We start from the raw sequence: 56,245 nt of genomic DNA on the forward strand, positions 1-56,245 counted from the left end.
CCGAGCTCATCACGAACTGCGAAGAAGGGTCCGAGGACGATTCCGGTGCCGATGCGTGAGGTCCCCGGCGGGGTGGAGATCGACCTGTGGGTCCAGCCCCGGTCCAGCAAGACGGCGGTGGCGGGCCAACAGGGCGACGCGATCAAGATCCGGGTGGCGGCGCCGCCGGTGGAGGGCAAGGCCAACGCCGAGCTCGTACGGTTCCTGGCCAAGCAACTCGGCGTGCCCCGGTCGGCGGTGGAGGTGGTGCGGGGCGAGACCGGCCGCCGCAAGACGGTCCGGATCGCCGGGGTCACCGCTGCCGACGCACAAGCCCGACTGGGGGCTCCACCCCGGTGATCTCCACCTCGGCCCCGAACCGCTCTTGGGCGATCCGCAGCAGGATGCGGCGGTGGCACGCCTTTGCCGGGCCCTCGTAGCACACGAGGTATACGTCCTCGGTTCCAGACCGGGCCGCGAGCTCTGCCAGGCGCTCCAACGCAGCCCGGTCATTCTCGATCTGACGCCGGAACCTCGCCTCGTAGTCGCACTGCACGAAGGCCCGGTTGTGCGCCGCTTCCGAACCCCGGCCGAGCCGCTTCTCCAGGGCCTTCTTCCTCTCCAGGAACTCCCGGAGCAGCTCGGAAGACGGCGCGAGCTCGTCGTTGCCCCGGCCCCGGTTCACCAGCACCCGCCGGTCCCGTGGGATCCCCAGCCGTTTGAGATCCGCGATGCTCGCCTCCCGCAGCACGTGGTGCGCCTCCTTCCATTGCACGGACCCGCTCCCCCCTCTACACTTGCCTCCCTTTTCCACTTCCACCCCTACTCGCCGGCTAGCCTTTTGATGACCCTCTCCCCCGGCCAGCGGAAAATGGTGCTGGCCACGTTCCTGTTTACCCTGATGGGGATGCTGGTCAAGCATCTCCGGCCGATCCCGGCCCACGAGGTGGTGTTCTTCCGGGCCTGGGTGTCCCTGGTGGCGTGTGGGTGGATGCTCCGCCGGGTCGGCCGAAGCCCCTGGGGCTCCCACCGGGGGCTCCTGCTGACCCGGGGCGCGGCCGGGACCGGGGCCCTGCTGCTGTACTTCTACACCCTCCAGCGCATGCCCCTGGCCACGGCGGTCACGGTGCAGTACCTGTCGCCCCTGTTCACCGTGGCCCTATCGGGCCTGTGGCTACGCGAACCGGCCAGCCGGCGGCAGTGGGGATGGTTTCTGCTCTGTTTCGCCGGGGTGGCCCTGATGAAGGGGTTCGACCCGCGGGTCGGGCTGGGCGTGCTCGGGCTGGGGCTCACGGCCTCGGTGCTCGCCGGGGTGGCCTACAACCTGGTGCGGAGGCTGGCCGGCCTGGAGGACCCCCTGGTGGTGATCTTTTACTTCCCCCTGGTCACCCTTCCGCTGGTGGGCCCCTACACACTGACCCACTGGGTGTGGCCCCGAGGGATGCAGTGGGTGTGGCTGGTGGCCGTGGGGCTGCTGACCCAGGCCGCCCAGGTGCAGATGACCCGTGCCTACCACCTGGAGCCGGCATCCCGGGTGAGCCATCTCACGTACCTCGGGTCGGTGTTCGCCCTGGGGCTGGGCTACCTGGTGTTCGGCGAGAACTTACCCCTCGGCGCCCTGGCCGGCATGGCCCTGGTGCTCCTGGGCCTGGTGCAGGCCACCCGTGCGGGGAAAAGCCCGGATCGGTCCTGACGTCGGTCGTTGGTCGTCGGTCGGGGCCTTCGGCCCGCTAGGCAGCTAGGCGGCCAGGCGGCTCCCGAACCGTTCCAGAGCTCGGGGGCATGCCTGTAACACTCGGAAATCAGATAAGCTTTCAAACCCCATGACGCCCCAGCCTCCCAGCGTCCTAACGGAAGTTACATGGAAGCATCGTCAGGCCCCTGGGGGGCCCTACAACCCGCGGCGTAACCGGACGCCTTCCCGCGGCGGCGGGGGGCCTGTTTCCGGCCGTGCGTGAGTGCAGCATCCGACTTACGCTGCATCCGTCACTCAGCCCGGGGGACGAGGCGTTTCAGCGGATCTTATTGCGAGACTGCCCGGAAGCGAAGCCGACCGGGCACGCGGTGGCTGAGTGCCGGATGCAGCGACCATAGGAGCCACGCCCGGCGCTCCAATAGGCCCCCCGCCGCCGGGTTGGCGAGAGCCACTTGCCCTGGGGGGGCCAGGAGACCGTAGACCGAAGAGCGTGGACCGAAGTTACTGGGAAGCCCCCCTCGTGGCACGCTTGCGCCATCTTGGTAACACGCACGTTTCTGGTATAAGTTGTGGCCTTCCCCTGCATCGCCCCAACGGTCGGGAGACGATCGACGCATGGATTCGTCGCAAACCGAGGACGCACGCCCTCCCCGAGGCGTGGTGGCCCTGATGGGCTCCGGCGAGCTCACCGCCACCATGGTGGAGGTGCACAAGGCGCTGCTTCGCCGGCTGGGTGACCGGCCCAGGGCCGTGTTCCTCGACACCCCTGCCGGGTTCCAGCTGAACGCGGACCAGATCGCGGAGAAGGCCCAAGCCTACTTCCGGGAGCGGGTCGGCCACCCCCTGGGGGTGGCGTCGTTCCGGCGGAAGGGCCTGCCCCCCCTCGAGGTGGCGGAGGCGTTTCGGACGCTGCGGGCGGCCGACTACGTGCTGGTGGGCCCTGGCAGCCCCACCTATGCCCTGCGCCACTGGAAGGGCACGCCGGTCCCGGACATCCTGGTGGAGCGGGTCCGGTCAGGGGGCTGTCTGGCGGCCGCCAGCGCGGCGGCGCTCACCGTGGGTCGGTACACCCTGCCCGTGTACGAGATCTACAAGGTAGGCGAGGAACCCGCCTGGGTCGATGGCCTCGACCTGTTGGGCCGCCTCGGCCTCGATCTGGTGGTGGTGCCCCACTGGAACAACGCCGAGGGCGGCACCCACGACACCCGGTTCTGCTACATGGGCGAGCCCCGGTTCCGGGCGCTCGAGGCCCAACTGCCGCCTGCGCAAGGGATCCTGGGGATCGACGAGCACACCGCGGTGATCCTGGACTTCGGCGCCGGTCGGGCCGAGGTGCGGGGGCTGGGGGCCGCGACCCTGCGCCGGGACGGGCGGGAGAGTCGGTTCCCCAGCGGCCGCGCGTTTCCGTTGGAAGCCCTGGGTCCCGGTGCGGCTCCCGGCGAGGCGGTCCCCATCGACGCCGCCCCGCCGGAGCCCGGGCCCGCGGCCGGGCAGCCCGGTTTCTGGGATCGGGTCCGCAGCCTGGAGGAGGCCTTTCACCGGGCCCTGGCCGACGGGGACGCCCGGGGCGCGGTGCAGGCCGTGCTGGACCTGGACCGGTGGGTGATGGAGGCCTCGGACGAGTCCGACCGGGTCGAGGCCCGGGAGGTGCTCCGGGAGGCCATGGTCTCCCTGGGCGCGGAGCTGGCGACGAGGCCGGCCAGCCGGGAGGCGTGCCTCGCCCCCCTGGTGGAGGACCTGGTCCGGGTTCGGGAACGGTTCCGCCGCGAGGGGCGGTGGGCCGAGGCCGACGCCCTGCGCGAGGCCCTGGGCCGGACCGGCGTCACGGTGGAGGACACCCCGGAGGGGCCCCGGTGGCGGTGGGAATGACGGGCACGGCCGAGGCACGCCAAGCCCGAGGGCCGGTGCGGGTTCGGGAGCTGGACCCGCCGTCGGTGCGGGCCGAGTGGAGGACGTGGGGGCTCGAGTGGCCCGCGGCCTTCACCGCGCCCCCGTGGGTCTCGGCCTGGGCCGAGACCCTGGGCTCCGACCGGGAGGTCCGGTGGCTCGTGACCGAGGAGGCCGGAGCCCCGATCGGCGCGGTCCCGCTGGTGATCGCGGGGGACACGGCCCAGGTGGCCGGCAGCCCGGACGTGTGCGACCACCTGGACCTGGCCGCCCGGCCGGGCCGGCAGGCCGAGGTATGCCGGGCCCTCGCCCGGTTTCTGGCGCACAGGGGCGTTCGCCGACTCGACGCCGAGGCGGTGCGGCCCGACGCGCTCCTGGTCCGGGGCTGGAGGGCCGCGGGGCTGCCCGTGGACCTCCCCGGGGTGGCGGTCACCGTCGAGATGGACCTGCCGGCCTCGTGGGACGGCTACCTGGAGCGCCTCTCCAAGCACGATCGGCACGAGGTGCGCCGGAAACTGCGCCGCCTGGAGGAGGCCGGCCCGGTGGTCTGGCGCCGGTCCCAGGACCCGGCCGCCGACCTTCCGGTGTTCCTGCGCCTGTTCCGGGACAGCCGGCCCCGGAAGCGGGCCTTTCTGACCCCCGAAAGGCTCTCGTTCTTCCACCGGCTCGCGGCCGCCTTGGCCGCAGACGGGGTGCTCGACCTGGGCATCCTCGAGGTGGGGGACCGGCCGGTGGCCGCCACCTTCGGGTTCTCGTGGGCGGACACAGCGCATCTTTACAACAACGGGTTCGACCCCGCCTGGGCCGACCGCAGCGTCGGACTCGTGGCAAAGGTCCTGTCGGTGCGCGACGCCATCGAGCGGGGCATGGCACGCTACACCTTCCTACGGGGGGACGAGCCCTACAAGTTCCGGCTCGGCGGCCGCGCCGTGCCCCTCCTGGGGTTCCGGGCCCGGTTGAGCCCCTCGGGCGGGGGGGATCGCTGATGCGGCCGTCGCTGTGCATCGCCCTACTGTGCCTCCACTCCAGCCCCCTGGGCTCGCTGGGGGCGCGGGACACCGGGGGCATGAGCGTGGTGGTGCGGGAGACCGCCCGGCACCTGGCCCGGGCGGGTCACCGGGTGGACGTGTTCACCTCGCCCCCGGGATCCCGGGGGGCTGGGGTCCGGGTGCTGGCCCCGGGGGTGCGGCTGGTGGAGCTCGAGCCCGGGGTCCCCGCCCGGGCCGGCAAGCTGGCCCTCCGGGCCCGGGTGCCGGAGGTGGCAGCCGCGGTGGAGAGGTTCCGGAGCCGCGAAGGGCTCGCCTACGACCTGGTCCACAGCCACTACTGGCTCTCGGCCCTGGCCGGCGAGCGGCTGGCGGCCCGGTGGGGCGCTCCCCACGCGATCACGTTCCACACCCTGGCCGCGGTCAAGAACCGGCTCGGCTGCGGCGAGGACGAGCCCCGGGTCCGCCAGGAAGAGGAAACCCGGCTGGGCCGGACGGCCGACCGGGTGATCGTGCCCAGCCTGCGGGAGGCGGGGGAGCTGGAGCGGTGCTGCCCGGGCGCGCCGGTGCAGGTGGTTCCCTGCGGCGTGGACCCGGCGAGGTTCCGGCCCGTGGCCCCGGCGTCGAGGCCGCACCGTGGGCCCCTGCTTCTGTACGTGGGCCGGATCACCCCGGTCAAGGGTCTCGACATCCTTCTGGCCGCGTTGGCCCGGTTGGGGCCGGACACCCACCTGTGGGTGGTGGGGGGCGAGGGCCCGGCCGACGCCGCTCGGGTGGAAGTCTGGGCCCGGGAGGCGGGGGTGGGGGGACGGGTCCGGTACCTGGGCTCCCAGGGCCACGACCGGCTCCCCGCCCTCTACTCGGCGGCCGACGCCGTGGTCGTGCCGAGCCGGTACGAGAGCTTCGGCCTCGTGATCCTGGAGGCTCTGGCCACGGGCACGCCCGTGGCCTCCACCCGGGTGGGGGTGGCCGAGGAGGCGATCCGCCCCGGCGAGAACGGCTGCCTGGCCGACGCGGCCGACCCCGACGCCCTGGCCCAGGCCCTCCGGTCGGCCCTGGCCCTGCCCCGGCTCCCCGACCGGATCCGGGAAAGCGTGGCCCGGTTCTCCTGGGACCGGGTCACCGGGGACCTGGCGGCCGTGTACCACGACCTGGTGCGGCCGGCGCCCCTGGCCGCCTTCTCGTGATTCGGAGGATCCCATGCCCCCTTCCCTTCGACCGCTCGACGTGAGCCCCGTGGACCTGCTGGTGGTGGCGCCCCACCCCGACGACGCCGAGTTCGGCGCCGGGGGCACCGTGGCCCGGTGGACCGACGAGGGCCGAGGCGTGGCCTACGTAGTGGTCACCAGCGGGGAGAAGGGCTCGGCCGATCCGGACGCCGACCCGAGGGCCCTGGCCCGGGTGAGGGAGGCCGAGCAGACGGCCGCCGCCCGGCTGCTGGGGGTGAACCAGGTGGTGTTCCTGCGCGAGCCCGACCAGGGGCTCGAGGACACGCCGGAGTTCCGCCGCGAGATGGTCCGGTGGATCCGGGCCTTCCGGCCGAGGATCGTGGTCACCTCGGACCCGTACCGGCGGTACCTGTGGCACCGGGATCACCGGGTGGTGGGCCAGGTGGTGATGGACGCGGTGTTCCCCTACGCCCGGGACCCCTTGGCCTTTCCCGAGCTCCTGGAGGAGGGCCTGTTCCCCCACAAGGTGGCCGAGGTGTGGTGCTGGGCCAGCGAGGACCCCAACCACCGGGTGGACGTGACCGGGGTGTTCGCGCGCAAGGTGGAGGCCCTGGGCTGCCACCAGAGCCAGCTGGCCGGGCTTCCGTTCGAGGACCCGGCCGCCTGGCTGCGGGCCCGGGCCCGGGAGGCGGCCCGGGGCACCCCCTACGAGCTGGCGGAGGCGTTCCACCGGGCCGTGGCCCTGCCGTAGCCGCCCGCCGGCCCGTACCCGACCACCCGGGCCGAACCGTCCGGCCAGGCGTCCACGGCGAGTACCGAGCCGGGCTGGGGGTAGCCGTCCGTGACGCCGTACCGGTGCAGGGCGGCCTTCCGCCTCGGGTCCGGGTCGGCCCCGGCCAGGCGCAGCACCAGGAACGCCAGGGGGTCGCCGTGGGTCACCGCCACCACCACGCCGCCCGGGTGCGTGCGGGCCGCCCGGCCGAGGAACCGCAGCATCCGCCCGGCCACCTCGGGGGGCTGCTCGAACCCGGGGCCGGCGCCCGTGTAGAAGTCCTCGCCCGCGGCCCGGGCCTCGGCCAGGGGGCGGCCCTCGAACGGGGTGCGCACCTCGTGGAGCAGCCGCGAGATCCTCAGGCGCAGGTTCGGGTGGAACCGCAGGATCTCGGCCGCGGTCTGCCGGGCCCGCAGCAGGGGGCTCGCGTACACGGCGGCCAGCGGTGCGTCCGCCAGCCCCTCCCCCACCTGCCGGGCCTGGCGGCGGCCCTCGGGGCTCAGCCCGAACCGGGGCAGCCGGCCGTACAGGATCCGGCCGGGGTTGTGGACCCGGCCGTGCCGCACCAGGAGAACCCGCGTCGGGGCGTGTTCCATGTCGTCCCTTCCCACTAACTTCGGTCGTTGGTCGTCAGTCGTTGGTCGTCGGTCGAAAGCTCGCCCCGACATCGGAGCCGGGGGGCATGGGGATCAGGGGTCAGAATTCAGAAGCCGGCGGACAGGGAGAAGACTCTTCGGTGCCCCGAGAGGATCCCGCCGGGAACCCAAACTGCTTTGTGGGAGTTCCTGTCTTCTGCCCGCTGAAATTTGGTCCCTGAACCCCATGCCCCGCCGCCAACGCCCCCGGATCACTGAACGTTACTTTTCTTCGTTGCCCGACCCCGCAGGGGCAAAGGGGCGTCCACCTCGTCCCCTTCTTGACGGGTGGCCCCCGCGTCTGTTACCCACACAGGACGATTGGTCTGGGGCCTTCGGCCCGCTGGGCGGCTCTCGAATCGCGCCAAAACTCGGGGGAATGGGGTTTGCTGGAGAGCCAGCCAAACGGCCCGAGGCCACTGGAATTTCTCTAGTTTCTAGTCTCTAGTTTCTAGTCTTTGGACGGCCCCCACAGGGGCCTGTTGGAACTTCTATAAGAGAAAGGATATCGCGCAGTGGCCCTAGCGAACGAGCACTACCTGAAGCTGAAGGCAGGCTACCTGTTCCCCGAGATCGCCCGCCGGGTCAACACCTTCGCCCAGGCCCACCCCGAGGCGCGGATCATCCGGCTGGGCATCGGCGACGTGACCCGCCCCCTGGTCCCCGCGGTGGTCGAGGCGTTCCACCGGGCCGTGGACGAGATGGCCCGGGCCGAGACCTTCCGGGGGTACGGGCCGGAGCAGGGGTACGACTTCCTGATCGAGGCGATCCGGGAGAGGGCCTATGCCCCCCTCGGCGTGGACCTGAGGCCCTCGGAGATCTTCGTCTCCGACGGGTCCAAGTGCGACACCTCCAACATCCTCGACATCTTCGGCCTGGACAACCGGGTGGCCATCTGCGACCCGGTGTACCCCGTGTACAACGACACCAACGTGATGGCGGGCCGCACCGGCCCGGCCGACGAGCGGGGCTACTACCAGGGCATCGTGTACCTGCCGTGCACCGCGGAGAACGGGTTCATCCCGGAACTGCCGGACGAGCCGGTGGACCTGATCTACCTGTGCTACCCCAACAACCCCACGGGCACGGTGGCGACCCGGGACCAGCTGGCCCGGTGGGTGGAGTACGCCCTGGAGCACGACGCGGTGATCCTGTTCGACGCGGCCTACGAGGCGTTCATCACCGAGCCGGGCATCCCCCACTCCATCTACGAGGTGCCCGGGGCCGAGCGGTGCGCCATCGAGTTCCGCAGCTTCTCCAAGACCGCCGGGTTCACCGGGGTGCGCTGCGCCCTGACCGTGGTGCCCGAGGCGCTGACGGCCCGCACCCCCTCCGGCGAGCGAGTCAGTCTGAACAAGCTGTGGAACCGGCGCCAGTCCACCAAGTTCAACGGGGTCAGCTACCCGGTTCAGCGGGCCGCGGCCGCGGTGTACTCGGACGAGGGCTGGGAGCAGGTGCGCCGGGAGATCGCCTACTACATGGAGAACGCCCGGATCATCCGGGAGGGGCTCGCCGCGGCCGGCATCACCTGCTACGGCGGGGTCAACGCCCCCTACATCTGGCTCAAGACCCCCGGCGGGATGTCCAGCTGGGACTTCTTCGACCGGCTGCTGGAGGAGTGCCACGTGGTGGGCACCCCGGGGAGCGGGTTCGGCCCGAGCGGGGAGGGGTACTTCCGGCTGTCGGCCTTCGGGGACCGGGCCAACGTGGAGGCGGCCGTGGACCGGATCCGCAGTCGGTGGGGACGATGAGCGCCCCCGACCGACCCAAGGCCGTGGTGCTCCTGAGCGGGGGGCTCGACTCGGCCACCTGCCTAGCCGTGGCCCGGGCCGAGGGGTACGAGTGCCACTGCCTGAGCTTCGCCTACGGGCAGCGCCACGACGTGGAGCTCGAGGCCGCCCGGCGGGTGGCCCGGGCCCTCGGCGCGGCCGAGCACAAGGTGATCCGGCTCGATCTGCGGGCGTTCGGCGGCTCGGCCCTGACCGACGACATCGAGGTGCCCCGGCCGGCCGACGAGGCCGAGATCGGCCGGGGCGGCATCCCGGTGACCTACGTGCCCGCCCGCAACACCATCTTCCTCTCGTTCGGGCTCGCCTGGGCCGAGGTCCTGGGCGCCTTCGACCTGTTCATCGGGGCCAACGCCCTGGACTACTCGGGCTACCCCGACTGCCGGCCCGAGTTCCTCGAGGCGTTCGAGCGGGTGGCCAACCTGGGCACCAAGGCCGGGGCCGAGGGCCACCGGTTCCGCATCCACGCCCCGTTGCTGCGGCTGACCAAGGCCGAGATCATCCGGAAGGGGGCCGCCCTGGGGGTGGACTACGGGCTCACCCACTCCTGCTACGACCCGGACCCCGAGGGCCGGGCCTGCGGCGGCTGCGACAGCTGCCTGCTGCGGAAGAAAGGGTTTCGGGAGGCCGGCGTGCCGGACCCCACCCCGTACCGGACGTAAAGGGGGCTACTCCTCCACCGCGATCGCCCCCGGCGCGCACTCGTCCGCGGCCCGGCGTACGGCCTCCTCGTGCTCCGGCGGAACCACGTCCATCTTGACCACGCCCCGGAGGTTCCGGTCGTCGTAGTCGAACACCGCCGGGCACACCCGGTGGCAGTTGCCGTCGCCCATGCACAGATCGTAGTCGATGCGCACCTTCATCGGAGCCTCCTGGGGGGTGCAGACGGGCCCGCGGGGCCCGGAGGGATGGGACGACCCGAGGGTACCGCGACCCCGCCCCCTGTCAACGCACGCGAGGGCCCATGATCCGTCACCTGCCCAACGTCCTCACCGCCAGCCGCATCGCCCTGGTGCCGTTCCTCCTGTGGCTCATGGCCGAGGAACGGTTCGGCACGGCGCTGGTGCTGTGCGGGGTGGCCGGGATCACGGACGCCCTCGACGGGTACCTGGCCCGCCGGTGGAACCAGGTGACCCGGCTGGGCGCGGTGCTCGACCCGATCGCGGACAAGGTCCTGGTGGTGGGCAGCGTGGTGGTTCTGGCGGGGCAAGGCCGGGTCCCGGCGTGGCTGGCCGGGCTGGTGGTGGGACGGGACGCCCTGATCCTGGGGGGTGCGGTGGTGTACCAGGCGGTCACGGGCCGGCTGGAGATCCGGCCCACCGCCCTGAGCAAGGTGAACACCTTCCTCCAGATCGTGGTGGTGATCGGGGCCATCCTGGAGGGCGCCGGGATCCCCTTGGGGCGGGTGCTCGGATGGGGCTTCGTGGCCGCCGGGATCACCACGGCCGGCTCGGGGCTCCACTACCTTTTGGCCTGGACGATCAAGGCGTTCTCCCGCCCCCCGGCATCCCCCCGGGAGTGACCCCTACCCCTTGTGGCACCCCCCGCACTCGTAGGGCGCCTTCCGGCCCTCCTTCTTGTTCACCTCGGCGTGGCAGCTTCGGCACAGGCCGTGGAACGCCTTGAACAGCGTGGGGATCTTCTGCACCCCCAGCTTCTTCTTCAGCGCCGTGTACTTCTTGGCGTACCCGTCCTCGCGGTTGGACAGGTGGCAGTCGTGGCACAGCCCCTCGTGCACGGTGTTCATGTGGCAGCCCTTGCAGTCGGTCTGCCCCTGGCGGATCATCACGATGTTGTGGTGACACTGCTCGCACCGGACCCCCCACTGCTCCACGTGCTTGCGGTGGGGCAGAACCACCACGCCGCGGCGGGCCCTGGGCAGCACCACCTCGTCCCGCACGCCCCAGGCGACGCCCGCCGTTCCCACCACCCCGGCGACGACCAGCGCAACGACCCGCTTCCCCATCGGATCCCTCCTCTGCAAGAAGAACGAAAAAAGCCCCCCGCGAACGCGGAGGGCCCTTCTACCAAGCCGGCCGTGGGGGGTCAACCGGCCACGATCAACTCCTCGAGCCGCCGCTTGGGCACGTGGTGCATGCCGCGCTCGTCCCGCCAGTACCGAACGTCGCCGCCGGGTTCCAGGTCCTCGATCACCACGGTCTCGGCCGGCTTGCCCAGCGCCAGCACCAGCCGGATGAAGAGGTGCTCGGGGATCGACAGGGCCTCGCGCAGCCGGTCCTTCTGGATGGCGCCGATCATGCATCCCCCGAGCCCCCGCTCCACGGCCCCCAGCAGCATGGTCTGGGCGGCGATGCCGTCGTCGCACCACCAGTCCTTGGCGATCCGGGTGTCCACGGTGATCACGATGTAGGCCGTGGGCCGCTCGCCCGGCTCCGGCCCGGGCCAGTCCCTGAGGTAGCCGGCCCAGGCCAGGCAGGGGAAGATCCTGGCGTTGGTGTCGGGGTCGCACGACAGGATATAGCGCAGGGGCTGGCGGTTCGCGGCCGAGGCGGTGTGCCGGGCCAGGTCCACCAGCTCCACCAGGGTGTCCCGCCCGATCCGGTGCGTCTCGTCGAACCGCCGGTAGCTGCGGTTCCGGAGCACCAGGCTGCGCAGCTCGCTCATGTTCGTCCTCCTTCGGATTCGTCCCGGGGGATGTGGGGCAGCACGAGGAACGTGCCCGTGGCGTGGCCCACCAGCTCCCCGGCATCGTCCCACAGGTGCATCTGCGCCACGTCCTGGCGCCGGCCGGCCTTGAGCACCTCGCCCACCGCCCGCAGGCCCACGCGCCTCGCCGGCCGGAGGAAGTGGACCGACATCTCGGACGTGGCGATCCAGCACCGCTCGGTCCGGGCCACGGCGCAGGCGAACCACCCCGCCGAGTCGAGCAGCGTGGCGTACACCCCGCCGTGGATCCCCCCCAGCCCGTGGTCGAGGCCCGGGTGATATGGTAGCGTGACGACGGCCCGGTCCCGGTCGTCGAACGCCAGGCGCATCCCGAAGGTCTTGGCGATGGGCGCCCGCTCGTGGAACAGGCGAAGGAGCTCGCTGCGGCGCCGGGCGCGCTCCATGGGGGTTCCTCCCGAACGTGAAAAAGGCGACCCTTTCGGGGCCGCCATTGTGTCACGGTCGACATCGCGAGGCCAGGGCGGTGAGGAAAAAGGGAGGGACGGACCTCCGTGTCCTTCCCGCCCGGACGGGGCTCGCCGGCACCTCCGTGTCCCGGCCCGGGCCGCCCCGCCCATCTCGCCTTCAGCCCATGGATCGGCAGCCCCCCGGCCGGGCTTGAGGATTTTTTTCGAAGCACGCCGACCCGGGCGTTCAAGGGCCTGCCGCGGCCGGCCGATCCGGAATCCATTCCCCTGCAAGTGCAAGGAGTTGGGCCATGGACCTGAAGCGAACCGTGGAGGCCGTTCTGGAGAGCGGCGTGTGCCCGCCCGACCAGGCCATGGCGATCCTCCGACACCTGGAAGGGGGGCGACCGGGGTCGGAGGAGACCCGGATGCTGAACCGGCTCCGCGAGGCGCTCGAAACCGGAGAGGTGCGGATCCCGGCCGCCAGCCGCTACCGCAACATCATGGAGGAGCTGGTGTGGGCCGAGGTGGAGCGCCGGTGCGAGGACCCCGCGGTGCTCCGGGCCGTACGGACCAACCTCCACGACATCATGGCCTACGCCCTGAACCGGCTGCCGCCGCTGTACGCCACCAGCCTGGAGGGGGCCGCGTTCCAGCGGCACCGGGCCGAGGCGGAGCTGGGCGGGCTGGTGGCCTCGCGGGTGGACGAGGCGCTGGCCACCACGGCCCGGAAGCCCGAGTGGCACCCCGAACGGGTCCCCCTGGTGGACGACCCGGCCCCCCGGCTGATCGAGGCCCTGCAAAGGCTGGGCGAGGCCCGTTGACCCCCGGGTCCACGAGCACAGGGGGGCCGCCGGAACGACGGCGGTGGGGGCCGGTCCTCGCTCCGTTGTGGACCGCGGTGCTGCTCGCGCTGGCGGCGGCCGGCACGGCCCGGGCGCAGGCCCAGGACCCCGGATCCCCGCCTTCCCCCCGGAAGGTCTCGGTGCTGCCGATCGCCTTCTACACCCAGGAGACGAGCCTCGCCTTCGGCGGCATGCTGGTGCGGGCGTTCCGGCGGCCCGGCGACGGGGCGGACGCCCGGCCCAGCAGCGTCATCGGGGTGGCCTTCTACACCCTCCGGTCCCAGTACAACCTGGCCCTCAGCCCCTCGCTGTACCTACGGGACGGCCGGTATCTCCTTCGGTTCTCGGCGGCGTTCAACGAGTGGCCCAGCACGTTCTGGGGGGTGGGCAGCGGCGTGTCCGACGACGACGAGGAGGACTTCACCCGCCGCACGGTCTCGTTCGAGGCGGCGTTCCTCCGGCGGCTGTGGGGACCGCTGCGGGCCGGACCGGCGGTGGACCTGTCGTTCACCACGATCTCCGAGGTGGAGCCCGGGGGGTTCCTCGACCGGGAGGCGTTCCGGGGCAGCCGCGGGGGGGACGTGGCGGGGGCCGGGGGGGTGGTGGAGTGGGACTCCCGGGATCAGGAGTTCTGGCCGACGTCGGGGGCGTACCACACGGTGCGGGTGGTACGGTACGCGGGCCGGCCCCTGGGGGAGTTTCCGTTCACCCGCATCACCGTGGACCTGCGGGGGTTCGTGTCGCCGTGGCGGGGCCACGTGCTGGCCGCCCAGGTCACCGGGGCGTTCACCCGGGGCCGGCCCCCGTTCTTCCGGTTGGCCGAGATGGGCGGGCCCGTGAACATGCGGGGGCTGTACGAGGGCCGGCTCCGGGACCGAAACCTGCTCACGGCCCAGGTGGAGTACCGGGTCCCCCTGGGGGCCCGGTTCGCGGGCGTGCTCTTTGCCGGGGCGGGAGAGGTGGCCCCCAGCCTCCGGGGCTTCGGCTTGGGGGGGATCCTGGTGTCCGGGGGTGCGGGCCTGCGGTTCGCCCTGGACCCCGAGAACCGCATGAACCTCCGGCTGGACGTGGGCGTCTCCCGCTTCGGGGCCGCCCCCATCGTTACGGTGAACGAGGCGTTCTGACCCCGCCCGGGGGCTGACCCAGCGGGAGCCACACCCGGAACCGGCAGCCCCGCCCCGGGGCGGTGTCGAGCTCGATCTCGCCGCCGTGGTCGCGCACGATGCCGTAGGCCACGGCCAGGCCCAGCCCCGTGCCGGCCCCCTCCTCCTTGGTGGTGAAGAACGGTTCGAACGCCTGCTCGGCCACCTGCCGCGGCATGCCCGGGCCGTCGTCCTCCACCTCGAACCACGCCCGACCCGGCTCCGAGCCCACCCGCACCACCACGGTTCCCGCCCCGCCTGCGGCCTCGCCGGCGTTGAGGAGCAGGTTCAGGAGCACCTGCTCCATGCCCGACGGATCCGCCTCGACCACCGGTCCGGGGTCCTGGGGAAGCCGGAACTCCACGCCCTTGGGCAGGGCCGGCCGGGCCAGCTCCGCCACCCGGATCGCCAGCTCGCCGAGGCGCAGGGGCTCCGTCCGCGGCCGGGACCCCCGGCCGAAGGCGAGCACCCGGTACGCCAGCTCCGAGGCCTGGGCGCACGCCGACAGGATCCGGTCGATCCGTTCCCGGCCCGGGGTCTCCAGACCGCCGTGCACGTGGAGCAGCTCGGCGTTCCCCTGGATGGTCATCAAGAGGTTCTTGAACTCGTGGGCGAGGCCGGAGGCGAGCCGGCCCAGGCTCTCCATGCGCTGGGCCCGGGACAGGGCGTCCTCGGTGCGCGCCTCCCGGGTCACGTCGTACAGGGCCAGCAGGGCCCCCGGGGTCAGGCACCCGTCGCGCAGGGGCGTGATCCACAGGCTGACCACCCGGGGGCCGCCGCGGGGAGAGACGAGGCGCACCCGGGGCCGGAAGGTGGGACGGCCGGAAAGGGCCTCGTCCAGCAACGCTCCGAGGTCCACGTCCTCCAAGGCCCCCTCGGGGAGCAGCCGGGTCACCGGGGTGCCGGCCTCGGCCGGACCGCCGCAGGCCTCGCGAAACATCCGGTTGGCCGTGAGCAGCCGCCGCCGGTCGTCGCACAGGGCCACGGCCATGGGCAGGCTCTCCACCAGGGCCCGCTGGAGGTCCACGGCCCGGGCCTCCCGCTCCAGTGCCGCGGCCAGCTCCTCGGCCCGATGCAGGTGCAGGGTCAGCACGTCGGCCAGGGAGTCGCACAGCGGCTCGGGTCCGAAGCAGTGGGGGCAGGGGGTGCCCCCGCACGCGAAAAACCCCAGCAGGCGGCCGGGGGCGTCGAGATACAGGGGGAACATCCGCAGCGGGTCGTCCGGCCCGAGCCCTGCGGCGCGGCGTAGAAACGGCAGGGGGTCCAGCCCCATGGGAAGGGGATCGGGCCGGGCCCCCGCGCCCCACCACACCGCCGGCTCCAGGGTCTCACCGGCCGGCCGGGCCAGGAACACCGCGTACACCCGCTGACCGCACAGGGGCTCCAGCGACGCCACGAACGCCTCGGAGGCCTCGACCGGGCTGCGGGCCGACCGCAGGGCCCGCACCACCCGACCCATGGCGGCCGCAGCCCGCTCAGCCACCTCCACCCCCCTCGAACGCCCGCCGGCCCGGTTCGAGCCGGCCCAGCACCCGGATCCCATGGGAGTCCACGGCGTAGCGCACGATGTCCCGGGAGTGCTCGATGCCCCGGGCCTTCAGCACCGTGAGGGCCATGCCCAGCCGCCCGTCCTCCTCGAGGTAGCGCAGGAACACCACATTGTCGGCCACGTGGGAGATGCCCACCCCCGAGATCCGGACGGTGCCGAACAGGTCGCTGGACTCCAGGGTGAGCACCAGGCTCACCCGGCGGTCCTTGAAGTGCTGAACCAGGGAGTAGGCGAAGGCCAGGTACCGATCGCCCGCGCCGGCCCGCAGGTCGGTCAGGCTGTCCACGGCCACCAGCCGGGCCCCGCACGCCTCGGCCCGCCGGGCCACGTCGAGCACGTGGCGGTCGGAGCCCAGCTCCACGGGCGAGGTGTAGAAGAACTCCACCCCGTCGGAGGGCACCCCCAGCCGCCGGGCGGTCCGGGCGAGCTGGTTGGGGTCCTCCTGGAACGAGACGAACAGGCTGGGCTCGCCCCGCCGGGCCGCCGCGGCCACCGCGTGGAGGCAGAAGGTGGTCTTGCCCGCGCCGGGTTCCCCCACGAACAGGGTGGCGGTCCCCTCCAGGAACCCCCCGCCGGTGAGCCGGTCGAGCCCCTCGACCCCCGTGGAGACCTGCCGGTCCAGGGGCTCGTAGGCGGCCGGACGGGCGGGGGTGGAGGAACGGGGGGCCACCCGGACCCCGGACGCGTCGATCCACAGGGGGTGCTCCCCCTCCTGAAACCCCGAGCCCCGCAGCTTGACGACCCGCAGGCTCCGGCGGCCGCTCCGGTCGGGGTCCACCTCGTTGCGCAGGTATACGATGCCGTCCACCACGCTGGCGGCCACCGTCTCCATCACCTCGCGGTCCCCGTACTCGCCCAGCAGCAGGGTGGTCACGGGCAGGGTGGCCAGGTGGGCCCCCAGTCGGAACACCAAGGGCCGGTACGCCTGGATCGAGGGGGCCAGGTCGCCGATGGCGCGGAAGCTGTCCACCACCAGGTAGGCCGGCTCGTGGGCCCGGAGCAGCCGCTCCAGCTCGTCGGCCGCGGCCTCGGCTCCGCGTTCGAGCAGAACCGGGCCCAGGTCGGCGAACCGCACCCGCCCGCCCACCGCACCCGGGTCGAAGAACCGGTATCCCTCCAGGTTCCGCAACAGCCGGTCCTGGGGCTCGGACAGGGTCGTGCAGTACAGGCCGGGGGCTTCCTCGGTGGCATTTCCGAACAGCCACTGCAGGGCCAGCAGGGTCTTTCCCGTCCCCGCCCGGCCGGCCACCAGCACCAACGATCCGGTGGGAAATCCGCCCTGGATCACCGCGTCCAGGTGGGGCACGTGGGTGGGCACGCGGGTCACGGGTTCCTCCCCTCTCCCGCCGGGCGGGTCACGAGCCGCCGGGCCAGGTTTCGCAGGTCCCGGTCGGCCAGGGGTTTCTGCAAGAAAAAGTCCGCCCCCGCCTCCCGGGCCCGGTCGGCCAGCGGCAGGCTCGACACCAGGGCGGCGGGCACGTGCCGGGTCAGCGGGTGGGCCCGGATCCGCCGGATCAGGGCGAGCCCGTCCAGCACCGGCAGGAGCGCCTCGCACACCAGGGCCGCGGGGGGCTCCCGGAACGCCTTCTCCAGGGCCAGGGCCCCGTCCGCCACCACGTCCACGGGCCACGGGAGGTCCAAGGCCTGCCACCGCCTCTGCCAGAACGGATCTCTCTCCGCCACCAGGATGCTCATCCACTCTCTTCCTTGCCGAAGGCTCACGGAACCAAAGCAGATTTCACCGGTTTGTCAAGGAGAGAACATCGGGCTCGGCCGAACATCATGCCCCAAAAAGGGGGCCGAAATCGAGGGCCCGCCCATGGTAGAGTAACGGCCGGATCCGGCTCTGCCACGGGGAGACGCAGCGACCCAGGAGAACCCGATGTCCACGATCGACGACGTGAAGGCGTTCCTGGCCGCCCGCGGGGTGGAGGTGTGGGAGTTCGACGTTCCCACCCCCACCGCCGAGACCGCGGCCGCGGCCGTGGGATGCACCCCGGCCGAGATCGCGAAGACCATCCTGTTCCTGGTGGGCGGCCGGCCCGCCGTGGTGGTGACCTCGGGGGACACCCGGGTCAAGGGCTCCAGGCTCAAGCAGGCCCTGGGCTGGACCGGCAAGGTGCGGCTGCCCCAGGCGGAGGACGTGCTTCGGTTCACGGGGTACGCCCCGGGGGGGGTGTGCCCGTTCCTGCTGCCGCCGGACGTGCCGGTCCTGATCGACCGGAGCCTGCGAAGGTTCGAGCGGGTGTACCCCGCCGCCGGCAACGACCGCTCGGCCGTCCCCCTGACCGTGGACCGGTTGGTCGAGATCACCGGCGGCCGGGAGGCGGACGTGTGCGAGGCACAAGCTCGCACCCCATGACGAGAAGGCCCCTTCGGCCCTGGGGGCCCTACGACGTGCGACGTAACAGGACGCCCTCCCGCGGGGGCAAGGGGCCTGCTTCCGGCCGCGCGTGAGCGCAGTATCCGACTCACGCCCGGCGCTCCACCAGGCCCCTTGCCCCCGGGTTGGCGAAAGCCACTTGCCCGGCGGACCGAAGGCCCGACCTCCGCTTTGACAACCCACCACCGATTGGGGGATGTTGGGGGGTCGCACCGGCCGGGAGATGAGAGGGAGAGATTCGGATGCTGATTGTGATGGACCATTTCGCCTCGCCGGAGCAGGTGGAGGCGGTGTGCCGGCGGATCCGGGACCTGGGGCTCACCCCCCAGCCGATTCCCGGGGGCGAGCGGGTGGCGATCGGGGTGCTGGGGAACCAGGGGTACGTGGACGAGGCCCCGTTCCGGGACCTGGAGGGCATCCGCGAGTTCATCCACGTCACCAAGCCCTACAAGCTGGTGAGCCGCGACTTCCACCCCGAGGACACCGTGGTGCGGGTGGGGCCCGTGGAGATCGGGTGGAGCCGCGACCCCGTGGTGATCGCCGGACCCTGCGCCGTGGAGAGCGCCGAGCAGGTGCGGGCCGCGGCCCGGGCCGTCAAGGCGGCCGGGGCCCACCTGATGCGCGGGGGCGCGTTCAAGCCCCGGACCGGCCCCCACTCGTTCCAGGGGCTGGGGTACGAGGGGCTCGACCTCCTGGCCGAGGCGGCCCGGGAGGCGGGCCTGCCGGTGGTCACCGAGGTGATGCGGATCGACCAGCTGGAGAAGGTGGCCGAGGTGGCCGACTGCGTGCAGATCGGGGCCCGCAACATGCAGAACTTCGACCTGCTCAAGGAGGCGGGTCGGGCCGGCAAGCCCGTTCTGCTCAAGCGGGGCATGAGCGCCACCCTGGACGAGTTCCTGGCGGCCGCCGAGTACATCCTGCTCGAGGGGAACGAGCAGGTGATCCTGTGCGAGCGGGGCATCCGCACCTTCGAGCGGGCCCTCAGGAACACCCTGGACCTGGCCGTGGTGCCCTACCTGCGCGCGGCCACCCACCTGCCGGTGATCGTGGACCCCAGCCACGCCCTGGGCCGGCGGAGCCTGGTGCCGCCCATCGCCAAGGCGGCGTTCCTGGTGGGGGCGGCCGGGATCATGGTGGAGGTCCACCCCGACCCCTGCCGGGCCCTGTGCGACGGGCCCCAGTCCCTGGACTTCCCCACGTTCACCCGCCTGATGGCCGAGCTCGACCGGGTGGGCCGGCTGAGGGGGGGTGGGTGAGGCCGGACGTGGACGCGTCCGAGGTCCTCCGCCGGCACCCCTACCTCCGGGACCACGCCGACCGGTGCCGGTCGGTGCTGGTGTTCTACCCCGTGCTGCGGCTGCTGTCCCGGTTCTACGGCGACGACATCGCCGAGGGCAACCGGGGGTTCACCGTGGCCATGGCGATCCTGGCCCACGTGTGCGAGTGCATGCTCACGGGCCGCGGCGGCGCCACCCACCGGGAGCTGCTGGATGCCCTCACCCCCCTGGTGCTCGGCCAGGCCCGGGCCGAGGGCCGGGAGATGGGGCGGGGCGACGCCGAGGCCCTGGTGGCCCGGGTGCTCAACGAGCTCCAGAACTCCGGCGAGATCTTCCGCACCGAGTTCTTCGACTTCGCCTCGGGCCGGACCGTGACCCACGCGTTCCGGATCCTGGAGGCCGAGGCGTCCCGGGAGCGCGGGGCCTACAAGCTCAAGCTCACCCCAGCCGGCATCGACCTCTTTTTCCGGCTCAAGGAGGTGTACGGCGCCCTCGACACCGACATGGAGCGCCTGTTCCTGGAGCACCAGGTCAAACGGGGGTGCTACGCCGAGGCCGGCCGGGTGGTGGACACCCTGCTGCTCAAGATCACCCAGGCCCAGGAGCGCCACCGGGAGCTCAGGGGCAAGCTCCGGTCCAACCCCGGCGAGGTCTCGGCCGAGGAGATCGAGTACTTCGGCGAGGTGGTGGCCGACCGGCTCCGGGAGGAGAAGGAGCACTTCGCCCGCATCCGCGACCTGATCGAGGGGCAGATGCGCACGCTCCTGCGCCAGGTCCGCCGGAAGGGCCCCACCGACCCCGTGGTCCGCGACAACCTGGCCGCCCTCCGGGAGCTCCAGGCCGGCACGGCCCGGATCGTGGACCGCCACAACGTGTTGTTCGCCCTGAACACCGAGCTGCGCCGGGAGTTCCGGCGGCTCAAGCTGGGGCTGCTGACCTTCACCCCCACCCTTCGCCGGCTCCCCATGGAGACCGAGGTGCTCGACCCGGTGCTCCGCAAAGGGCCCGGGCTCGACGAGGTCCACCGGTTCCTGGGCCCCCTGCTGGGGCCCCGCCGGCCCCGGTGGTTCCACCTGGCCCACGCCTTTCCGCCCCCGCCCCAGACCCGCGACGCCCCGGGCGAGGCGTTCCTGGCCGACCCCTGGGCCGACCCCGAGTGGACCGCCCGGGAGCGCCGCCGCCTGGAGCGGCTCGTCGGCCACCTGCGGGCCCTGCTGGCCTACCTGTGGAGCCGGCCCGACGGCCGGGGCGACCTGGAGGGCCTGGCGGCCCACGACGTGCCCGCCCGGCCCGTGGTGGACGAGACCGGCCGGGTCGTGGCGGAGGAGCCGGTGTGCCTGATGGACATGGACGCGGCCGAGACCCGGGGGTTCCTGCGGTTCCTGCTGTGGCTCCACAACCGGGGCCGGATCGCCCTGCGGGGGGCCGAGACCCGGGAGGCGTTCGACCGCCTCGTGGCCGAGGAGCCCGAGTGGGCCGGGGCCGAGGAGGTCCGGGTGCGGGCCCTGCCCGGATGGACGCGGGTGGGCGACAACCGGGCCCGGCGCTTGGGGTTCGAGCTGGTGCGGGCGGGGGACCGCCCGCAGGAGGAGGCCGTGGATGCCTGAGCACACCACCGACACCCTGCCCATCGGCGCCGTGCGCACGGCCCTACGCGCGTTCCGCCGGCTGCTGACCCAGGGGCAGATCACCGAGCGCGATCCCGAGCTCCTCAACGCGGTGCTGGCCGACGCCCGGGTGGGCGAGGTGCTCGCCGTGCTCGAGGAGGAGTTCGAGGTGCGCATCCTCCGGGGCCGCAGCCGGGTGGACCTCTCGCCCGACCCGGACAACCGGGAGCTGGGGTACCGGCTCACCGACCTGCGGGACCGGTTCGGCGACCGCACCGGCTCGGCCTACCTGGTGATGCTGGGGCTCCTGGCCCTGTTCTTCCGATCGGGCAACTTCCGGGTACCCGACTACGACTACGTGGAGGTGTTCGACCTGGAGGAGTACCTGACCCGCAAGGCCCGGGCCGTGGTGGAGCGGCAGGGGGAGGCCCGGGCGGTGGAAGAAGCCGTGGGCACCCGGGTGTTCGAGCCGTGCCGCGAGTGGCTGAGCCGCGAGAAGTACAAACAGGGCCCGGGGTACCGGTCGACCCGCTACTCGGTGATCAAGGCGGTGGTGGGATTTCTGGCCGAGCAGGGCCTGGTCCACCGGGAGGCCACCGTGGGGGAGAACGAGCGGATCTACCCCACCGACAAGCTCAAGGCCCAGGCCGAGGCCCTGGCCCTGGACGAGCGCTACGCCGCCATGGCCGCGCTCCTGTCCGGCGACGACGAGGCCCTGGAGCCGTGGGCGTCCCGGGCCGAACCGGCGGAAGAGCCCGAGCCGGAGCCGCCCCACCGCCCCCGCAGACGCCGCAGGAAGGCGGCCGCGGACCCCAAGCCCAAGGTGCTCGACCTGTTCGGAGATCCAACCCGATGAGCCGGATCCGCCGTATCCGCGTCGTCAACGTGGGCCACGAGGACGCCTACTACCCCGACCTCGTGCTGGAGTTCCACGGCGAGGACACCCTGGTGTGCCTGGCCAACGGCGGCGGCAAGACCACCCTGCTGCACCACGTGCTCCAGGTGGTGCGGCCCGGGGCCCAGATCGATCGTCGGCGCATCGGCGACTACTTCGGGGGCCGGCGCCGCACCGTGCACGTGGCCATCGAGTTCATCCTGGACGAGAGGGCCGGAGGGCTGCTGCGGGACGACCCGCCCCTGCTCCTCGCGGGGGTGTGCTTCGAGAACCGGGGGACCGACCGGGGCCTGGACCGGCTCACCTACACCTGCGAGTACCCGGCGGGCCTGGTGGACCGGGTGGAAGGCCGGGGGCTGGTGCACGCCGGCGATCCCCCCACCCTGGGCACCCTGCCCCTCACCGTGGGCGAGGACGGCTCCCGCCGGGTGGCCACCCTGCGGGAGCTGCGCCAGGCCCTGCGGGAGGGCGGTCAGGTCAGCCTGTACCGGGCCGACCAGGCCCGGGAGTACGAGGAGAAGCTGCGCAGCTTCCACATCGAGCGGGAGACCTGGGAGGGCATGGTCCGGATCAACCGGGTGGAGGGCGGCCTCAAGCACTACTTCGAGACGGTGAACACCGTGGAGAAGCTGGTGCGCGAGCACTTCCTGCCCGCGGTGCTCGACCCGGACGAGGAGGCCAACCTGCGCGAGGCCGTGCGCCAGATCGCCGAGAGCGCGGCCGAGCTGCCCCGGCTCGAGGCCGAGGTGCGGCTGTGCGAGGCCTACCTGGACCACTTCGGCCGGCTCCGCCAGGCGAGCGCCGAGCTCCACGAGGCCGAGCTCCGGCAGGCAGACCTGGGCCGTCGGGTGGCGGACCGGGCGGCCCGCATCGAGGCCACGGCCGCGGCGGCGGCCTCCCGGGTGAGCCGGGCCGCCCAGGCCCTGGAGGAGGCCGAGGCCGCCCACTTCGAGGCCAAGGCCCGAAGGGGCGCGTTCGTCCGGCTCCGGGCCCTGCGGGACCTGGAGGCCCTTCGGGAGGCCGAGGCCCGCGCGGCCGACGCCCTGGATGCGGCCCGGGCCGAGGAGGACCGGTGCCAGGCGGACCTGCGGCGGGTCGACGCGCTGGACCTCGCCGTGGCCAACCTGAGGGACCGGGCCCGGATCGAGGCGCTGGAGGAGAAGCGGCGGCTCCTCCTCCAGGGCCACGAGGAGAAGGAGGCGGCGTGGCGCACCGCGGCCGGTCTGGCGGCCGGCGCGGCCCGGCGGGTGCTGGCCGGCCTGGAGGACGAGCGGGCCGCCCTGGAGACGCGCCGCGCCGAGGTGTCCCGACGCGCCGAGGCCGCCCGGGCCCGGCGGGCCGAGCTGGAGCAGGAGCGGGCCGGCCAGGCCGAGGCCCTGGGCCGAAACCGGGAGCGCCTGCGGGCCGGGGACGAGGAGCTCCGGGCCCTGGAGCCCCTGCTCCAGGGCCGGGCGGTTCCCGAGGCCCTGGCCGAGCTGCGAACCGACGCCGACCGGGAGCGCGCCCGGGCGGACCGGCTCGAGGGCGAGGCCCGCGAGGTCCGGTCCCGGGCCGACGAGGCCCGGGCTCGGGCGGCCGAGGCCCGGGAGCGGGCGGCCCGCTCGGAGACCGAGGCGGCCGCGTGGCAGGAGAGGCTGGACGCCCAGGCCGAGGCGGTGGAACGGATCGGCCCGGTCCTGGCCCGGTGGGGCTGCCAGCCCGACCTGCCGTACCGGGAGCGCGACAGCGCCCTTCGGGCCGTGGAGGAGGCCGTGGCCGACCGCAGGGACCGGCTCCTCGAGGCCGAGGCCCTGCGCTCCCGGGCCGAGCGGGAGCAGGCCTTCGCCCGGGACGAGGGGTTTCCCCTGCCGACCGAGGACCTGCTGCGGGTGCGCGACGCCCTGGCCCGGGCCGGCATCCCCACCGAGCCCGGATCCCGCTGGCTGCTGCACGCGCCCCCGGCCTCGCGGGACGCCGTGGTGGCGCGGTGGCCGTTCGCGCCCTACGCCCTGGTGGCCGAGGGCCGGGCCGCGTGGCACGCGTTCCTGGAGCGGGGCGCCGAGGTGCTGCGCGCCCTGGACCTGCGGGCGCCGGTGCCGGTGGTGTCCCAGGGCCTGCTGGACCGCACCCTGGCCGAGGCCGCCGCGTTCGAGCCCGCCACCGGCCGCATCGTGGAGCTCTCGGAGGGCGCCGCGTTCCCCCTGCCCGAGGCGGCGGCCCCGTTCTGGGACCCCGATGCCTTCGCGAGCCTTCGGGCCCGGGCCGAGGAGCTCGCGGCCGAGGCGACCGCAGACCTGGACCGGGCGCGCCGGGCGTGGGAGGCGGCCCTCCAGGACCGGGACACCCTCCAGGAGTTCTACCGCCGGTTCCCCGAGGAGGAGGCGGGCGCCTGGCGCACCGCCCTGGAGGACGCCCGGGCCACGGCCCGCGAGGCCCGGGCCGACGCCCTCCGGGCCGGGGAGGAGGCCGAGGCCTGCGCGAGCCGGGCGGACGAGCTCCTGGAGCAGGCCCGCGCGGCTCGGGAGCGGGCCCGGGAGCAAGACGCCGCGGCCGCCCGGCTCGAGGCGTACTGGGACCGCCACGGCCGCCACCGCCCGGCCCTGGAGCGTCAGATCCGGGCGGCCCAGGACGCCCTGGCCCGCCTGGAGCGGGAGGCCGGGGAGCTGGCCGCCGAGCTCCAGGCCTTGGAGGCCGAGCACACCGCCTTGGAGCTCAGAGCCGCGGCCCTGGATCGGGAGGCGGCCGACGTGCGGGCCGTGCTCGCGGAGCTGGGCGGGGCGGAGCCCATGGAGCCCCCGGCCGAGGCCGGCCTGCCCGAGCTGCTGGCCCGGGCCCGGGCCGCCCGGGAGGCCCTGCACTCCCAGGCCCGGGAGGTGGGGGGCATCGACGACCAGGTGCGAACGCTCCTCGGCCACATCGACGAGCGCGCCGCTCGGATCCGACGGTTGGGGGTGGGGGAGCCGCCCCGCGACGAGGTGACCCGGGCGGCGTCGGCCTGGGACCCGGACGGGGCCCGCCGTCCGGTCCTGGCCCGGCTGGAGCAGGCCCGGGCGGCCGTGGAGCGCGCCCGGCAGGCCCTCGAGGAGGCTCGAGCCGCGGTGGCGGCGGCCGAGCGCGACGACGCCGTGGAGCGGGGCCGGTTCCAGGAGCGCTACGGCCGGCCGCCCGAGGCGTTCCAGGAGCCCGGGTGGCAGGACCTGCCCCGGGACGAGGAGGTGGGGTTCCAGCGTACCCTGCAGATGGCCGTGGCCCGGGCGGCCCGGGCCGAGGCGAGGGCCCGGGCCGGGCTGGACGAGGCCCGCCGGTTCCTGGAGGGGGCCGAGCACGCGGCGGATCGGGCCCGGGTGGTGCGGGCCGCCTGCGGCCTCGAAGCCGGGGCCGAACCCGGCGAGCCCTTGGACGCCGGGGCCCTGGATGCGGCCCTCTCCGACCTGGAGACGGCCGGGGACGAGCTCGGATCGGTACAGGCCAAGGCCCACCAGGCCTCGTCCCGACGGGACAAGGCCCTGGCCGCGTTCGTGGAGTTCCTGCGGACCGACGCGGCCCGGCTCGCCGGCCGGCTCCACCTGGTGGCCGAGGACGCCGAGACCGCCCTCACCACCCACGAGGGCGTGGAGCACTACTGGCAGGCCCACTCCAAGGCGGTGGAGGACCTGCGCCGCAGCGCCCTGGCCGAGAAGGAGAAGCTCGAGAAGGAAAAGGAGGACATCGCCGCCCGGTGCGCCGGGTTCGCCCGCCACCTGGCCGACGAGATCCGCTCGATCCAGCGGTACTCCACCGTGCGGTTTGGGGGCGGCGCGTCCCGGAGACTTTTGCAGGTGGACCTGGCCCTGCGGGACGAGGCCGCGGCCCTGGCCGAGATGCAGGCGTTCGTCCAGCGGTTCGTGGAGCTGTACTCGGCTGCGCCCGAGGCCGACCGGGCCGGGCTCGCGGCCCGCTCCGTGACCGGGTTCGAGCTGCTCGGGGTGGTTTGCCGGCTGGACCGGGCGCGGGTGCGGATCTTCAAGCCCAAGACCCCCGGCGCGCCGGCCCGGTACTCGGACTGGGAGGAGGTGCGGGCCTGGAGCGGGGGCGAGAAGCAGGTGGCCTGCTACCTCCTGTTCGTGGCCACCCTGACCTACGCCACCTACCGGGCCGCCGGCCGGGACGACGCCACCAAGGTGCTGCTGCTGGACAACCCGGTGGGCGAGGCCAGCTCGGCCCACCTGCTCCGGATCATGGTGGAGCTGGCCCGGGAGAACGCGATCCAGCTCATCGTGCTCACGGCGCACCAGGACCCGGGCATCTGGAAGTACTTCCGCAACCTGGTGAGCCTGGTGCCGGTGCCCACCTCCCGCCGGACCTACGTCCAGCTCGACCGGGACACCATGGAGGCGTTCCGGGCCAACTTCGAGCTGGAGGAGGCCACCTTGCTCACCGCCCCCAACCGGGACTGGGAGGAGGACTTCCCGGAGGGGTGAGGGATGAAGAACCTCGCGATCAGCGCGGTCCTCCGGGGGCAGGCCCCCTCCTCTCCGAGCAGGGAGGTGTGCGTGCCTATCTTTTGCGGACCGACAACTTGACCATGGTCATTGACCACTTTAGACTCCCCCGTACCGGAGGGCGGTCATGGAGACCATCGGGATCTCGAAGTTCAAGGCCACGTGCCTCGCGGTGCTCGAAAGAGTTCGGCGCACCGGGAAGCCCGTTCTGATCACGCGCAGGGGGGAGCCGGTGGCCGAGGTCGTGCCTCCGCCCCCCCGGACCGGGGGGGTCTCGTGGCTCGGTGCGATGCGCGGAACCGGGCGGATCGTCGGCGATGTGGTCTCCCCCGCCGGCGAGGAGGAGGACTGGGAGGCCCTCTCCCCGTGAGGTTGCTCCTCGACACCCATATCTTCCTATGGAGCCTGCTCGAACCGGAACGGCTGGGCGGCCGGATCGCGGCCGAGCTGGAGAACCCGGACAACGAGCTGTGGCTCTCGTCGATCAGCGTGTGGGAGATCCTGGTGCTCGCGGAGAAGGGGAGAATCCAGCTGGACCAGGACCCGCCCGCCTGGATCCACACGGCCCTCAAGAAGGTCCCGATCCGAGAGGTCCCGGTGGACCACGAGGTGGCGATCCACAGCCGCCTTGTCGACCTGCCCCACGACGATCCTGCGGACCGGTTCCTGGCCGCCACCGCCCGGGTCCGCAACCTGACCCTGGTCACCGCCGACCGGCGCCTGATCGGCGCAGCCGGTTTCGAGGTGCTGCCCAACCGGTGAGGCCGTTTCCCACAGGGAGGATCCTTCCCGACCCTCGAGGTTCGCCGCCCCGGATGAAGGCCCCAGCAAGCAGAGAAAACGAGATCCGGCAAGCCGCCGAGGCGTTCCTGTCCGCGGTCGAGCGGGCCAGGCGCCGCACGTTCGCCCTGGCCGACCTGGAGGCCCACGTGCAGGCCGCCCTGGGGCCGGAGGCCTACGTGGAGGCCGGGGAGTACCAGGCCTTGGCCGCGGTGGTGCAGGCCCTGGTGGACGAGGATCGCATCGCCCCCATCCGAGCCCGGGGCCCCAACGGCCGCAACCCGCCCCTGTACCGCGGCTACCGGCTGGCGCCGGCCCGCCCCCCCGAGGCGCCCGCCGCGGATCTGGTGGGCCAGCACCCCCGCATCGACCGGGCCGGGCTCCGGCGCCTGGGCGGCCAGGACGCCGGCATGGTGCGGGCCGTGTCCGAGTACCTGTTCGCCCACCCCGGCCGCTCGGACCGGCCGGCGGTGCCCCGCAACGAGCGAAGCCTCGAGATCTTCGGGGACGAGAAGTTCCTGGAGAGGCGCCCCGGGTTCCTCCGGGCCCTGGGCCTCGAGCCCGCCGACATCCACGCCCTGGAGGTGCGCGAGCCGTTCTTCCACCGGCGGTTCGACCCGCCCGGGCCCGAGGCGTTGGTTCTGGAGAACCTGGCCACGTTCTGGTCGGTGTGCCGGGTGCTGGAGTCGGAGGCCGCCTGGCGATGGGGTCCCCGGCCGGCCCTGGTGATCTACGGCGAGGGCAAGAAGATCCTGCGGTCCATCGGGTTTCTGGAGGTCTTTCCCGAGGTGGAGCGGGTGGCCTACTTCGGCGACCTGGACCCGGAAGGGGTCGGGATCCTGGCGGGGCTGCGCGAGCGGGAGCCCCGATGCGTGCCGGCCGAACCGCTCTACCGGGGGCTCCTCCGGCAGCAGCGCCGGGCCCGGCCGCTCAAGCGAGCCCCCGGCCGGGTCGATGGGAAGGAGGCGTTCGCCGGGTGCGGGGATCTGGCGGAACGGGTGGAGGATCTGTTCGCCCGGGGACGGTGGCTCCCCCAGGAGGCCCTGGGGCTGGAGGCGCTTCTTGGAGATGTACCTGGGAAGCCCTGTCAGGCCCCTTCGGGGCCGTCTAGAGACTGGAAACTAGAGACTAGAAACTAGGGAAATCTTAGAGACCTCGGTCCGTGAGGCGGGCGGCCGTCTCGCCATGCCCCTGCCCCCCGGACCGTGTGTCAGGTGAAGGCGAAGAGGTGTGGTGGTGCCTAGAACGTGCGGGAATCCGGAGGATTTTCAAGCCTTCTAGCCTCCTAGCCTTTGCGCTGCCCAGCGGGCCGAAGGCCCTGACCAACGACCGAACTGGGAGGACCGAGCATGATCGCACGCGTGGCAACGATGGCCTTGGCGGCCTGCATGGTCTGGGCCGGAACGGCAGGGGCCTTCGAGGTGGGGGCCCGGGCCGCCTACTGGATTCCCCAGCTCTCCGGTGACGTCCGGCTCGACGACGGCACCCGGGGCGACACCCTGGACTTCACCGACGACCTCGGGGTGGACGACGAGAGCTTCTTCTTCGGCGATGCCTGGCTGTGGATCGGGGATCACCACCTGATCCTGTCCGGCACCCGGGTGGACTACTCGGGCACGAAGACCCTCGCCGGGGTGACGTTCGGGGGCAGGACCTTCACGGGTCGCACCGACGCGTCCCTCGAGTACACCCAGCTCGATCTGGCGTACCGGTACGACCTGATCGACCTGGAGAACCTTCTGGCGGGGTTCTCCCTGGGGCCCCAGGTCCAGGTGAAGTACCTGGACGGCGAGGTGCGGCTCGAGACGACGGGGGTGGAGGAGTCCCAGTCGTTCCAGATCCCCATCCCCCTGGCGGGGGTTGGAGGTCACCTGGGCATCCTGGCCGATCTCTTGGAGGTGCGGGCCCAGGCCGTGGGCATGGGGTACCGGGGGAACACGATCGTGGAGGCCTCGGCCGAGGTCTCGTACAACCCCATCCCGTTCGTCGAGCTCGTGGCCGGGTACCGGTACTTCCGGATCGACGTGGAGGCGGACGACCTCACCCTGGACTACCGGCAGGCCGGCCCCTACGTGGGGATCGGGGCGAAGCTCTGACGGGGGCCCCGTGGAGGTCGTGATCGCGGGCCAGCCCCGGGAGGTGGACGACCTGATCTGCGCCGGGCCCGGGCTCCTGGCCGACGACCCGGACAAGACCGGGGTGGTGCGCCGCTGGGGCCGTTCGGGCCCCCGGGACCACCTGGCCGCCGTGCAGACGGCCCGGCTCCTCGTGGAGGAGTACCCCGAGGACTGCCTGCCCCTGGCCCCGGGGATCCGCGGGCCCGGGGGGGAGGACGCGGCCGACGCGATCCTGGCGGTGGCCCGGGCCCAGGGGCGGGTGCTGGTGTGGACCCGGCTGGATCCGGAGCAGACCCAGGCCGCCCTGGCTCGGCTCGAGCGGTACCTCACCCGGCTCGTGCGCCTCGACACGCCGTAGCCGGCGCCCCCCGGGTCACACCCCCCGGTCCCGGCCGGGCCACAGGATGCGGTGGAGCTGCACCTGGAGGCGGGCGTCCAGGCGGTCGGCGAGCATCCACCGCGCCAGTTCGGCCGGGTCGAGGCGGCCCCACACGGGCGACAGGCTCACCCGCACCCGGCCCCACAGGTTTCGGCGGGCGATCTCGGCCACGGCCCAGTCGTAGTCGGCCCGGTCGGCGCACACCACCTTGATCTCGTCCCCCGGGCCGAGCCGCTCCAGGTTCTCCCACCGGTTCCGATCCACCATTCCCGATCCCGGGGTCTTCAGGTCCATCACGATGTGCACCCCAGGGGGTACGGGCTCCAAGGGCAGGCTGCCGTTGGTCTCGAGCAGCACCCGTCGGCCGGCCTCGAGCAGGGCCTCCAGCAGGGCCGGCGCCCCCGGCTGGCACAGCGGCTCCCCGCCGGTGACCTCCACCGTGCCCTGCCCCTCCCGGTCCACGGCCCGGAGCACCTCCTCCACCCCCATGGGGGTTCCCCCTTCCCAGGCGTAGGCGGTGTCACAGTAAGAGCAGCGCAGGTTGCACCCGGCCAGCCGCACGAAGGTGCAGGGGTACCCCGCCCAGTGGGACTCGCCCTGGATGCTGGAGAAGATCTCGATCACCTTCAGTTCCACGGGGCACCTTTCGTCTCGGGCCCTCGGCCCGCTGGAAAGCTGGAAAGCCGGGAAGCTGGGACAATTCGGTCGACGGTCGGGACCTTCAGCCTGCTCGGCGGCTATTACTCCAAACGAAAGGGATTGCCAGGCCCGTGCCTCCTTCCCCTTGGGGAGTACGGGGTGGGGGTCTGGTGGAGAGCCGGGCGCGGCCCCTTAGCTCGCCGCGCCCTCCGAACGTCCGGATCGCCTCAGGATCCCAAGGTTTCCGCTATCGTGGTCTGGATCGACGGGCAAACGGCGGCATGAGAAGGCGCGGCGATCGGATGCCGCACTCGCGCCCGGCCGGAACCAGGCCCCCACCCCGTACTCTGGCAATCCGTTTGTTACTATCAGGCCCCGAGCACGCCCCCGAAGCTCGCGCGCACCAGGTCCTGGAGCCGGCCGGCGGCCTCGAGGGCGTGGCGCAGCAGGTAGCGCTCCTGGATCGGCAGGGCCGAGGGGTTCAGGTAGGTGTCGGGCGGCCGGCCCGCGGCCAGGGCGCGGGCCTGGGCGCGGAGCAGGAAGAACAGCATCGTCCGGTACGCGGTCTGCACGAACTCGGCCTCCTCGGCCGGGACGGCGCCCCGGTCGGCCAGGGCCTGCAGCCGGCCGATGGTCGAGGTCTCGCCCACCCCGTGGCGCAGGGCCAGGATCCGGGCGCACTCGGCCACGAACAGGAGCCCCGAGCGTTTGAGATCCAGCTCGCCCCGGTGGGGGCCCTTGCGCTCGGTCACGAACGCCTTGAACCAGGTCAGCGGCACCCGGTGCCGCGCAGCCTCCCCGTACAGGCTCTGGAGCAGGTGGAAGTTCCGGCGGACCCCCTGCAGCAGGAACCGCCGGAGCTCGTGGGCCAGGGTGGCGTCCCCCCAGATCGGCGCGAAGTCGTAGAACAGGGTGGAGTACCGCACGGCAACGGAGCCGGGCCGGTCGAACCAGCCCTGCACCTGCCGCCGCCACTCGCCCGCGGGCTTGCGCCACACGGGATTCCGGCTCATCACGTGACCCCGGCAGGCCGGGAACCCCACGGCCTCGAGCGCGGCCGACACCCGGTGGCCCAGCTCCATGAAGTAGGGCTCCACCCGCCCCCAGTCGGAGGCAGGGTAGTCGGCCAGGATCATGCCGTGGTCCTGGTCGGTGGCCAGGTGGTTCTCGCCCCGGCCGTGGCTGCCCATCACGATGAAGCAGAACCGCACCGGCGGCCGCCCCCACCCTTCCTCCTCCAACTTTCCGATCGTGAGCTCCAGGGCCCGGCGGTGGATGTCGCGGTGGAGGTGGGAGAGCGCCCGGGCCACCTCGTCGCCGGCGAGCCCCTCGTCCACCAGCCCCACGCACACCCGTACGGCCTCGTCCCGGGCCCGGCGCAGGTCGTCCAGGGTCTCGGCCGCCTCGATCGACTCCACCAGCTCCAGGGTGCCACGGGTGAGCAGGGGCAGCAGCTCCCGCATGGACACCACCCCCAGCACCCGTTCGCCCTCGGCGACCGGCAGGTGCCGGATGCGGTGCCGGCCCATCACCCCCAGGGCCTTGTACACATAGGTGTCCGGGGCCACGCGGATCACCGGGGCCGACATCACGGCCTCCACCGGCGTGGTGTCCGGGTCACGGCCCCGGGCCAGGACCTTGCCCACCAGGTCCTTCTCGGTGAGGATGCCGCGCAGGACGCCGGCCTCCTCCACCAGCGCCGACCCGGCCCGCCGTGCGGCCATGGATTGGGCGGCCTGTCTGACCGAATCCAGGGGGTCACCCGGACCGGCGGGGCCGACATCACCTCCACCACCCGCCGCCGGAACGCGGCCGCGTCGGCCCGCCCCGCCAGGGCACCGGATCGAGCCTCCTCCCGGACCCTCAGGAACAGGTCCTGGAGCCGGCGGGCCATGGACGCCGCCAGCAACGATCCCACCTCGGGGTGCCGGGACGCCAGGTCCCGGAGCACGGCGGTGGGGATCTCGAGGGCCTCGCCCGGGGCGGCCACCCGCGCCGAGGCCGGAAACGGCTCGGGGGCGAACACCGACAGCCAGCCCACCAGATCCCCCGGGCCCGAGACGCTCACCACCCGTTCGTCGTCCCCCGCCCCCACCCGGATCTCCACGGTGGCCGAGATCAGGTGGTACACCCGGCCCGGCGGTCCCTCTCCCTGGCGGAACAGGTACTCCCCGGGGCCGAGGGTGCGGCGGGTCAAGGCCCGGCCGAGCACGTCCAGGGCCTCGGCCGGCAAGCGGGTCAGGGCGGGGGCGGCTTGCTTCAGCAGCTCCAGATCGTTCACGGGTCCGACCGTTCCAGGAGGTCCAGGGTGGCCAGCATCCGCTTCGCCTGGGCGTCGTCCGGAACGAGCTCGAGAACCCTGCCGTACCACAGCCGGACGGACTCCCGGTCGCCGGCAGCGGCTGCCAGGGCCCCGGCGTCCCGGGCGATCCGCACCTTCAGCTCCGGCCGAAGATCCGGCACCTCCCAGGCCCGGGCCAGCAGATCCCGGCAGGCCCGGGGGTCGCCCCCGGCCGCCGCACGCACCGCCGCCAGCTCCACCAGCACCGTCGCGTACAGGGGGGTCCGGGTCCCGCCGTCGGCCTCCTCCAGGGCCCGCAGGGCCCCCTCCAGGGCATCCACGGCCTGTTTCGGCTCGCCGCGGCCGTGGGCGTCGCGGGCCGAGGCCACCTGACCCGCAACTCGACGCGCCAGATCCAGCGCGGCTTCCCGTTCGGCCTGGCGCCGCCGGGCTCCCACCCACAACCCGGCGGCCGTTCCCAAGACCACCACCAGCGCCCAGATCCACAGGCGCCGCAGCAGGCGCCTACGGATCGGCTGCGAAGACGTGCCGGGTTCGATGGCTTTCCTCCTTCGGGCCTTCGGCCCGTTGGGCGGCTTGCGGAGTATCTGCTCCCTCCCGCCCGTGGGAGCAACCTCCAGGCCTCGACGAAAACGAAAAAGGCCGACCTGGCCCCGATGCTACGGGCGCACCCGGAGGGTGTCAATCGGGTTAGGACGGGGGCGCCACCGAGGGTTTCGGGACCGGCACACCGGGCCGAGGCCCCTCCAGAGGGCCGGGTCTTTTCTCCCGGGCGGTTTTGAGATAAGGTTTGAAATCCTGCTTTGGCCGTTCGTTTCGGGGGCTCGGGTCGGAGGGGTTCGCGATGGAGCCGAAGAAGAAAATCAAGGTCCTGGCGGTGGACGACGAACCGAACATCCTGCTGTCGCTGGAGTACATCCTGGAGCAGGAGGGCTACGACGTGCACGTGGCCCGCGACGGGGACGAGGCCATCGAACGGGCCGACGAAATCCGGCCGGACGTGGTGCTGCTGGACGTGGCCATGCCCCGGAAGGACGGGTACGAGGTCTGCCGGGCCCTGCGCCAGAACGAGAACCTGGCTTCCACCCGGATCGTGATGCTCACGGCCAAGGGCCAGCCCCTGGAGCGCAAGAAGGGCCTGGAGGTGGGGGCGGACCTGTACGTGACCAAGCCGTTCGCCACCGACGAGCTCCTCGACAAGATCCGCAAGGTGCTGTCCGGATGACCCCCCCTGCCCCGGCACCCCGGCGCACCGGCGTACGCCGCCGGATGGTCGCGGCGTTCCTGGGCCTGGCCGTGGTGCCGTTCGCGGCCGCCCTCTCCATCCTGTTCTTCGTGGCCCGTTACGACGTGGTCGAGGTGCGGGCCGGTGCCCTGGCCCGCCAGGCGGGCATGCTGGCCGAGCTGCTCGCCTCCCGCATCTCCTCCCTGACCCAGGCAGCCGCGGGCGTGGCAGGGGTGCCCGAGGTGCGCGCCCACGTCACCCGCGCCCGAGAGCTGCCCCCGGGCTGGGCCTCCACCGTGCGCCGGGTGCTGCCCGAGGTTCGGCGGGTGTGGGTCGAGCCGGCCCAGCCCGGCATGGAGGAGCCGGGCCTGAGGGTGTCCGGCGCCCTCCTGCACATTCGGGTGCCGGTGTTCACCCTGGGGGGAGATCCGGCCGCGACCCTGGTGGTGGAGGCCGGGCTGGACCGGCTGCAGCACGACCTGGAGTGGTTCCGGGTGGGCGAGAACGGGGAGGCCGTGTGGCTGGGCCCGAACGGCGAGCGCCTGGCCGGCACCGACGAGGTGCCGGTGCCCCCGCCCCCCCTGGGCAAAGGCTGGACCCGGTTCGAGGCGAAGGGCCACACTTACGTGGCCGGCACGGCCCCGGTGCCGATCGGCACGCCCGAGCCCTCCGGCTGGACCGTTGCCCTGGTGCAACCCATCTCCGCCCTCCTCGCCCCGTTCTACCGCGTGGTGGGCCAGCTGGCCCTGCTGCTGGTGATCCTGGCCGCGGCCGTGCTGGCCCTGGCGTGGCGCATGGCCGACAGCTTCGTGCGCCCCCTCCTCCGGATCCGCGACGGCGCCGAGATCGTGTCGCGGGTGAACCTGGGGCACCGGATCGAGGTGGACACCGGCGACGAGCTCCAGGACCTGGCCGAGGCGTTCAACCGGATGGCCGAGTCCCTGTCACGCAGCTACCGGGAGCTGGAGAACCGGGTGGCCGACACCACCCGGGTGCTCCAGGAGGAGCGCAACCGGCTGGCCACGGTGCTGCGGACCATGCGCGAGGGGGTGGTCCTGGCGAACCTGGCCGGGGAGGTGGTCCTCATGAACCCCCGAGCCCGGGCCGTTCTCGAGTCCGGCCCGGAGTCGCCGATCGGGGCTCCCCTCTCGCGCCTGCTGCCCGAGGATCGCACGGCGTTCTACGTGCGGCGGGTCCGGCGCCGCTGGGACGAGGGCAAGGAGGCCCAGGAGGAGGTGGTGTTCCCCCTGGAACGGGGGGGGCTCCTGCGGGGCACCCTGGCCGGGGTTCCCGGCCCGGGCGGCGAGCTGGCCGGTTTCCTGCTGGTGTTCCGCGAAGCCCACCTGAGCCCCGAGGAGCACCGGGCCGACGAGACCCTCATGCAGATGCCGGAGCTCCTGAAGGGGCCGGTGGCCACTTCCCAGGCCCTGTTGGAGGCCCTGGACCGGCACCCCGCCATGAAGCCGGCCCAGCGGGAGCGGTTCCTCCACGCCCTGGCCGAGGAGGCCACACGCATGGCCGAGCGGATCCGGGCCGCCGAGGAGGCCGCGGCCTTGCTGGCCGGGGCCCGGTGGGAGATGGTGCCGGCCGACCCTCGCAACCTCCTGGAGGAGGCGGTGGGCCTGGTGCCCGGGGCCTACGTGAACCTGAGGGACTCGGACCAGACCGTGCCCCGGGTCCTGGTGGAGCCGTTCCTGTGGGTGGCGTCCCTGGCCGCGGCCCTGCGGTGGCTGAGCGAGCGCACCACGGGGTGGAGCCCGGTGGACGTCTCCCTGGAGGTCTCGGACGAGGCGGTTCTCACCGTGCTCCGGATCGCCTCCGGCGGATCCCTCTCGTCCGAGGACCTGGAGCAGGTGGGGGTGGCCGCCAAGGGCGAGCCCCCCCTCCCCCTGGGCGAGGCGGTACGCCGGAACCGGGGCGAGCTGTGGATCCGCACCGGGGACGAGGGGGCCCAGGAGGTATGCTTCGGTCTGGAGAGGGCCACCCGGCGGCTGGAGGAGGAGCCCCGGCCCGGAATCTTGGACGACCAGCCCGAGTTCTACGACTTCGACCTGTTCCTGCCCCGGCCGGCGTTGGAAGGCCCCGAGCTGCTCGGCACCCCCCTTCGGGATCTGGAGGCCGTGGTGCTCGACACCGAGACCACAGGCCTCGAGCCGTCCAAGGGGGACCGGATCATCAGCCTGAGCGCCGTGAAGATCCGGGGGGGCAAGGTGGTGGCGGGAAGCCAGTTCCACACCCTGGTCAACCCCGGCCGCCCCATCCCGGCGGCCTCCAGCGAGTTTCACGGGCTCCGGGACGAGGACGTGGCCGACGCCCCCCCGCTCGCGGAGGTGCTGCCCAAGTTCCACGCCTTCGTGGGCAGCGCCGTGCTGGTGGCCCACAACGCGGCCTTCGACAAGAAGTTCCTGGACATGGGGGCCCGGGAGGCGGGCCTGCCTCTCCTGGAGAACCCGGTCCTGGACACCCTGTTCCTGTCGTACGGGGTCCACAAGGACCTGGAAGGGCACAACCTGGACGCCATCGCCGAGCGGCTGGGGGTCACCATCGAGGGACGCCACACCTCCCTGGGCGACGCCCGGGCCACGGCCGAGATCTTCCTGCGGCTGATCCCCCTGCTCGAGGCCCGGGGCATCCGGACCCTGGGCGAGGCCAAGGCGTTCTGCGACCGGATGCTGCTGCTGCGCTGGCAGTCGTCGAGGTTTTGAAAGCTGGAAAGCTGGAACGCTAGAAGGCTGGGAGGCTCCTTGCCCCCCGAAACGGGGCGGCGTGTCCGTGTCGGGTGGAAGCGGACAAAAGACGGGAACTCCCGGAACGCAGTTCGGGTTCCCGGGGGGGAGAGCCGCGTAGCTGCCTAGCCGCCTAGCCCGCCTAGCTGCCTAGTGGGCCGAAGGCCCCAGACCGAAGACCGTCGACCGGTGACTTCTCCCATGGATCCTGGAGCCCGACGTCTCGCCGCCCTGTTCGTCCTCGGGGTGATCGCGTTCTTCTCGCCCCTGGTGCTGCTGTTCAACCGGCCGGAGCCGGCGGCCGGGGTGGCGCTGCTGCCCCTGTACCTGTTCGGCGTGTGGGCCGCATTGATCTTGCTGGCCCCCCTCCTCCTCCGAAGGTCCAGATGACCCGTACGTTCTGGGTCGCCCTCCTCGGTCTCGGCTACGTGCTCGGGCTGTTCGCCCTGGCTTACGCGGCCGACCGTGCCCGGGAGCGGGGCCGCAGCCCGGTGGACCACCCCCTGGTCTACAGCCTGTCCCTCGCCGTGTACTGCACGGAGTGGACCTTCTACGGAAGCGTGGGCCGGGCCGCATCCAAGGGCATGGGGTTCCTGCCCATCTATCTGGGGCCGACCTTGGTGTTCTTTCTGGCGCCCCTGGCCCTCGGAAAGATGGTTGGGTACTGCCGGGCCCGGGGCATCACCACCCTGCCCGACCTTCTGGAGGAGCTCTACGGCAAGGGTGCCACCCTGGGCACCTTGGCCACCTTCATCCTGGTGGCCGGGGTCACCCCCTACATCGGCCTCCAGCTCAAAGCCGTGGGCCAAACCTTCGACCTCCTGACCGGCCGGGTGGCGGGCGGGGGGCTGGCCCACGACGCGGCCTTCTGGGCGGCGCTGGGGCTCGCCACCTTTGCCGTTCTGTTCGGGGCCCGCACCCTGGTGGTGAGCGAGCGCCACGAGGGCATGGTGGCGGCCGTGGCGTTCGAGAGCGCGGTCAAGCTGGGAGCCTTCCTGGTGCTGGGGATCTACATCACCTGGGGCATCGGCGGGGGGCTCCGCAGCGTCTTCGGCCGGGCCCTGGAGCACCCGGAGCTCAGGGAGATCCTGGTCATCGGCCCCCGCACCACGGTCCCCGAGTGGATCACCCTGAGCCTGCTGTCCATGGTGGCCGTGGTGCTCCTGCCCCGGCAGTTCCACATGCTGGTGGTGGAGAACGTGCGCGAGCGCCACCTGCGCCAGGCCTCGTGGATCTTCCCGTCGTACCTGCTGCTCATGAACCTGTTCGTGCTGCCGGTGGCCCTGGTGGGGCTCCTGGCCCACGCGCCGGGGCCGCCCGACTCGTTCATGATCAGCCTGCCCCTGAGCCGGGGGCACACCGGCCTGGCCGCCCTGGCGTTCCTGGGCGGGTTCTCGGCCGCGGCCAGCATGGTGATCGTGTCGTCGGTGGCCCTGGCCACCATGATCCTCCACCATCCCGGCATCGCCCTGCTGGGCAAGCTCTCCCCGACCCTGGGCACCGAGACCCGCCGCGACCTGTCGCGCCAGTTGCTGACGGCCAAGCGGCTGTTCATCTTCGGCGTGGTACTCCTGGGCTACGGGTTCTACCGGTGGATCGGCGAGTCCCAGACCCTGGTGAACATCGGGCTCCTGTCGTTCTCGGCCGTGACCCAGTTCGCCCCGGCCGTGCTCCTGGGGCTGGTGTGGAAGGGCCGCACCCGATCCGGGGCCCTCACGGGTCTGACCCTGGGGTTCGGCGTGTGGGCCTACACCCTGCTGCTCCCCACCTTCGTGGGCTCCGGCTGGATGGACCCGGGCATCCTCGACCGGGGACCGTGGGGCATCGCCGCGCTGCGGCCCCACGCCCTGTTCGGCCTGGAGGGGCTCGACCCCTGGTCCCACGCCCTGGTGTGGAGCCTGGTGTTCAACCTGGGGGGATTCCTGGCGGTCAGCCTGTTCGCCGGGGGTCGCCGGGGTGGGCAGGCGCCGGCGGTTCCCGTGGGGTGGGTCAGCCGGGAGGACGTGGTGGGGCTCCTGACCCGGTTCGTGGGCCCGGCCAAGGCCCGGGAGGTCATGGTGAGCCTGCCCCCCCGGGCCGGGCCACAAACCCTGGTGGAGGCGGCCGAACGGTGCCTGGCCAGCGCCCTGGGCACCCCCTCGGCCCGGATGATCCTCCAGAGCTTCCTGGCCTGGCCCCGGGACCAGGCCGTGGAGATCCTCGACGTGTTCGGCCGGGTGTCGCGCACCTTGGCCCAGAGCCGTGAGGCCCTGGAGCGCCAACTGCGCGAGCTGCTGGTGCTCCACGAGGCGGCCGGCCTCATGTCCCGGAGCCTCGACATCGACGCCGTGTTGAGCGGGGTGCTCAGCCTGATCCATCGGGAGTTCGGGTTCGAGTACCTGGCGGTCCGGCTGCTGGACGACGACGGCAAGCTCCGAATCCGGGCCCACGTGGGGCTGAACCCGGCCTACGTGGCCCTGTCGGCCGTGCCGCCGTCGGAGGAGAGCTACTTCGGCACCTGCTTCCTGCGGGGGGAGCCGGTGGTGTTGGAGGACGCCCGCAACGTGGACAAGCCGATCTTCTTCGGCCAGCTCACCCAGGACGTGCCGGTCACGGCGCTGATCCACGCTCCCATGATCCACGAGGGCAAGCCCATGGGGGTGCTCACAGCCTACGGCACCCGGGGCCCCATGCACTTCACCGAGGAGTTCGTGAGCCTGTTCTGCGCCTTGGCCAACCAGCTCGGCATGGCCGTGGCCAACGCCCGGCTGTACCAGGAGGTTCAGGCCTACAGCCAGGCCATGGAGGAGAAGGTGCGCCAGCGCACGGCCGAGCTCGAGGCGGCCAACGTGCGGCTTCGGGAGATCGACCGGCTGAAGAGCGAGTTCCTGTCCACGGTGAGCCACGAGCTCAGAACCCCGCTCACCTCGATCCGGTCCTTCAGCGAGATCCTGCTGAAGTACGGGGTGGACGACCCGGAGAAGCGCCGGGAGTTCCTCCAGATCATCCAGCAGGAGGCCGAGCGGCTCACCCGCATGATCAACGAGCTGCTGGACCTTTCCAAGATCGAGGCCGGCCGGGTGGAGTTCCACGTGGAGGCCGTGGACCTGCGCGCGGCCATCGACAAGGCGGTGGAGGTGGCCCGGCCCCTGTTCGAGGAGAAAGGGGTGGGCGCGAGGATCTCGGTGGAGGAGGGGCTACCGCCCGTGGCGGCCGATCCCGATCGGCTCCAGCAGGTGCTGGCCAACCTGCTCTCCAACGCGGTCAAGTTCTCTCCGCAGGGGGGCACGATCTGGATCGGGGCCGTGAGCGGCCGGGATGAGGCCGTGGTGAGCGTGGCGGACGAGGGGCCCGGCATCCCGTCCGACCGGCTCGACGAGGTGTTCGAGCGCTACGCCCAGATCCGCGACCCCCAGAAGAGCCACCCCTTGGGCACGGGCCTGGGGCTCGCCATCTCCCGGGAGATCGTCCAGCGCCTGGGCGGCCGCATCTGGGCCGAGAGCCGCCCGGGCACCGGCGCCACCTTCTCGTTCACGGTGCCGTTCGTGAAGGCCGTGACGGGTGAGGGGTGACGAGCCCCCTCCGGGCCGGGCTCCCCCGTTCCCCTTCGCGGTCAAGCGTCGTGTCGATGCCCCGGACACCCCCCCGGGAGTTGGGCAGCCCGGAGTGGCGAGTACCGAAGCTTTGGACCATCACGGCGAGGAGGGATGCCATGGGCGTGAGGTTTGAAGACCTTTTCGAGGCGTTCGCGTTCGTTACAGGAGGTGGGTTCGTCGAACACCGGGCGTTCGTCCACCGGGAGTCCGGGGAGGTCCTGTTCTGGAGCGACGACCTCGAATGGTTCGACGACGATCCTCCCGAGGGCGTCGAGTACCCCGACGACCTGGGGCCGGAGTGGATCGAGGTGCCCAATCCGGGCCATCTGGACCTTGGCCGAGCGCTGGTCCGGCGGTTCGTGGAGGCCCACATCCCGGACGAGGCCCGCACCGTGGAAGGGTTCTTCCGGCGGAAGGGAGCCTACGGCCGCTTCAAAGACTTCCTGCACGACCGCGGCCTTCTCGAGACCTGGTACCGGTTCGAGGAGGAGGCGCAAAGGAGCGCCCTTCGGCAGTGGGCAAAAGACGAAGGGCTCACCCTCATCGAGGAGTGAGCCGCCCCGCCCCCCTTGAGCGGTCTTCCCGCGGTCGTTCAGGGAGCGGGTGGGGGACCGGGCAACTTGTTGCTCGCCCAACGTGTAGGCGCAACCTCCCCAGGGGCTGGGAAAGCCCGAACCCCTGAAATACCTCGATCCCAACGTCTGGTCCCGTCGGATCACCCAGGAACACCGCCTGGTGTACCGCGTAACCGCGGACCGCGTGGACTTCCTCCAAGCCCGATACCACTACTGACCCGGGCCGGTAGACCGCCGCGAATCGTGCCCCGAGAATCGTTGTCGGGGACCGTTGGGACGAGGGGCAGCCGGGCGCACGGGCCCACATCGGTAGGAGCCTGCTCCCGCAGGCCATCCCGGGCAGCAGGCCCGGCCGGCTCGGCGGTCAGCGTTTTGGCCCTCCAGGGTCGGCATTAGGCAACTACGCAGCAGCGTTATCCCCTCTCCGGGTCCGGGTGGCATCCCCCTCACCACCCCAGCACCCGCAGGAAGCACCCGCCGCCCCCGCCTCCGCTCCCAGGCGGGGTGGCGCCGTCGGCGTCCGCGGGTTCGGTCCCGGTGTCCTGGCCACCGGTGGGCGGCGGGGTTTCGGTTCCGCCGTCCGGTTGACCCTCTCCGGCCCCGGGCGGGGTGGCGCCGTCGGCGTCCCGCGATGACCCGGACGCCTCGAAGACCACCGCGCGGCCCGTGGCCGTGGACGCGAGCACCACCGAGCCCATCCCGTCGCCGTCCAGGTCCGGACCCGGTTGCACCTCGCCGCCCAGGGCCGCACCGGCCTGGTCCCCGGCCACAAAGGCCACGGCTGCCCCGCCCGAGGGATCGAGCAGGTAGGCGCCGCCCGCGTCTTCCAGGCCCCCGGGGTCGGCGCCGGGCGCGCCCACCAGGAGCAGGACCCCGCCCCCTGGAAGCTCCAGCCGGGCCACCGCGGTCCCGAAGCCCTCGCCGGGCTGGCCCCGGGCCTCCCAGACCTCCTGGCCCGAGGCGCCGTCCAGGAGCACGGCCCGGCCGGCCGCTGTGTCGGCATCGGCCGCGATCCGGCCCAGGCCGGCCGGGGAACTGGCCGGGGCACCCACGATGAGTTCTGCGGCGCCGTCGCCGTTCAGGTCGCCGGCGCTTGCCAGCGCGGCGCCGAACCGCTCGCCGGCCTTTCGGCCCTGGGCCAGCACCGCCAGGTCCCCGCCGGAGGGGGAGATGCGGTACACCGCGCCCGGACCCTGGTCCGGGGCGCCCACGGCCAGGTCCTCGCCCAGAAGGGCGAGCGCGCTTCCGAACCCGTCACCGGCGGTCCCGGGGCTCCAGCTTGCCGCCACCTCGCCGTCCTGGATGCGGTGCACGGCGCCCGCGACCTGGCCGCCCCCCGGGGCCCCGGCCCACAGCGCATCGCCGTCCCACAGGAGCCTCTCTCCCAGTCGGCCGCCCGCCACGGCGCCCTCCACCCGGCCGATCTCGGAGCCGTCCTTGCCGGAAACGAACACCACGGCGCCCGCGTCCTGGAGGAACCCGCCCGGGTCAAACCCCGGGGCGCCCACGGCCAGGTCGGGCGTGCCGTCCCCGTCCAGGTCGGCCACGGGCACGGCCGAGCCGCCGAAGCCGTCGCCGGGCCCGAACCCCAGGTCTGCGCCCCGAACGCTCCACAGGCCCTGGAGGTTCGTGCCGACCAGGTGCACGGTCCCGGCGGCCGGGTCCCGGAACAGCAACCCGGGCCGGCCGGCCGGATCCCCCGGGTCGGGCAGGGCCGGTCCTGCGGCCGGCGGCACGTACAGCCCCCGGAAGCCCCCCAGGGCCTGGAACACCTCGTGGGCCGCCTCGATCCTCTCGGGCACCGAGCGTTCCGGGTTGGTGGGGTCCACGTCGAACCAGTCGGGCGCACCGTCGCCGTCGGAGTCCGGATCGCACACGTCCCCCAGGCCGTCGCCGTCCAGGTCCTCCTGGAGGGGGTTTTCGTCCAGGGGGCAGTTGTCTTCCGGGTCCGACGCGCCGTCGCCGTCGGAATCGCCGGAACAAGGGTTGAGTCCGAGGGCCCACTCCTCTTGGTTGGTGAGCCCGTCGTGATCGCGGTCGCTGTCCGGTCCGGCGAACCCGTCGGGCCACGTGGGATCGAAACACCCCCAACGCTCCCGCATCTCCACCTCGAAACGGTCGGACCCGCCGTCCCGGTCCGTGTCCTCCGAGCAGGGGTTGGTGCGGTACCTCTTTTCCTCGCCGTCGTCCAGGCCGTCGTCTTCGGAGTCCGGGTTCGTGGGGTCCAGGCAACGGTACGGGAGGGAATCGCCCCTGCGATCCAGGGCCCAGTCCACCTCCTCCCGGCTGGTGAGCCCGTCGCCGTCCGGGTCGTCGTCCGGACCGTCCAGGATGAAAAGCGACAGGGGAACCCGCCAGGTCTCGGTTCTCGGAACGCTCGGGGGGTCCTCATAGGTCCCCAGGAGAAAGGTCACCGTGGCCTCGGTCTCCACGGTGGTGGCCCAGCCCGAGGGCATGGCGTTGGGCTCCAGGGTGAACCGCACGGCCTGCAAGGCGCCCACTTGGAGGTCCCCAGAGTCGGGAGAGACCCCGAGCCAAGGGGGTGCGTCCTCGGCCCAGGCCACCTCAAAGCCCGCGCCGTATCGCCGTTCGGCGTAGGTGGGCAGGTCGTCCACCTCCATGGTGGGGAGCGCCGTTAGGTTGGTCACGGCAACGTTCAGGCTGAGGGCGTTGAAGGTGGTCGAGGCCCGGCGGCCCGGATCCAGGCCCCACCGGGCGTACGACCACGAGGCCCGAAGCGACTGGGTCCGGGCGTCCGGGTCGAAGTCGCTGCGCACCGCGAACAGGGGCGGCCTCGGGCCCCCCGGCCCCTGGGGCGCGGGCTCCACCAGCGAACGGTTTCCGGGTGGCTCGAGATCTTCGTAAGGGACGATGCCGACGGCGTTCAGGATGGAGTCCAAACCGGGCTGGCCCCGGCCCAGGCTGTCGCTGCCCATGCGCTCGGTCCAGGCCAGGTAGAAGTCCGTGAGGTCCGGGGCGTCGGCCACAAAGGCGTACGGCCCGGTGGGGTCCAGTTCCCTGTCGAAGATCTGGAGGATGGTGCGGTGGCCGTCGATGGCCGGGCCGTCCACGGTGTCCCAGGCGTCCGGTCCCGAGCCCAGCCCGTCGGTCAGGTCCCACAGGGTCGCCAGGATGTTCCCCTCCACCGAGATCCACCGCTCCTCGTCCCCGGTGTCCCGCCAGGTGATGCTGGTGCAGGGGGTCTCCGGCGAGGGGCCGCCCAGGATGCTTCGGGTGCGCACCGTGCTGAGCTCGGGGTTTTGGTCGATCAGGTACAGGGCCGCGTAGGTGGGGAACGCCTCGGAAAAGGCGAACTCCGGGTCGTTCCACTCGCCCGTGTCGATCTCGCGGCACGTCGAGTGGCTTCCGTCGTGGCCGTCCCAGGTGCTGATCTCGTACTGGAGGTGGTGGAAGTACTCGTGGATCACCGTCTCGTCCACATACCCGAAGTCCAGCCCGCTCGACGCGGCGCTGGAACAGGTGAGCACCAGGTCGCTGAAGTAATGGTTCCAGGCGGTGTCACAGTACTCCACGTCCACCTGGCCGATGGTGTCGTCCTCGGCCGGGTCCCGGTTGTCCTCCATGTGGCTCCAGGTGATCTGGATCGTCTCGTTGATGTTGAGGGCGGCCGCGAACGAGACCGGTATGTCCACCGATCCGCCCCACACGCACTCGCCCACCGTGACCGTGGTCCACTCGGCCGGCACGTTGATCCGCCCCAGATCCACCTGCCCGCCCGCCAGGAGATCGCGCAGGTCCACCTCGGCCAGCTTCCGGCGAAGCCGCTCGTTGGTGCAGTCGGTGTCGGCCCACACGCGCATCCACCGGTTGTCCACCTCGGCCACCACCCGGCCGATCCAGTCCTCGTCCCCGGCGGCCGCGAGGGGGTCCACGGTGAACGCGAATCGGCCGTAGCGGTCGGTGTAGCCCCGGCCGGCCACGATCTCAGACCCCATGTAGTCGACCGAGGGGTCGAACACCACCTCGATCTTCACGTAGCGGGCCGGCACCCAGCGCTCGGTGCCCGGCACCAGGCCCGGGCCCGAACCGGTGCTCTGCACGTCGCCGTCCTGGTAGTACAGGGTGCCGGTCACCAGGACCCTGGCCTGGGCCGGCCCGGCGAGCAGGCCCGCGGCCCCCAGGAACCCCCACAGCCCCACTGCCCATCGCCGTGTCCTCATTGCGCGCTACCTCCCTGGATCAGGTGGTCCGCGGGCTCCTCCACCTGGGGCTCGCTCACCGACGCCGTGCCCTGGTCAAGGTCCACGTAGACCGGCACCCGGTACGTGGCGATGTCCACCGGACCGTTGTTCACCCGTACGATCACATCGAACGACGTCTGCCTGGGCTGGATCTCCTTGTCGTCGCCCTCCGGGCTCGGCGCCCACACCCCTGTGGCACGGTACAGGCCGGTGAGCGTCACGGTCTCGCCGGCATCCACCGAGCCGCTGAACGCGGCCGATCCGGCCCCCGGGCGCAGGGAAAGCCCTTTGCCGCCGGTGAGCCGGGCCTGTACGCTCTTGCGCGCCACGGGCCAGGTGACCTTCACGATCACCTCGAACGGCTGGTCGGCGCTCACCGGTTCCTGGGGAGGCACCACCTGGATCTCGGGGGGGTCGGGCATGGGGAACGCCCGGCGCAGCGCCCACACGGCCTGGTGCGCAGCCATGCGCAGGTAGGGGTCGCTGGTGTTCTGGCCCACCCGGGCGAGGGTCTCGATGGCTTCGGGGTCGGCCAGTTCGACCAGGGCCAGGGCGGCCCGCTCGCGCACGTAAGGGTCCAGGTCCGGGTCGGCGGCGGCCCGGCGCAGGGCCTCGGCCGCGGCCGGGCTCGGCTGAAGCAAGGCCTGCTCGATGGCGGCCACCTGGGCGTCCGGATCGGCCTGGGAGGGGTCCAGGGCTGCGGACAGGTCCTGCGCGGCCCCTTCGTCCGGGCCCGGCTCGAACATCACGTCGTCGATCACCGGGGTCTTCCCCTGGGGGAGTTCCAGTTGGGCCCACCGGATCACGGGTTTGTCGGCCTGCACCCCGATGAAGGCAGCTCCCGCGCCGGCGGGCTCGGACCACTGGAACCCGGTGGTGAACGTGGGCAGGTAGGGATCGCCCGCGGGCGGCGTGTACACCGCCGTGTACACCTCCCGGCCGGCGCTGTCGTAGGTTCGCAGGAGCACCGCGTCGTTGGGGCCGAGCGGGCCGAGAACGTACAGCCCCACCCGCTGCACCCCGTGCTCGAAGCGGAGGACCACGGTTTGGGCCCCCTCCGCCACGGCCACGTGGGGGGGCGACACGGCTTGGAGGTTCATGCCGGCCGGGTCCCGAACGGCCAGGGGGGTGCCGTTCCCGGTCGCCAGGACCAGCCCGTGGAGCCGGTACTGGACGTCCAGGTCCTGCCCGGGGACGAGCCCGTCGAACCCGGCCACCACGGCCTCCTCGGAGAACGCGCTCCGCTCGGCCCACCCGGCGGACCAGGCCGGCGTTGCGGCAAGGCCCGCGAGGATCACGGCCCAGAGCGCTTTCATGTGCCAAGAAAGATTGGATCGCTTCGGACTGAGGGGGGTTGGCATGGCGTTTCCCTCCTGGTGCCGGGGAGGGGGGGGATGGAACTCCTACGGATTCCTGACAATACTAGTATAGTCAGGAATTATCATGCCTGATTCGTCTCCCCTGTCAACACTGCGGCCGGTTTTCCGCGGGCGGGGGTCTGCCGTTCCCCCTTTTTTCGCTGTCGTCACGTCCCCCGTTACGACGGAAAACCCCCGTCATCTCAAGGGCGGAGGGATGCCATGGGCGTGAGGTTTGAAGACCTTTTCGAGGCGTTCGCGTTCGTCACAGGAGGTGGGTTCGTCGAACACCGGGCGTTCGTCCACCGGGAGTCCGGGGAGGTCCTGTTCTGGAGCGACGACCTCGAATGGTTCGACGACGATCCTCCCGAGGGCGTCGAGTACCCCGACGACCTGGGGCCGGAGTGGATCGAGGTGCCCGATCCGGGCCATCTGGACCTCGGCCGAGCGCTGGTCCGGCGGTTCGTGGAGGCCCACATCCCGGACGAGGCCCGCACCGTGGAGGGGTTCTTCCGGCGGAAGGGAGCCTACCGTCGGTTCAAGGACTTCCTGTACGACCGCGGCCTTCTGGAGACCTGGTACCGGTTCGAGGAGGAGGCGCAAAGGAGCGCCCTTCGGCAGTGGGCAAAAGACGAGGGGCTCACCCTCGTCGAGGAGTGAGCCGCCCCGCCCCCCTTGAGCGGTCTTCCCGCGGTCGTTCAGGGAGCGGGTGGGGGACCGGGCAACTTGTTGCTCGCCCAACGTGTAGGCGCAACCTCCCCAGGGGCTGGGAAAGCCCGAACCCCTGAAATACCTCGATCCCAACGTCTGGTCCCGTCGGATCACCCAGGAACACCGCCTGGTGTACCGCGTAACCGCGGACCGCGTGGACTTCCTCCAAGCCCGATACCACTACTGACCCGGGCCGCCAGACTGCCGTGGATCGTGAGACGTAAATCGTTGTCGGGGACCGTTGGGACGAGGGGCAGCCGGGCGCGCGGGCCCACATCGGTAGGAGCCTGCTCCCGCAGGCGATCCCGGGCAGCAGGCCCGGCCGGCTCGGCGGTCAGCGTTTAGCCCTCCCGGCTCGGCATTAGGCAACTACGCAGCAGGGCCTCCCGTGGAGTACGTGTTCACCCAGTGACGACGGCCGCCGTCCCGGTGATCCGGAGGCGCCCTCACGCGCTCTCCGTCAGCGCGAGCCGGACACCGAGCCCCAGCAGGACCGACCCCAGCAGCCGGTCTAGCCACACCGAGGCCCTCCGGTTCCGCCGGAACAGGGCGGTCGCCCGGGCCGCCACCAGGACGACCCCGAACTCCACCACCACGGCCACCAGGATCACCAGGACACCGAGCAGCAGGAGCTGGCCGGTGGGGTTGCCCAGCTCGGGCCGGACGAACTGGGGCAGGAACGCCATGAAGAAAACCGCCACCTTGGGGTTCAGGATGTCCACCAGGGCCCCCTGCTTGAACGCGCCCCACGGCGTGGTCCGGACCGCCTCCGGTGTCGGCGCGTCGAACGCGGTGCCCTTGGACCGCAGGTGCCCGATCCCCAGCCAGGTCAGGTACGCCGCGCCCGCGAATTTGACGACCGTGAAGGCCGCCGCAGAGGTCGCGATGATCGTGGAGACGCCGAACGCCGTCGCGAGCACGTGCACCAGGGCGCCGGTGCACACCCCCAGGGACGACGCCACCCCCACCCGCCGCCCCCGGGCGACCGTGTTCGACACGATGTGGACCAGATCCGGGCCCGGCGACAGGTTGATCGCCAGGGCCGCGGAGAAAAAGACCATCCAGTAGGCGCCCGCTTCCATCGGATCCCGTCCCGGGTTTCAGGGTTGAACAGCCGGTCACTCGGCCGGCCGTTTGTACCCGCTGGGACCAACCGGGTCAAGCGCCCTCGCCCCGCCGGACCAAGCCAGAGACCAGGTTGGACACCGCTTGACCGGACGCAACCGAAAGATCGCGGTGCCCTCGACGACTCGCGCCCGGACCGCCCCGGCATCGTCGCTCCCCTCCCCCCACCCTCCCGTACGTGGTTCCCATCAGGGTGTCAACACGTGCTCTTGGAACCATTTGGGCGAGACGATGCGAAGATCGTCGATGCGCGACAGCGCCAGCAGATCGCGATCCCCTGTGACAAGATGGTCGGCCCCGGCCATCACGGCATGAGCCACGAGGTAGTCGTCCTTCGGATCCCGAACCACCGCAGGGATCGGCTTGGAGATCTCCGGAAGCATCTCCCCGACCTCTCGGAGGATATCGAGGAGCTCCTCCATGTCCTCCGTGCGAATCCGCTCCGCAAGATACGCCTTGCCTTCCACGCACCCAACGATTTCCTCGAGCAGGCCGGTGGGCACGAGCGAGGCGAATCGCCCGAGGATCCCCGCCCGCACAATCGCACCCACCGGGCCCTTCCGGCCCGGCCTCGTCGGGGAGCAAGCCGGGCCGCCGATGGGAACGAACCACGCGAGCCCGGCGCTTACGGCCGGGCGTTTTTGGCGTAGAGCTGGCCGTCGAAGTAGTACATGGTGCCCAGGAAGACCCGACCGTTCTCCCGGTGGACCACGTACGAGATCTCGTTCCGGCCTCCGCCGGCATAGGTGAGCACGAGCTCTCCCTCCTCCAGGGTTCCCCGAACCTCCCACCGGCCCGACGCGGCTGCCGTGCCCAGGGCGCTGCCGGCGTCGTTGGAGTAGCCGGTCTCGCCGCCCATCACGAAGGTGCCGTCCGCCCGCAGGGCCACCGTGCTCTCCCGGGTGGAGTAGCTGCTCGGGATGCCGCTCTTCTCGTAGTGCCACCACACCCCCACGAACCGGGCCGCCAGGGAGCGGTCCGGCGCCAGGAACCGCAGGGACCGGACCACCTGCTCCACCGCCTCCCGGTGCGACGGGCCGTAGGCGTCGGCCGAGGTGACGGCGAGCACGGCCGCGCCGCCGCCCCCCTCGGGGGCGAGGACCATGGCACCCCACCCCTTCACGGCGGCGCCGTTGGAGGTCCCGGCCAGGGGACCGGCGATTCCCCGCCTACCCAGGGGCTCCACCGGCCCCGAAGGGGCGATCCGGGTGCCGCCGTCGGTGACGCCTTGGGAAAAGAGGCGCCGCAGATCGTCGGGAGTGGTGGCCTCGTGGCGGAATACCACCAGGAGCCCTGGGATCGTCGCGTGCCCCAGCACCGCCCCTTGGGGCGTCTGCCGGGCCGTCCACCCGGGCGGGGGCCGAAAGGCGAATCCGGCCGCCGGCAGGCTCACCTCGGTACCGGCCGCTCCGGAAACCTGGGCCCCAAAAAGAAGGGCCGCGACCACTCCGATCCATCGCCGAGTGCCCATGTCCGTTGCTTCTCGTGCCTCACGCCAAGGCACTAATCCCAACGAAAGTATTGCCAGACCCGTGCCCCTTCCCCTTGGGGAGTGCGGGGTGGGGGCCTGGTTCCGGCCGGGCGCGAGTGCGGCATCCGATCGCCGCGCCTTCTCATGCCGCCGCTTGTGCGTCGATCCAGGCCACGATAGCGGAACCCACGGAATCCGGAGGGGATCCGGACGTTCGGAGGGCGCGGCGAGCTAAGGGGCCGCACCCGGCGCTCCACCAGGCCCCCACCCCGCACCCTGGCAATACGTTTGCAGGTCTTAGCAACTCGAGATCACCGAGCCCGTGCGTACCGGGTGACTCCCCCCATCTCGTCCTGCAGGATCAGCTCCGCCGCCCCCAGCCGGAACCGGAACACCATGGTCGTGCCGGTGACCAGGCTCTGCGCCTCGATCGTGTCCCCCTGCACCCGGAGCACGCCCTGATCCACCGGCTGGCCGAACTCGTAGTACACCCACTGGGTGCCCTGGATCACCAGCCCCGTGCCCTCTGCCGACCGCCACACGCCGTCGAGGGACACCGCACCGGCTCCGGGTGCGGTGCCGCCCGGGCCCGGGGGCTGCCCGGCCGGCACCGATGCGGGGGCCGACCGCAGCCTGAGGGCCGGGCCGGACCGCTTCACGAACACCTGAAGCTCTCCGCTCAACAGGTCCATCGCGAGCATGACCCCCCGGCCGTTCACCTGGTCGAACACCGGATAGGTCATGGCGTAGCCGTAGTCGAACCGGGGCGAGCCCCGCTCGTCCAGCACGTACTGGCGCAGGTGGGGCAGGCCCTGGCGCTGGATCACCGTGACCACGTCGAGCCCCCGGTACAGGTCCTGCCCCCGAGGCCGGCTCACGATCTTCTTGAGCACGCCCTTCAGCCGAGGGTGGGGCCGGTAGGTCACGAACCCTCCCAGGGGCACCATCCGGCGTGCCTGGAACCACGCGTTGGGATCGATCAGCTCCCACTCCCCCTCGAGGTTCTCGGCCGTCAACTCCTCGGCGGCGGACTCCCGGTTGGCCAGCAGGTCGTCCCCCCGCTCGGCCACCCGGAAGGTATGCCGGCCGAGATTGGACCGGCCGGTGAGGGACTCCAACGCCAGCAGCACCTCGTACTGCCCCGGCGGCACCAGATCGATGGTCAAGATGGGGCCGTCCTTCCACGCCATCTCGCCCGTGGGGGTGTAGCTCACCCCTCCCCGGTCGTCCACGGTCTCCAGCAGGGGCCGGATCCGCGCATCGGGCGGCGGGTCCACCTCGGCGTACACCACGGTGCCGTCCTTGCGGGGCACCTCCACCACCACCGAGGCGGGCAACCACAGCCAGTTGTAGTACACCGTGGCGAAGAACTCCCCGTACTTGGGGTCCACGTACTGCACCGGCACGGTCATCACGTGGGCCACGTTGTTGCCGATATCGGTTTCGTCCAGGGTGACCGGGAACGCGGCCTCTCCGTTGGCGAGCAGGTGGCGGGTACCGTCGTAACGGAACCGCACGTCATGCCGACCGTCGGGGTACGTGTACACCTGAAGGAGCTCCGCCCGGCCGCGCTTGGGCACGGCGCCGCCCTCGTCGCCCGGGGATGCCTTGCGCAGCAGCGACTTGCGAAAGAGCAGGGTCCGCCCCCCGGCGTCGTCCCGTTCCCCGATCAGGGCGTAGGCATAGAGCAGATTGGTGCCCTCGAAGGTGAACTCGAATCCGTCCTGACCGAGGTGGAGCACCTCGCCCACGGGCTGATTCCGAAGCAGGCTGATCGTCCGGATGCCGCCCAGCCGGATCCGGGCCGGGTTCTCCCGCTGGGCCGCGTACAGGGCCCGGAGGGTCGGCACCCACCGGGTCTCCGTTCCGAACCGCGTCGCTAGGTAGGCGTCGTTGAGCAGGTCGGCCCGGAACGGCGCATACACCGCCACGCCGCGGCTGTTGCGGTGGCGGGAGCTGGTGCGGCTGCGGATCACCACCCGCCGGAGGGCCGCCTCGAACCCGGCGTACTCCGGCAGCGATCCCACCGCCGGGGTCAAACGGGCCAGGTTGGCGAAGGCGTTGCCGAGATCCACGCTCAGAAGCCCGTTCTTGCCCTTGCGCACGTCTCCCAACGAGGCGTAGCCCTCGGAGAAGAACAGGGTCCGGGTGAACGCCGGCCAGTTCTCGCCCAGGGTGCTCCCGATGCGGCCCAGCAGGGCGTCCAGGGCCTCCACCGTCCCGCCGACCTCCCGGAGATCCAGGGCCGACAGGGTGGTGACCGCCTCGTTGCGGGCCAGGTAGTAGGCGTCGAACGCGTCCACGATGTCGGCCGCCACCTGCCGAGGGCTCCGGCCGGGCCGGCCGAACAGGGGGAGCACCGTGTCGTAGGGCCAGCCGTCCCCGGGCTCCACGGCCTCGGAGGCCACCATCACGTCGGCCACGTCCCGAAGCTCGTAGGCGGCCTCGATCTGGGCCATCAGGCACATGTCGAACCCCACCAGGTCCAGCCGGGCCACGTCCGCGTCCCGAAGCCCGGCCTCGATGGCCCGGCGCAGCTCGGGCAGGGTCAGGTGGTCCTCCCCGCTGTCGACGCCCGGCGCCTGTTCGTCGCTGACGTGGCTCGCCCACCCGCCCCCGTGGTCCCACAGGAGCAGCGCCCGCCGTTTGGACGGAGCGAGCCCGAACCCCTTCGCGATAAACGCGCGCAGCACCGCGGGGTCGCCCATGTTCACCTCGCCCAGGTCGGCCAGCACCTTCGACTGGATCCCGGCCTCGGGCGCCCGGCGGACCCGGAGAATCCGGGCTCCGGTCCAGTCCCCCTCGGCATCGGTGTACCCTTTGGCGCGATCCAGCAGCACCAGCACCTCCACCCCCTTGGCCGGCAGGGCGCGCTCCATCTCCTCGAGGTCCTTCAGGGCGAACGGCTCCAGGTTGTTGTCGCCGTCCAGGTACACGAGCACGGTCCACTCGGCCCCGGCCGCCGGAGGAGCCTCCGGCCCCTCCGGGGCGTCGGCCGTGGGGGCCGGCGCGGACTGGGCGGCCTGCCTGGCCGGGTACACGAAGAACGGCGCCCATGCCAGCCGCTGGTCGCCCGCGTACACCTCGAATCGGTACCATCCCTGGGGCCAGCCTCCCTCCGGTCGCCCGGCCCGAAACCGGAGCAGGTTCGTTCCGGCGGACTCGATGGTCACCGTGGTCTCCCCCAACACGCCCCCGGCCGCCGCCGAGCTCCACACGCCCCGGATCCGGACACCTGGATTCAGGTTCTCGATCATGGCCAGCCCGAAGATCGTCTCGACCTCGGTGTCGAACTCGTCCGCGAACGCCTCGGGACGGCCGTTGGCCGTGAGGGCGCGGGCGAGGCCCAGGGTGGTGAACAAGGGGGGTGGGTCGCCGTCGCGGGGAGCGATCGAGAACGGGACCCGGCCGAACGCCTCTCCGTCAAGGGACAGAACCACCGCGTAGTTGCCGGGCGGCCAGGTCCGCCCTTCGGCCAAAGAGATCTGAAGGTGCGCCCGGGTGAACCCGTCGGCTTCGATGGGGATGTCGGTGGTGGCGATCACGTAGTCGGGCTCGCTCACCGCATCCACCGCCACCCACGCGCCCTTTATCGTGGTCCCTGTCTTCACGCCGTTCAGGTCCACCACCGCATGGAGTTCGCGTTGGTCTTCCGGGAACCTCTGGCCCACCCCCTTGGGCACCACGTCCTCGGTGATCCCCACCGACACGGTGCCGGACAGCAGCTCGGCCGCCCGGACCCCCGGAGCCAGGAGGTCCAGCAGAAGGCACAGCACGAAGAACGGTCGGACGAGCCGGGTCATGGGAAACGCCTCTCGCTAGCGGGTCGGTGCCCGCAGGGGGAAAGGACCCGTCTCATCGACAGGTGGTCGATTTGCGGCACAGGGTGCTGCCCTCGAACGACAGGCACCCCGGGTCGTTGATCCGGCGAAACCGGATGGTGGCCGTGTCTCCGTTGGCGTACGATACGTGGATCGTCCCCCCGCTGGCGTCGCCCGTGACCGTCCACGAGCCCGAGCCGCCGCCCCGGCTCGCGGCCCCCCACGCCATGGTCTGGTTGCCGTACTGGTCGGTGGAGGTGCCCGAGTAGCCCGACTCGGTGAACTCCCGGTACACCCCGCCCGGGCACAGGCCGATCTGGCGCTCGGTGCTGCCCGCGTAGCCCCACCACACCCCGGCGATCTGCCGGGCCAGGCGGGGGTCGTTGGGACCCGCGGGAGCTGCGCCGCCGCCGGCCGGGGCGGCCGCCGCGTAGTTCATCACCCCGCCCGGGGCGTTCAGGTCGATATCGAGCCGCAGGTCCCGGTCCACCACCGTGACCTCCCGGGTCACCTTCTCGGCCCGCACCGCGTAGGAGCCCGGCGGCAGCCCGGAGAACCCGTACTTGCCGAACATGTCGGTCTGGGCCGACGCCACCGGCCGACCCGAACGCACGTCGAACAGGGTCACCGGCACCATCGCGGCCGGCGCGGTCGGCCCGCGTCCCAGGTACCCCCACACCGAGAACCCCCGCTGCAGGTCGCCCTTGGGCGGGGCTCCCACGCACGCGGCCAGCAGCACCGCCGTCGCGGCCGCACACCACCAGGTCTTCGTGCCCATCATTCCGAGTCTCCTTCGAGGTTTCCGCCTCCGCGTCCGGGCCGCACGCATCGGCCCGTTGGAGAAGGCGGTCTACAGGAACTGCGGCTCCACCTCCACCGCCCCAATGTCGCACGCGGCCGTGCCGTCCCCGTCGCCGTCCTGGGGCCGGGACACCCCCCGCTGGTCGGTGGCGGGGCACACCCCGTCGTCCCCCGCGTCGATGGCCGGGCTGCCCCCCTGGGGGAGCAGGGTCCAGGTGGGGCCGCCGTTGTCGGCCAGGGGGCCGAGCTGGGGGTCGGTGTTCACGAGGTCGCCGGCGGCGGCAGAGCCGCAGGTGCTGCCGCTGTCGATGTTGGTGCCGTTGGAGACCACCGCCGCGCCGGTCAGGTCGCAGTCGCCCGCGGAAAAGACGGTGTTCGCCATCTCGACGTTGCCGGAGGAGGCGATGTGGCCGCCGGTCCAGGTGGACTGGTTGGCGTGGAAGGTCGTGTTCCGCAACGACAGGTCCCCGCTGTCGGTGGAGGAGATCGCCCCGCCCGCGCTGTTGGTGCCGTTGTTGACGTTGCCCGAGAAGGTCGCGTTGACGATGGTCGCCGTCCCGGCGATGAAGACACCGGCGCCGCCACCGCCGCCCCCCAGGGTGCTCTCGATCCTGTTGTTGGAGATGGTCGACCCGGTGATGGTGACCGTGCCGTCCGAGTAGATCCCGGCGCCGCTGAAGCTGAAACTGCCGACCGCTGTGCCGGTGTTCCCGTCGATCGTCGAGTCGACGACGTTCAGCACCGCGCCGGCGCCGGTACTGCTCACCCCACCCTCCAGGTTGTCGACGATCTGCGAACGGACGATGTTGATGGTGGAACCGCTCGAGCCTGTGACGGCGCGGCCGGCCTGGGTGTTCGAGATGGTGGAGTCCGTGATGTTGATGGTCGCGTTGTCGGCACCCCGGACGGCCTCGGCGTACCCGGCAGCGTTGTTGTCGAGCAGCGTGTCGGTGATGTTGATCGTCGAACCGGCCCCCCCGTAGATGGCCGCCCCGTAATGTCCGTATGCGTAGGGCATAGTGTTCCCCGACAGGGTGGATCCGGAAAGGTTCAGCGTCCCCTCCACCCGGATGGCACCGCCGTAACTACCGGTCGATGTATTGTTCGACATCGTCGTGTCGGTGACGGTGACGGTGGCCACCGGACTCCACGCGTTGATCCCCGTGCCGTCCCCCCCCGTGTTGTCCGAGATCGCGGCGTTGCGCACGGTGAGATCCCCGCCGGTCGCGATGCCGCCACCGGAACTGGCGATATCGACGTTTTGCAGGGTCAGGCCGTCGAAGGTCGTGGGCACGTCGTTCAGGACGTGGAAGATCCGGTCGTCGAACGGGGCGCTCCCGTCGATGACGGTCGTCGCCGCCCCGGCGCCCTGGATCGCGAGGTCGTCGGTGACGTCCAGATCGCCGGTGGCGCCCGCATCCTCACCGCTCCCCACGAGGGTCAGGGCGTAGGTGCCCGCCGGCAGGGTGATCGCATCCCGGCCGGCGCAGGCGTTGGTCTCCTGGATCGCGGCGCGCAGGGTGCAGTTGCCGGAAGCGTCGGCGCACACGCCATCGCCGATGTCCGCGTCCACGGCATCGCCGGTGCTGTCCACCGTCGGGTCCGCCCCCCCGTTGGCCTGCAGGCACGTGACGTCGGCCACCTGGCCCTCCACCGCGCCGATGTCGCACGCGCCGTCGGTGCGGGCCACGCCCCGCTGGTCGGTGGCGGGGCACACCCCGTCGTCCCCCGCGTCGAGGGCCGGGCTGCCGGCCAGCAGTCCCCGGGTCCGGGTCGGCCCGCCGTTGTCCGCCAGGGGGCCGAGCTTCGGGTCGGTGTTCACGAGGTCCCCGGCGGCGGCAAACCCGCAACTGTTGCGGCTGTCGATGTTGTGACCGCCGGAGGTGATGGTGCCACCGTTCGTCGAGCAGTTGGGGCCGTTGCCGTAGAGAATGGAATTCGTGAGCGAGGCAGCGGCGTTTCTCTCCGCTCGGATCCCTTCCCTGGTGTTGTTCGTGATCGTGCTGTTGGTGACCGTGGTCTGTGCCTCGTACAACAACACGCCGCGACCGGTGTTTCCAACGACCGTGCTGTTCTCGATCGTCAGGTTCGATGGGGAGTTCGAGTAATCAAATATGCCGGCGGCGTAGTAGGGCCAGCTATCCCCGACATTGTACGAAACGGTTGCGTTGACCAGTACGAGAGTGCTGTTTGCAAACGTGATCCCGCCGCCGCTCCCGGCGGAGTTGTGTGAAATCTCCGAGTCCTCGAACACGGCCGTCCCCGTCCACGTGTAGAAGCCCCCACCCAAGGACG

General features: G+C 72.1%; 48 protein-coding genes and 3 pseudogenes (2 of these 51 running past the window's edge). 30 read left to right on the plus strand and 21 right to left on the minus strand.

The features are described 5' to 3' along the window. Window positions 1-59 carry the final stretch of a DivIVA domain-containing protein gene (locus DEFCA_RS0112095; RefSeq protein ID WP_025323281.1) on the plus strand. The gene continues 439 nt to the left of window position 1, outside the view, so the window shows 59 of its 498 coding nt (coding positions 440-498); the start codon falls outside the window, past its left edge; its stop codon occupies window positions 57-59. Next, on the plus strand, window positions 52-339 hold the full coding sequence (locus DEFCA_RS0112100) for a DUF167 domain-containing protein (RefSeq protein WP_029734002.1): 288 nt from the start codon (window positions 52-54) through the stop codon (window positions 337-339). Before DEFCA_RS0112095 ends, DEFCA_RS0112100 begins: the two co-directional genes overlap by 8 nt. Here the strand turns inward: DEFCA_RS0112100 and DEFCA_RS0112105 are convergent. Further along, window positions 293-754, minus strand: a complete 462-nt coding sequence (locus tag DEFCA_RS0112105; protein ID WP_169709568.1) for a DUF488 family protein, N3 subclade — start codon at window positions 752-754, stop codon at window positions 293-295. The two genes, DEFCA_RS0112100 and DEFCA_RS0112105, sit on opposite strands and share 47 nt — an antisense overlap. A gap of 69 nt (window positions 755-823) precedes the next feature. Between DEFCA_RS0112105 and DEFCA_RS0112110 the strand changes: the two genes are divergently transcribed. The 5 genes from DEFCA_RS0112110 (at window position 824) to DEFCA_RS0112130 (ending at window position 6,468) form a co-directional block, all read left to right on the plus strand. Further along, entirely contained in the window at window positions 824-1,672 is an 849-nt protein-coding gene (locus tag DEFCA_RS0112110; RefSeq protein ID WP_029734003.1) for a DMT family transporter, read from the plus strand. A 618-nt stretch (window positions 1,673-2,290) separates the two neighbouring features. After that, window positions 2,291-3,544, plus strand: a complete 1,254-nt coding sequence (locus tag DEFCA_RS20760) for a CysS/YqeB C-terminal domain-containing protein (RefSeq protein WP_025323285.1) — start codon at window positions 2,291-2,293, stop codon at window positions 3,542-3,544. Further along, window positions 3,529-4,548: a GNAT family N-acetyltransferase gene (locus DEFCA_RS24250; RefSeq protein WP_025323286.1), complete on the plus strand. Its 1,020-nt coding sequence runs from the start codon at window positions 3,529-3,531 to the stop codon at window positions 4,546-4,548. The genes DEFCA_RS20760 and DEFCA_RS24250 overlap by 16 nt, the downstream gene beginning before the upstream one ends. Beyond that, window positions 4,548-5,735 (plus strand): glycosyltransferase, encoded by a 1,188-nt coding sequence (locus DEFCA_RS0112125; protein WP_051463246.1) that lies wholly within the window; start codon window positions 4,548-4,550, stop codon window positions 5,733-5,735. The genes DEFCA_RS24250 and DEFCA_RS0112125 overlap by 1 nt, the downstream gene beginning before the upstream one ends. Before the next feature lie 13 nt (window positions 5,736-5,748). Further along, window positions 5,749-6,468: a PIG-L deacetylase family protein gene (locus DEFCA_RS0112130; protein WP_029734005.1), complete on the plus strand. Its 720-nt coding sequence runs from the start codon at window positions 5,749-5,751 to the stop codon at window positions 6,466-6,468. Here DEFCA_RS0112130 and DEFCA_RS20765 read toward each other — a convergent pair. Further along, complete coding sequence (locus DEFCA_RS20765; protein WP_025323289.1) at window positions 6,423-7,085, minus strand: histidine phosphatase family protein; 663 nt, start codon at window positions 7,083-7,085, stop codon at window positions 6,423-6,425. The genes DEFCA_RS0112130 and DEFCA_RS20765 overlap by 46 nt on opposite strands. 554 nt (window positions 7,086-7,639) lie before the next feature. Between DEFCA_RS20765 and DEFCA_RS0112140 the strand changes: the two genes are divergently transcribed. Both DEFCA_RS0112140 and queC read left to right on the plus strand, forming a co-directional pair. After that, window positions 7,640-8,875, plus strand: a complete 1,236-nt coding sequence (locus tag DEFCA_RS0112140) for an LL-diaminopimelate aminotransferase (RefSeq protein WP_025323290.1) — start codon at window positions 7,640-7,642, stop codon at window positions 8,873-8,875. Then, a complete protein-coding gene (gene queC, locus DEFCA_RS0112145) occupies window positions 8,872-9,573 on the plus strand; it encodes a 7-cyano-7-deazaguanine synthase QueC (protein ID WP_025323291.1) in 702 nt (233 codons plus the stop codon). Before DEFCA_RS0112140 ends, queC begins: the two co-directional genes overlap by 4 nt. Before the next feature lie 6 nt (window positions 9,574-9,579). On the opposite strand, the gene DEFCA_RS0112150 is transcribed toward queC, so the two are convergent. Continuing rightward, entirely contained in the window at window positions 9,580-9,774 is a 195-nt protein-coding gene (locus DEFCA_RS0112150; RefSeq protein WP_025323292.1) for a ferredoxin, read from the minus strand. Window positions 9,775-9,875: 101 nt separating this feature from the next. On the opposite strand from DEFCA_RS0112150, the gene DEFCA_RS24255 reads away from it, so the two are divergent. Further along, window positions 9,876-10,433 carry a CDP-alcohol phosphatidyltransferase family protein gene (locus DEFCA_RS24255; protein WP_025323293.1) on the plus strand — a complete coding sequence of 186 codons (558 nt, stop codon included), beginning with the start codon at window positions 9,876-9,878 and terminating at the stop codon, window positions 10,431-10,433. 3 nt (window positions 10,434-10,436) lie between these two features. On the opposite strand, the gene DEFCA_RS0112160 is transcribed toward DEFCA_RS24255, so the two are convergent. The 3 genes from DEFCA_RS0112160 to DEFCA_RS0112170 form a co-directional block, all read right to left on the minus strand. Continuing rightward, on the minus strand, window positions 10,437-10,877 hold the full coding sequence (locus DEFCA_RS0112160) for a cytochrome c3 family protein (RefSeq protein WP_025323294.1): 441 nt from the start codon (window positions 10,875-10,877) through the stop codon (window positions 10,437-10,439). Between the two features lie 80 nt (window positions 10,878-10,957). Continuing rightward, window positions 10,958-11,536: a nitroreductase family protein gene (locus DEFCA_RS0112165; protein WP_025323295.1), complete on the minus strand. Its 579-nt coding sequence runs from the start codon at window positions 11,534-11,536 to the stop codon at window positions 10,958-10,960. Beyond that, complete coding sequence (locus tag DEFCA_RS0112170; protein WP_025323296.1) at window positions 11,533-11,982, minus strand: PaaI family thioesterase; 450 nt, start codon at window positions 11,980-11,982, stop codon at window positions 11,533-11,535. The genes DEFCA_RS0112165 and DEFCA_RS0112170 overlap by 4 nt, the downstream gene beginning before the upstream one ends. 314 nt (window positions 11,983-12,296) lie before the next feature. Between DEFCA_RS0112170 and DEFCA_RS0112175 the strand changes: the two genes are divergently transcribed. Together DEFCA_RS0112175 and DEFCA_RS20770 are read left to right on the plus strand one after the other, a co-directional pair. After that, window positions 12,297-12,809 (plus strand): late competence development ComFB family protein, encoded by a 513-nt coding sequence (locus DEFCA_RS0112175; protein WP_025323297.1) that lies wholly within the window; start codon window positions 12,297-12,299, stop codon window positions 12,807-12,809. Further along, the gene (locus DEFCA_RS20770; protein WP_169709569.1) at window positions 12,806-13,954 is read left to right on the plus strand and encodes a BamA/TamA family outer membrane protein; all 1,149 of its coding nucleotides are present in this window, start codon (window positions 12,806-12,808) and stop codon (window positions 13,952-13,954) included. The genes DEFCA_RS0112175 and DEFCA_RS20770 overlap by 4 nt, the downstream gene beginning before the upstream one ends. On the opposite strand, the gene DEFCA_RS20775 is transcribed toward DEFCA_RS20770, so the two are convergent. From DEFCA_RS20775 to DEFCA_RS0112195, 3 genes are read right to left on the minus strand one after another with little or no spacing between them, the layout of a single operon-like run. Then, window positions 13,932-15,455: a two-component system sensor histidine kinase NtrB gene (locus DEFCA_RS20775; protein WP_169709570.1), complete on the minus strand. Its 1,524-nt coding sequence runs from the start codon at window positions 15,453-15,455 to the stop codon at window positions 13,932-13,934. The two genes, DEFCA_RS20770 and DEFCA_RS20775, sit on opposite strands and share 23 nt — an antisense overlap. Then, window positions 15,448-16,848 carry an ATPase domain-containing protein gene (locus tag DEFCA_RS0112190; protein ID WP_025323300.1) on the minus strand — a complete coding sequence of 467 codons (1,401 nt, stop codon included), beginning with the start codon at window positions 16,846-16,848 and terminating at the stop codon, window positions 15,448-15,450. Before DEFCA_RS0112190 ends, DEFCA_RS20775 begins: the two co-directional genes overlap by 8 nt. Next, a complete protein-coding gene (locus tag DEFCA_RS0112195; RefSeq protein WP_051463248.1) occupies window positions 16,845-17,216 on the minus strand; it encodes a response regulator in 372 nt (123 codons plus the stop codon). The genes DEFCA_RS0112190 and DEFCA_RS0112195 overlap by 4 nt, the downstream gene beginning before the upstream one ends. Before the next feature lie 187 nt (window positions 17,217-17,403). On the opposite strand from DEFCA_RS0112195, the gene DEFCA_RS0112200 reads away from it, so the two are divergent. The 10 genes from DEFCA_RS0112200 to DEFCA_RS0112245 all read left to right on the plus strand — a co-directional run bounded on the left by DEFCA_RS0112200 (window position 17,404) and on the right by DEFCA_RS0112245 (window position 29,398). Next, complete coding sequence (locus DEFCA_RS0112200) at window positions 17,404-17,883, plus strand: YbaK/EbsC family protein (protein ID WP_025323302.1); 480 nt, start codon at window positions 17,404-17,406, stop codon at window positions 17,881-17,883. Window positions 17,884-18,146: 263 nt separating this feature from the next. Then, a complete protein-coding gene (gene aroF / locus DEFCA_RS0112205) occupies window positions 18,147-19,160 on the plus strand; it encodes a 3-deoxy-7-phosphoheptulonate synthase (protein ID WP_025323303.1) in 1,014 nt (337 codons plus the stop codon). Further along, entirely contained in the window at window positions 19,157-20,788 is a 1,632-nt protein-coding gene (locus DEFCA_RS24260; protein WP_025323304.1) for a hypothetical protein, read from the plus strand. The genes aroF and DEFCA_RS24260 overlap by 4 nt, the downstream gene beginning before the upstream one ends. Next, entirely contained in the window at window positions 20,781-21,644 is an 864-nt protein-coding gene (locus DEFCA_RS0112215; RefSeq protein ID WP_025323305.1) for a DUF6063 family protein, read from the plus strand. Before DEFCA_RS24260 ends, DEFCA_RS0112215 begins: the two co-directional genes overlap by 8 nt. Next, a complete protein-coding gene (locus DEFCA_RS19560; RefSeq protein WP_025323306.1) occupies window positions 21,641-26,122 on the plus strand; it encodes a hypothetical protein in 4,482 nt (1,493 codons plus the stop codon). Before DEFCA_RS0112215 ends, DEFCA_RS19560 begins: the two co-directional genes overlap by 4 nt. 148 nt (window positions 26,123-26,270) lie before the next feature. Further along, window positions 26,271-26,513: a type II toxin-antitoxin system prevent-host-death family antitoxin gene (locus DEFCA_RS0112225; protein WP_025323307.1), complete on the plus strand. Its 243-nt coding sequence runs from the start codon at window positions 26,271-26,273 to the stop codon at window positions 26,511-26,513. Then, window positions 26,510-26,905 (plus strand): type II toxin-antitoxin system VapC family toxin, encoded by a 396-nt coding sequence (locus DEFCA_RS0112230; protein ID WP_025323308.1) that lies wholly within the window; start codon window positions 26,510-26,512, stop codon window positions 26,903-26,905. The genes DEFCA_RS0112225 and DEFCA_RS0112230 overlap by 4 nt, the downstream gene beginning before the upstream one ends. Before the next feature lie 53 nt (window positions 26,906-26,958). Further along, on the plus strand, window positions 26,959-28,062 hold the full coding sequence (locus tag DEFCA_RS0112235; protein WP_025323309.1) for a Wadjet anti-phage system protein JetD domain-containing protein: 1,104 nt from the start codon (window positions 26,959-26,961) through the stop codon (window positions 28,060-28,062). Between the two features lie 210 nt (window positions 28,063-28,272). Then, on the plus strand, window positions 28,273-29,019 hold the full coding sequence (locus tag DEFCA_RS0112240) for a porin family protein (protein ID WP_025323310.1): 747 nt from the start codon (window positions 28,273-28,275) through the stop codon (window positions 29,017-29,019). Window positions 29,020-29,029: 10 nt separating this feature from the next. Next, a complete protein-coding gene (locus DEFCA_RS0112245) occupies window positions 29,030-29,398 on the plus strand; it encodes a hypothetical protein (protein WP_025323311.1) in 369 nt (122 codons plus the stop codon). 15 nt (window positions 29,399-29,413) lie between these two features. Here DEFCA_RS0112245 and DEFCA_RS0112250 read toward each other — a convergent pair whose 3' ends face one another. The 4 genes and pseudogenes from DEFCA_RS0112250 to DEFCA_RS22300 form a co-directional block, all read right to left on the minus strand. Beyond that, a complete protein-coding gene (locus DEFCA_RS0112250) occupies window positions 29,414-30,055 on the minus strand; it encodes a radical SAM protein (RefSeq protein ID WP_025323312.1) in 642 nt (213 codons plus the stop codon). Between the two features lie 371 nt (window positions 30,056-30,426). Then, entirely contained in the window at window positions 30,427-31,782 is a 1,356-nt protein-coding gene (locus DEFCA_RS19565; protein WP_025323313.1) for a putative nucleotidyltransferase substrate binding domain-containing protein, read from the minus strand. A 212-nt stretch (window positions 31,783-31,994) separates the two neighbouring features. After that, window positions 31,995-32,429, minus strand: a pseudogene (locus DEFCA_RS24530) (Crp/Fnr family transcriptional regulator); the annotation flags it as partial. Next, window positions 32,336-32,821 carry a hypothetical protein gene (locus tag DEFCA_RS22300; RefSeq protein ID WP_169709571.1) on the minus strand — a complete coding sequence of 162 codons (486 nt, stop codon included), beginning with the start codon at window positions 32,819-32,821 and terminating at the stop codon, window positions 32,336-32,338. The gene DEFCA_RS22300 and the pseudogene DEFCA_RS24530, both read right to left, overlap by 94 nt. Before the next feature lie 383 nt (window positions 32,822-33,204). On the opposite strand from DEFCA_RS22300, the gene DEFCA_RS0112270 reads away from it, so the two are divergent. From DEFCA_RS0112270 to DEFCA_RS24535, 6 genes and pseudogenes are all read left to right on the plus strand, one after another. Beyond that, window positions 33,205-33,585, plus strand: a complete 381-nt coding sequence (locus DEFCA_RS0112270) for a response regulator transcription factor (protein WP_025323316.1) — start codon at window positions 33,205-33,207, stop codon at window positions 33,583-33,585. Continuing rightward, window positions 33,582-36,290: a 3'-5' exonuclease gene (locus DEFCA_RS20780; RefSeq protein WP_025323317.1), complete on the plus strand. Its 2,709-nt coding sequence runs from the start codon at window positions 33,582-33,584 to the stop codon at window positions 36,288-36,290. Before DEFCA_RS0112270 ends, DEFCA_RS20780 begins: the two co-directional genes overlap by 4 nt. 222 nt (window positions 36,291-36,512) lie before the next feature. Further along, the gene (locus tag DEFCA_RS0112280) at window positions 36,513-36,701 is read left to right on the plus strand and encodes a hypothetical protein (protein WP_025323318.1); all 189 of its coding nucleotides are present in this window, start codon (window positions 36,513-36,515) and stop codon (window positions 36,699-36,701) included. Continuing rightward, window positions 36,698-39,862: an ATP-binding protein gene (locus DEFCA_RS20785; RefSeq protein ID WP_025323319.1), complete on the plus strand. Its 3,165-nt coding sequence runs from the start codon at window positions 36,698-36,700 to the stop codon at window positions 39,860-39,862. The genes DEFCA_RS0112280 and DEFCA_RS20785 overlap by 4 nt, the downstream gene beginning before the upstream one ends. Window positions 39,863-40,002: 140 nt before the next feature. Continuing rightward, window positions 40,003-40,440, plus strand: a complete 438-nt coding sequence (locus DEFCA_RS0112290; protein WP_025323320.1) for a hypothetical protein — start codon at window positions 40,003-40,005, stop codon at window positions 40,438-40,440. Window positions 40,441-40,534: 94 nt separating this feature from the next. Next, window positions 40,535-40,678: pseudogene (locus tag DEFCA_RS24535) on the plus strand (Txe/YoeB family addiction module toxin); the annotation flags it as partial. 229 nt (window positions 40,679-40,907) lie between these two features. Here the strand turns inward: DEFCA_RS24535 and DEFCA_RS24540 are convergent. After that, a complete protein-coding gene (locus DEFCA_RS24540) occupies window positions 40,908-44,642 on the minus strand; it encodes a thrombospondin type 3 repeat-containing protein (RefSeq protein ID WP_169709572.1) in 3,735 nt (1,244 codons plus the stop codon). Continuing rightward, window positions 44,639-45,979 (minus strand): HEAT repeat domain-containing protein, encoded by a 1,341-nt coding sequence (locus DEFCA_RS0112300; protein ID WP_025323322.1) that lies wholly within the window; start codon window positions 45,977-45,979, stop codon window positions 44,639-44,641. Before DEFCA_RS0112300 ends, DEFCA_RS24540 begins: the two co-directional genes overlap by 4 nt. Before the next feature lie 264 nt (window positions 45,980-46,243). Here DEFCA_RS0112300 and DEFCA_RS0112305 point away from each other — a divergent pair, with 264 nt between their 5' ends. Together DEFCA_RS0112305 and DEFCA_RS24545 are read left to right on the plus strand one after the other, a co-directional pair. After that, entirely contained in the window at window positions 46,244-46,681 is a 438-nt protein-coding gene (locus DEFCA_RS0112305; RefSeq protein ID WP_025323323.1) for a UPF0158 family protein, read from the plus strand. Between the two features lie 94 nt (window positions 46,682-46,775). Continuing rightward, window positions 46,776-46,919: pseudogene (locus DEFCA_RS24545) on the plus strand (Txe/YoeB family addiction module toxin); the annotation flags it as partial. A gap of 259 nt (window positions 46,920-47,178) precedes the next feature. Here DEFCA_RS24545 and DEFCA_RS0112310 read toward each other — a convergent pair. The 6 genes from DEFCA_RS0112310 to DEFCA_RS24275 form a co-directional block, all read right to left on the minus strand. Beyond that, a complete protein-coding gene (locus DEFCA_RS0112310; protein ID WP_025323324.1) occupies window positions 47,179-47,814 on the minus strand; it encodes a LysE family translocator in 636 nt (211 codons plus the stop codon). 231 nt (window positions 47,815-48,045) lie between these two features. After that, a complete protein-coding gene (locus DEFCA_RS20790; RefSeq protein ID WP_025323325.1) occupies window positions 48,046-48,408 on the minus strand; it encodes a putative toxin-antitoxin system toxin component, PIN family in 363 nt (120 codons plus the stop codon). 74 nt (window positions 48,409-48,482) lie between these two features. After that, entirely contained in the window at window positions 48,483-49,328 is an 846-nt protein-coding gene (locus DEFCA_RS0112320; protein ID WP_025323326.1) for a hypothetical protein, read from the minus strand. A 311-nt stretch (window positions 49,329-49,639) separates the two neighbouring features. Next, the gene (locus DEFCA_RS0112325; RefSeq protein WP_025323327.1) at window positions 49,640-53,131 is read right to left on the minus strand and encodes a clostripain-related cysteine peptidase; all 3,492 of its coding nucleotides are present in this window, start codon (window positions 53,129-53,131) and stop codon (window positions 49,640-49,642) included. Window positions 53,132-53,183: 52 nt separating this feature from the next. After that, on the minus strand, window positions 53,184-53,930 hold the full coding sequence (locus DEFCA_RS0112330; RefSeq protein ID WP_025323328.1) for a carboxypeptidase-like regulatory domain-containing protein: 747 nt from the start codon (window positions 53,928-53,930) through the stop codon (window positions 53,184-53,186). Window positions 53,931-53,999: 69 nt separating this feature from the next. Next, a protein-coding gene (locus tag DEFCA_RS24275; RefSeq protein ID WP_025323329.1) for a choice-of-anchor Q domain-containing protein crosses the window boundary here: on the minus strand, window positions 54,000-56,245 show its final stretch. Its footprint extends 3,502 nt past the window's final position; only the last 2,246 of its 5,748 coding nucleotides appear in the window; its start codon lies beyond the right edge, outside the window; the stop codon is at window positions 54,000-54,002.

This window comes from Deferrisoma camini S3R1 (assembly GCF_000526155.1).
GTDB classification, from domain to species: domain Bacteria; phylum Desulfobacterota; class Deferrisomatia; order Deferrisomatales; family Deferrisomataceae; genus Deferrisoma; species Deferrisoma camini.

Bases quoted from the DNA above. Each gene is read 5' to 3' on its own strand.
- DEFCA_RS0112100 (WP_029734002.1), top strand. From the start codon at position 52: ATGCGTGAGGTCCCCGGCGGGGTGGAGATCGACCTGTGGGTCCAGCCC.
- DEFCA_RS0112110 (WP_029734003.1), top strand. From the start codon at position 824: ATGACCCTCTCCCCCGGCCAGCGGAAAATGGTGCTGGCCACGTTCCTG.
- DEFCA_RS20760 (WP_025323285.1), top strand. From the start codon at position 2,291: ATGGATTCGTCGCAAACCGAGGACGCACGCCCTCCCCGAGGCGTGGTG.
- DEFCA_RS0112125 (WP_051463246.1), top strand. From the start codon at position 4,548: ATGCGGCCGTCGCTGTGCATCGCCCTACTGTGCCTCCACTCCAGCCCC.
- DEFCA_RS0112130 (WP_029734005.1), top strand. From the start codon at position 5,749: ATGCCCCCTTCCCTTCGACCGCTCGACGTGAGCCCCGTGGACCTGCTG.
- DEFCA_RS20765 (WP_025323289.1), bottom strand. From the start codon at position 7,085: ATGGAACACGCCCCGACGCGGGTTCTCCTGGTGCGGCACGGCCGGGTC.
- queC (WP_025323291.1), top strand. From the start codon at position 8,872: ATGAGCGCCCCCGACCGACCCAAGGCCGTGGTGCTCCTGAGCGGGGGG.
- DEFCA_RS0112150 (WP_025323292.1), bottom strand. From the start codon at position 9,774: ATGAAGGTGCGCATCGACTACGATCTGTGCATGGGCGACGGCAACTGC.
- DEFCA_RS24255 (WP_025323293.1), top strand. From the start codon at position 9,876: ATGATCCGTCACCTGCCCAACGTCCTCACCGCCAGCCGCATCGCCCTG.
- DEFCA_RS0112160 (WP_025323294.1), bottom strand. From the start codon at position 10,877: ATGGGGAAGCGGGTCGTTGCGCTGGTCGTCGCCGGGGTGGTGGGAACG.
- DEFCA_RS0112165 (WP_025323295.1), bottom strand. From the start codon at position 11,536: ATGAGCGAGCTGCGCAGCCTGGTGCTCCGGAACCGCAGCTACCGGCGG.
- DEFCA_RS0112170 (WP_025323296.1), bottom strand. From the start codon at position 11,982: ATGGAGCGCGCCCGGCGCCGCAGCGAGCTCCTTCGCCTGTTCCACGAG.
- DEFCA_RS0112175 (WP_025323297.1), top strand. From the start codon at position 12,297: ATGGACCTGAAGCGAACCGTGGAGGCCGTTCTGGAGAGCGGCGTGTGC.
- DEFCA_RS0112195 (WP_051463248.1), bottom strand. From the start codon at position 17,216: ATGAGCATCCTGGTGGCGGAGAGAGATCCGTTCTGGCAGAGGCGGTGG.
- DEFCA_RS0112200 (WP_025323302.1), top strand. From the start codon at position 17,404: ATGTCCACGATCGACGACGTGAAGGCGTTCCTGGCCGCCCGCGGGGTG.
- aroF (WP_025323303.1), top strand. From the start codon at position 18,147: ATGCTGATTGTGATGGACCATTTCGCCTCGCCGGAGCAGGTGGAGGCG.
- DEFCA_RS0112215 (WP_025323305.1), top strand. From the start codon at position 20,781: ATGCCTGAGCACACCACCGACACCCTGCCCATCGGCGCCGTGCGCACG.
- DEFCA_RS19560 (WP_025323306.1), top strand. From the start codon at position 21,641: ATGAGCCGGATCCGCCGTATCCGCGTCGTCAACGTGGGCCACGAGGAC.
- DEFCA_RS0112225 (WP_025323307.1), top strand. From the start codon at position 26,271: ATGGAGACCATCGGGATCTCGAAGTTCAAGGCCACGTGCCTCGCGGTG.
- DEFCA_RS0112235 (WP_025323309.1), top strand. From the start codon at position 26,959: ATGAAGGCCCCAGCAAGCAGAGAAAACGAGATCCGGCAAGCCGCCGAG.
- DEFCA_RS0112240 (WP_025323310.1), top strand. From the start codon at position 28,273: ATGATCGCACGCGTGGCAACGATGGCCTTGGCGGCCTGCATGGTCTGG.
- DEFCA_RS19565 (WP_025323313.1), bottom strand. From the start codon at position 31,782: ATGGCCGCACGGCGGGCCGGGTCGGCGCTGGTGGAGGAGGCCGGCGTC.
- DEFCA_RS0112270 (WP_025323316.1), top strand. From the start codon at position 33,205: ATGGAGCCGAAGAAGAAAATCAAGGTCCTGGCGGTGGACGACGAACCG.
- DEFCA_RS20780 (WP_025323317.1), top strand. From the start codon at position 33,582: ATGACCCCCCCTGCCCCGGCACCCCGGCGCACCGGCGTACGCCGCCGG.
- DEFCA_RS0112280 (WP_025323318.1), top strand. From the start codon at position 36,513: ATGGATCCTGGAGCCCGACGTCTCGCCGCCCTGTTCGTCCTCGGGGTG.
- DEFCA_RS20785 (WP_025323319.1), top strand. From the start codon at position 36,698: ATGACCCGTACGTTCTGGGTCGCCCTCCTCGGTCTCGGCTACGTGCTC.
- DEFCA_RS0112290 (WP_025323320.1), top strand. From the start codon at position 40,003: ATGGGCGTGAGGTTTGAAGACCTTTTCGAGGCGTTCGCGTTCGTTACA.
- DEFCA_RS24540 (WP_169709572.1), bottom strand. From the start codon at position 44,642: ATGAGGACACGGCGATGGGCAGTGGGGCTGTGGGGGTTCCTGGGGGCC.
- DEFCA_RS0112300 (WP_025323322.1), bottom strand. From the start codon at position 45,979: ATGAAAGCGCTCTGGGCCGTGATCCTCGCGGGCCTTGCCGCAACGCCG.
- DEFCA_RS0112305 (WP_025323323.1), top strand. From the start codon at position 46,244: ATGGGCGTGAGGTTTGAAGACCTTTTCGAGGCGTTCGCGTTCGTCACA.
- DEFCA_RS0112310 (WP_025323324.1), bottom strand. From the start codon at position 47,814: ATGGAAGCGGGCGCCTACTGGATGGTCTTTTTCTCCGCGGCCCTGGCG.
- DEFCA_RS0112320 (WP_025323326.1), bottom strand. From the start codon at position 49,328: ATGGGCACTCGGCGATGGATCGGAGTGGTCGCGGCCCTTCTTTTTGGG.
- DEFCA_RS0112325 (WP_025323327.1), bottom strand. From the start codon at position 53,131: ATGACCCGGCTCGTCCGACCGTTCTTCGTGCTGTGCCTTCTGCTGGAC.
- DEFCA_RS0112330 (WP_025323328.1), bottom strand. From the start codon at position 53,930: ATGATGGGCACGAAGACCTGGTGGTGTGCGGCCGCGACGGCGGTGCTG.